Source organism: Streptomyces sp. NRRL B-1347, assembly GCF_000720325.1.
Classification (GTDB): domain Bacteria; phylum Actinomycetota; class Actinomycetes; order Streptomycetales; family Streptomycetaceae; genus Streptomyces.
In genome coordinates this window covers 1-55901 of sequence record NZ_JOJM01000045.1, presented here as the reverse complement: position 1 = coordinate 55901, position 55901 = coordinate 1, and the positions used below count along the sequence as shown (strand labels likewise).

54 protein-coding genes and 1 tRNA gene (1 of these 55 running past the window's edge) are annotated in these 55901 nt (G+C 71.6%); 33 read left to right on the top strand and 22 right to left on the bottom strand.

The window, feature by feature from the left end; all coding sequences use genetic code 11:
• The 3 genes in view from IG74_RS0130555 to IG74_RS0130545 are tightly spaced (at most 6 nt apart) and all read right to left on the bottom strand, a layout consistent with a single transcriptional unit that may run on beyond the window.
• Positions 1 to 1111: the 5' portion of an O-antigen ligase family protein gene (locus IG74_RS0130555; RefSeq protein ID WP_420709962.1), read on the bottom strand. It extends 272 nt beyond the left edge of the window; only the first 1111 of its 1383 coding nucleotides appear in the window; it begins with the start codon at positions 1109 to 1111; its stop codon lies beyond the left edge, outside the window.
• A 6-nt stretch (positions 1112 to 1117) separates the two neighbouring features.
• Complete coding sequence (locus IG74_RS0130550) at positions 1118 to 2668, bottom strand: sugar transferase (RefSeq protein WP_030683991.1); 1551 nt, start codon at positions 2666 to 2668, stop codon at positions 1118 to 1120.
• Positions 2665 to 3831: a glycosyltransferase gene (locus IG74_RS0130545; RefSeq protein WP_030683989.1), complete on the bottom strand. Its 1167-nt coding sequence runs from the start codon at positions 3829 to 3831 to the stop codon at positions 2665 to 2667. Before IG74_RS0130545 ends, IG74_RS0130550 begins: the two co-directional genes overlap by 4 nt.
• Positions 3832 to 4641: 810 nt before the next feature.
• On the opposite strand from IG74_RS0130545, the gene IG74_RS0130540 reads away from it, so the two are divergent.
• The 8 genes from IG74_RS0130540 (at position 4642) to IG74_RS0130505 (ending at position 9984) form a co-directional block, all read left to right on the top strand.
• On the top strand, positions 4642 to 4881 hold the full coding sequence (locus tag IG74_RS0130540) for a chaplin (protein WP_030683987.1): 240 nt from the start codon (positions 4642 to 4644) through the stop codon (positions 4879 to 4881).
• A 355-nt stretch (positions 4882 to 5236) separates the two neighbouring features.
• Complete coding sequence (locus tag IG74_RS0130535; protein ID WP_030683985.1) at positions 5237 to 5971, top strand: hypothetical protein; 735 nt, start codon at positions 5237 to 5239, stop codon at positions 5969 to 5971.
• Positions 5972 to 6355: 384 nt separating this feature from the next.
• Positions 6356 to 6634 carry a hypothetical protein gene (locus IG74_RS0130530; RefSeq protein WP_030683983.1) on the top strand — a complete coding sequence of 93 codons (279 nt, stop codon included), beginning with the start codon at positions 6356 to 6358 and terminating at the stop codon, positions 6632 to 6634.
• A 133-nt stretch (positions 6635 to 6767) separates the two neighbouring features.
• Entirely contained in the window at positions 6768 to 7007 is a 240-nt protein-coding gene (locus IG74_RS0130525; RefSeq protein ID WP_030683982.1) for a chaplin family protein, read from the top strand.
• 362 nt (positions 7008 to 7369) lie between these two features.
• Positions 7370 to 7873, top strand: a complete 504-nt coding sequence (locus IG74_RS0130520) for a DUF5949 family protein (RefSeq protein ID WP_030683980.1) — start codon at positions 7370 to 7372, stop codon at positions 7871 to 7873.
• A 180-nt stretch (positions 7874 to 8053) separates the two neighbouring features.
• The gene (locus IG74_RS0130515) at positions 8054 to 8557 is read left to right on the top strand and encodes a hypothetical protein (RefSeq protein WP_030683979.1); all 504 of its coding nucleotides are present in this window, start codon (positions 8054 to 8056) and stop codon (positions 8555 to 8557) included.
• A 114-nt stretch (positions 8558 to 8671) separates the two neighbouring features.
• On the top strand, positions 8672 to 9064 hold the full coding sequence (locus IG74_RS0130510; RefSeq protein WP_051855665.1) for a tyrosinase family oxidase copper chaperone: 393 nt from the start codon (positions 8672 to 8674) through the stop codon (positions 9062 to 9064).
• 50 nt (positions 9065 to 9114) lie between these two features.
• On the top strand, positions 9115 to 9984 hold the full coding sequence (locus IG74_RS0130505; protein WP_030683975.1) for a tyrosinase family protein: 870 nt from the start codon (positions 9115 to 9117) through the stop codon (positions 9982 to 9984).
• Positions 9985 to 10048: 64 nt separating this feature from the next.
• Here IG74_RS0130505 and IG74_RS0130500 read toward each other — a convergent pair whose 3' ends face one another.
• Positions 10049 to 10321 carry a chaplin gene (locus IG74_RS0130500; RefSeq protein ID WP_030683973.1) on the bottom strand — a complete coding sequence of 91 codons (273 nt, stop codon included), beginning with the start codon at positions 10319 to 10321 and terminating at the stop codon, positions 10049 to 10051.
• Positions 10322 to 10544: 223 nt separating this feature from the next.
• Between IG74_RS0130500 and IG74_RS0130495 the strand changes: the two genes are divergently transcribed.
• Complete coding sequence (locus IG74_RS0130495; RefSeq protein WP_030683966.1) at positions 10545 to 10829, top strand: hypothetical protein; 285 nt, start codon at positions 10545 to 10547, stop codon at positions 10827 to 10829.
• Between the two features lie 22 nt (positions 10830 to 10851).
• Here IG74_RS0130495 and IG74_RS0130490 read toward each other — a convergent pair whose 3' ends face one another.
• Positions 10852 to 11562: a M23 family metallopeptidase gene (locus IG74_RS0130490; RefSeq protein ID WP_234334501.1), complete on the bottom strand. Its 711-nt coding sequence runs from the start codon at positions 11560 to 11562 to the stop codon at positions 10852 to 10854.
• A 207-nt stretch (positions 11563 to 11769) separates the two neighbouring features.
• Between IG74_RS0130490 and IG74_RS0130485 the strand changes: the two genes are divergently transcribed.
• The 4 genes from IG74_RS0130485 (at position 11770) to IG74_RS0130470 (ending at position 15999) form a co-directional block, all read left to right on the top strand.
• Positions 11770 to 12381: a chemotaxis protein CheB gene (locus IG74_RS0130485; RefSeq protein WP_030683962.1), complete on the top strand. Its 612-nt coding sequence runs from the start codon at positions 11770 to 11772 to the stop codon at positions 12379 to 12381.
• Positions 12381 to 14267 carry a CheR family methyltransferase gene (locus IG74_RS0130480; protein ID WP_030683960.1) on the top strand — a complete coding sequence of 629 codons (1887 nt, stop codon included), beginning with the start codon at positions 12381 to 12383 and terminating at the stop codon, positions 14265 to 14267. Before IG74_RS0130485 ends, IG74_RS0130480 begins: the two co-directional genes overlap by 1 nt.
• Positions 14268 to 14422: 155 nt before the next feature.
• Positions 14423 to 15286: a GAF and ANTAR domain-containing protein gene (locus tag IG74_RS0130475; RefSeq protein WP_030683959.1), complete on the top strand. Its 864-nt coding sequence runs from the start codon at positions 14423 to 14425 to the stop codon at positions 15284 to 15286.
• Positions 15283 to 15999 carry a GAF and ANTAR domain-containing protein gene (locus IG74_RS0130470; RefSeq protein ID WP_030683957.1) on the top strand — a complete coding sequence of 239 codons (717 nt, stop codon included), beginning with the start codon at positions 15283 to 15285 and terminating at the stop codon, positions 15997 to 15999. Before IG74_RS0130475 ends, IG74_RS0130470 begins: the two co-directional genes overlap by 4 nt.
• A 69-nt stretch (positions 16000 to 16068) precedes the next feature.
• Here the strand turns inward: IG74_RS0130470 and IG74_RS0130465 are convergent, their stop codons facing one another.
• A complete protein-coding gene (locus IG74_RS0130465; RefSeq protein ID WP_030683956.1) occupies positions 16069 to 16782 on the bottom strand; it encodes a DUF5324 family protein in 714 nt (237 codons plus the stop codon).
• A 382-nt stretch (positions 16783 to 17164) separates the two neighbouring features.
• On the opposite strand from IG74_RS0130465, the gene IG74_RS0130460 reads away from it, so the two are divergent.
• Positions 17165 to 17698, top strand: a complete 534-nt coding sequence (locus tag IG74_RS0130460; RefSeq protein ID WP_030683953.1) for a peptidylprolyl isomerase — start codon at positions 17165 to 17167, stop codon at positions 17696 to 17698.
• A 126-nt stretch (positions 17699 to 17824) separates the two neighbouring features.
• A complete protein-coding gene (locus IG74_RS0130455) occupies positions 17825 to 18718 on the top strand; it encodes a rhomboid family intramembrane serine protease (RefSeq protein ID WP_030683950.1) in 894 nt (297 codons plus the stop codon).
• 413 nt (positions 18719 to 19131) lie between these two features.
• Here IG74_RS0130455 and crgA read toward each other — a convergent pair whose 3' ends face one another.
• Positions 19132 to 19389, bottom strand: a complete 258-nt coding sequence (gene crgA / locus IG74_RS0130450) for a cell division protein CrgA (protein ID WP_030683948.1) — start codon at positions 19387 to 19389, stop codon at positions 19132 to 19134.
• Between the two features lie 142 nt (positions 19390 to 19531).
• Here crgA and IG74_RS0130445 point away from each other — a divergent pair, with 142 nt between their 5' ends.
• The 5 genes from IG74_RS0130445 (at position 19532) to IG74_RS0130420 (ending at position 23799) form a co-directional block, all read left to right on the top strand.
• Positions 19532 to 20323, top strand: a complete 792-nt coding sequence (locus IG74_RS0130445) for a DUF881 domain-containing protein (RefSeq protein WP_030683946.1) — start codon at positions 19532 to 19534, stop codon at positions 20321 to 20323.
• A 23-nt stretch (positions 20324 to 20346) separates the two neighbouring features.
• A complete protein-coding gene (locus IG74_RS0130440; protein ID WP_030683945.1) occupies positions 20347 to 21048 on the top strand; it encodes a class E sortase in 702 nt (233 codons plus the stop codon).
• Positions 21049 to 21276: 228 nt separating this feature from the next.
• Positions 21277 to 21915: an aminodeoxychorismate/anthranilate synthase component II gene (locus IG74_RS0130430; RefSeq protein WP_030683943.1), complete on the top strand. Its 639-nt coding sequence runs from the start codon at positions 21277 to 21279 to the stop codon at positions 21913 to 21915.
• Positions 21912 to 23021 (top strand): class E sortase, encoded by a 1110-nt coding sequence (locus IG74_RS0130425; protein WP_234334500.1) that lies wholly within the window; start codon positions 21912 to 21914, stop codon positions 23019 to 23021. The genes IG74_RS0130430 and IG74_RS0130425 overlap by 4 nt, the downstream gene beginning before the upstream one ends.
• Before the next feature lie 34 nt (positions 23022 to 23055).
• Positions 23056 to 23799, top strand: coding sequence for a class E sortase (locus tag IG74_RS0130420; RefSeq protein ID WP_030683940.1), 744 nt, complete (start codon positions 23056 to 23058; stop codon positions 23797 to 23799).
• Between the two features lie 53 nt (positions 23800 to 23852).
• Here IG74_RS0130420 and IG74_RS52280 read toward each other — a convergent pair whose 3' ends face one another.
• From IG74_RS52280 to IG74_RS0130390, 7 genes are all read right to left on the bottom strand, one after another.
• Entirely contained in the window at positions 23853 to 24284 is a 432-nt protein-coding gene (locus IG74_RS52280; protein ID WP_158857832.1) for a hypothetical protein, read from the bottom strand.
• A gap of 200 nt (positions 24285 to 24484) precedes the next feature.
• Positions 24485 to 26533, bottom strand: a complete 2049-nt coding sequence (pknB, locus tag IG74_RS0130415) for a Stk1 family PASTA domain-containing Ser/Thr kinase (RefSeq protein ID WP_030683938.1) — start codon at positions 26531 to 26533, stop codon at positions 24485 to 24487.
• 170 nt (positions 26534 to 26703) lie between these two features.
• The gene (locus tag IG74_RS0130410) at positions 26704 to 28167 is read right to left on the bottom strand and encodes a peptidoglycan D,D-transpeptidase FtsI family protein (protein ID WP_030683936.1); all 1464 of its coding nucleotides are present in this window, start codon (positions 28165 to 28167) and stop codon (positions 26704 to 26706) included.
• On the bottom strand, positions 28164 to 29603 hold the full coding sequence (locus IG74_RS0130405) for an FtsW/RodA/SpoVE family cell cycle protein (protein WP_030683934.1): 1440 nt from the start codon (positions 29601 to 29603) through the stop codon (positions 28164 to 28166). Before IG74_RS0130405 ends, IG74_RS0130410 begins: the two co-directional genes overlap by 4 nt.
• Positions 29604 to 29629: 26 nt before the next feature.
• On the bottom strand, positions 29630 to 31174 hold the full coding sequence (locus tag IG74_RS0130400; protein WP_051855678.1) for a Stp1/IreP family PP2C-type Ser/Thr phosphatase: 1545 nt from the start codon (positions 31172 to 31174) through the stop codon (positions 29630 to 29632).
• Between the two features lie 120 nt (positions 31175 to 31294).
• The gene (locus tag IG74_RS0130395; RefSeq protein WP_030683932.1) at positions 31295 to 31831 is read right to left on the bottom strand and encodes an FHA domain-containing protein FhaB/FipA; all 537 of its coding nucleotides are present in this window, start codon (positions 31829 to 31831) and stop codon (positions 31295 to 31297) included.
• A 10-nt stretch (positions 31832 to 31841) separates the two neighbouring features.
• Positions 31842 to 32693 (bottom strand): FhaA domain-containing protein, encoded by an 852-nt coding sequence (locus IG74_RS0130390; RefSeq protein WP_030683931.1) that lies wholly within the window; start codon positions 32691 to 32693, stop codon positions 31842 to 31844.
• 1392 nt (positions 32694 to 34085) lie between these two features.
• Between IG74_RS0130390 and IG74_RS0130385 the strand changes: the two genes are divergently transcribed.
• The 4 genes from IG74_RS0130385 to IG74_RS0130370 all read left to right on the top strand — a co-directional run bounded on the left by IG74_RS0130385 (position 34086) and on the right by IG74_RS0130370 (position 37538).
• A tRNA-Leu gene (locus IG74_RS0130385) sits at positions 34086 to 34172 on the top strand.
• 412 nt (positions 34173 to 34584) lie between these two features.
• Entirely contained in the window at positions 34585 to 36123 is a 1539-nt protein-coding gene (locus IG74_RS0130380) for a DUF2252 domain-containing protein (RefSeq protein ID WP_199818903.1), read from the top strand.
• A 109-nt stretch (positions 36124 to 36232) separates the two neighbouring features.
• On the top strand, positions 36233 to 37075 hold the full coding sequence (locus IG74_RS0130375) for a hypothetical protein (RefSeq protein ID WP_037826295.1): 843 nt from the start codon (positions 36233 to 36235) through the stop codon (positions 37073 to 37075).
• 133 nt (positions 37076 to 37208) lie between these two features.
• Positions 37209 to 37538: a rhodanese-like domain-containing protein gene (locus IG74_RS0130370; protein WP_030683924.1), complete on the top strand. Its 330-nt coding sequence runs from the start codon at positions 37209 to 37211 to the stop codon at positions 37536 to 37538.
• A gap of 135 nt (positions 37539 to 37673) precedes the next feature.
• Here IG74_RS0130370 and IG74_RS0130365 read toward each other — a convergent pair whose 3' ends face one another.
• From IG74_RS0130365 to paaA, 6 genes are all read right to left on the bottom strand, one after another.
• Positions 37674 to 38822: an acyl-CoA dehydrogenase family protein gene (locus IG74_RS0130365; protein ID WP_030683923.1), complete on the bottom strand. Its 1149-nt coding sequence runs from the start codon at positions 38820 to 38822 to the stop codon at positions 37674 to 37676.
• A 215-nt stretch (positions 38823 to 39037) separates the two neighbouring features.
• Positions 39038 to 40105 (bottom strand): 1,2-phenylacetyl-CoA epoxidase subunit PaaE, encoded by a 1068-nt coding sequence (gene paaE, locus IG74_RS0130360; RefSeq protein ID WP_030683922.1) that lies wholly within the window; start codon positions 40103 to 40105, stop codon positions 39038 to 39040.
• On the bottom strand, positions 40105 to 40605 hold the full coding sequence (gene paaD / locus IG74_RS0130355) for a 1,2-phenylacetyl-CoA epoxidase subunit PaaD (RefSeq protein ID WP_030683921.1): 501 nt from the start codon (positions 40603 to 40605) through the stop codon (positions 40105 to 40107). The genes paaE and paaD overlap by 1 nt, the downstream gene beginning before the upstream one ends.
• Positions 40599 to 41324: a 1,2-phenylacetyl-CoA epoxidase subunit PaaC gene (gene paaC, locus IG74_RS0130350; protein WP_030683920.1), complete on the bottom strand. Its 726-nt coding sequence runs from the start codon at positions 41322 to 41324 to the stop codon at positions 40599 to 40601. Before paaC ends, paaD begins: the two co-directional genes overlap by 7 nt.
• Positions 41321 to 41611 (bottom strand): 1,2-phenylacetyl-CoA epoxidase subunit PaaB, encoded by a 291-nt coding sequence (paaB, locus tag IG74_RS0130345; RefSeq protein WP_030683918.1) that lies wholly within the window; start codon positions 41609 to 41611, stop codon positions 41321 to 41323. The genes paaC and paaB overlap by 4 nt, the downstream gene beginning before the upstream one ends.
• A complete protein-coding gene (gene paaA, locus IG74_RS0130340) occupies positions 41608 to 42675 on the bottom strand; it encodes a 1,2-phenylacetyl-CoA epoxidase subunit PaaA (RefSeq protein ID WP_107059060.1) in 1068 nt (355 codons plus the stop codon). The genes paaB and paaA overlap by 4 nt, the downstream gene beginning before the upstream one ends.
• A gap of 203 nt (positions 42676 to 42878) precedes the next feature.
• Between paaA and IG74_RS0130335 the strand changes: the two genes are divergently transcribed.
• Genes IG74_RS0130335 through IG74_RS0130325 form a run of 3 tightly spaced genes read left to right on the top strand, consistent with a single transcriptional unit; the run spans position 42879 to position 45951 of the window.
• Positions 42879 to 43811 (top strand): DUF5819 family protein, encoded by a 933-nt coding sequence (locus IG74_RS0130335; protein WP_078869138.1) that lies wholly within the window; start codon positions 42879 to 42881, stop codon positions 43809 to 43811.
• Positions 43812 to 43831: 20 nt separating this feature from the next.
• Positions 43832 to 45151 (top strand): HTTM domain-containing protein, encoded by a 1320-nt coding sequence (locus tag IG74_RS0130330; protein ID WP_030683912.1) that lies wholly within the window; start codon positions 43832 to 43834, stop codon positions 45149 to 45151.
• Entirely contained in the window at positions 45148 to 45951 is an 804-nt protein-coding gene (locus tag IG74_RS0130325; protein ID WP_037826274.1) for a TrmH family RNA methyltransferase, read from the top strand. Before IG74_RS0130330 ends, IG74_RS0130325 begins: the two co-directional genes overlap by 4 nt.
• Positions 45952 to 46038: 87 nt before the next feature.
• Here the strand turns inward: IG74_RS0130325 and paaN are convergent, their stop codons facing one another.
• Positions 46039 to 47730, bottom strand: a complete 1692-nt coding sequence (gene paaN / locus IG74_RS0130320; protein ID WP_030683908.1) for a phenylacetic acid degradation protein PaaN — start codon at positions 47728 to 47730, stop codon at positions 46039 to 46041.
• A gap of 195 nt (positions 47731 to 47925) precedes the next feature.
• Between paaN and IG74_RS0130315 the strand changes: the two genes are divergently transcribed.
• Both IG74_RS0130315 and IG74_RS0130310 read left to right on the top strand, forming a co-directional pair.
• On the top strand, positions 47926 to 49440 hold the full coding sequence (locus IG74_RS0130315; RefSeq protein WP_030683906.1) for a 3-hydroxyacyl-CoA dehydrogenase: 1515 nt from the start codon (positions 47926 to 47928) through the stop codon (positions 49438 to 49440).
• A complete protein-coding gene (locus IG74_RS0130310) occupies positions 49437 to 50030 on the top strand; it encodes a TetR/AcrR family transcriptional regulator (RefSeq protein ID WP_030683904.1) in 594 nt (197 codons plus the stop codon). Before IG74_RS0130315 ends, IG74_RS0130310 begins: the two co-directional genes overlap by 4 nt.
• Before the next feature lie 65 nt (positions 50031 to 50095).
• On the opposite strand, the gene IG74_RS0130305 is transcribed toward IG74_RS0130310, so the two are convergent.
• Positions 50096 to 50596 (bottom strand): Lrp/AsnC family transcriptional regulator, encoded by a 501-nt coding sequence (locus IG74_RS0130305; RefSeq protein WP_372503394.1) that lies wholly within the window; start codon positions 50594 to 50596, stop codon positions 50096 to 50098.
• A gap of 201 nt (positions 50597 to 50797) precedes the next feature.
• Between IG74_RS0130305 and pdhA the strand changes: the two genes are divergently transcribed.
• The 4 genes from pdhA (at position 50798) to IG74_RS0130285 (ending at position 55726) form a co-directional block, all read left to right on the top strand.
• Complete coding sequence (pdhA, locus tag IG74_RS0130300) at positions 50798 to 51940, top strand: pyruvate dehydrogenase (acetyl-transferring) E1 component subunit alpha (RefSeq protein ID WP_030683901.1); 1143 nt, start codon at positions 50798 to 50800, stop codon at positions 51938 to 51940.
• On the top strand, positions 51937 to 52941 hold the full coding sequence (locus tag IG74_RS0130295) for an alpha-ketoacid dehydrogenase subunit beta (RefSeq protein WP_030683898.1): 1005 nt from the start codon (positions 51937 to 51939) through the stop codon (positions 52939 to 52941). Before pdhA ends, IG74_RS0130295 begins: the two co-directional genes overlap by 4 nt.
• The gene (locus tag IG74_RS0130290; protein WP_030683896.1) at positions 52941 to 54416 is read left to right on the top strand and encodes a dihydrolipoamide acetyltransferase family protein; all 1476 of its coding nucleotides are present in this window, start codon (positions 52941 to 52943) and stop codon (positions 54414 to 54416) included. Before IG74_RS0130295 ends, IG74_RS0130290 begins: the two co-directional genes overlap by 1 nt.
• A gap of 242 nt (positions 54417 to 54658) precedes the next feature.
• On the top strand, positions 54659 to 55726 hold the full coding sequence (locus IG74_RS0130285; RefSeq protein WP_078869137.1) for a DUF6457 domain-containing protein: 1068 nt from the start codon (positions 54659 to 54661) through the stop codon (positions 55724 to 55726).
• Positions 55727 to 55901 lie beyond the last annotated feature (175 nt).

The window sequence follows — 55901 nt, the reverse complement described above, 5'->3', positions numbered from 1 at the left end:
GCAGCCCCTGCTCGCTGAGGATCAGCAGGTACATGTTGTGCGGGGAGAGCAGCGGCTGGCGGGCGAAGCCGTGGCCCGCGCCCGCGGTGTCGCTGCCGGAGGAGAGCGCGACCGAGGCGTGGCTGTCGCGGTACTCGGGGAAGCCCTTGAGGCCCACGCCGGTGACCGGGCGCTCGCGCCACATGGCGACGGACGCGGCCCACATCGTGTACCGGTCGGTGACCGACTGGTCGGGCGCGTCGGCGACTTCGGTGATGCTGCCCAGGCGCTGTTGCAGCATCTGCGAGCCCACTCCGAAGCCGCCGACGAGGACCACGGCCGCGGCGGTCGCGGCGAGCAGCACGCGCAGCGCCCGCCGCACCCCGGCGAGCACCAGGACCACGCCGCAGGCCGCCGCCGTGGCGATCCAGGCACCCCGGCTGAAGGACAGGGCGAGCGGCACGAGCAGCAGGGCCGCGCAGGTGACCGCGGCGGCCCGCTGCCGGGGCGCGCCGTCGCGGAAGGCGAGGGCGAGGGCGCAGACCACTCCGAAGGACACGACGGTGGCCATCCCCATGACGTCCGTCGGCCCGAAGGTCCCGACCGCGCGGATGTCCTCGCCCATGTACGAGGCGCCGGTCCCGGTGGCGTACTGGTGCACGCCGAGCCCGCCTTGCCACCCCGCGAGCCCGACGAACGACCAGGCCACCAGGCGTACGTCACGGCCGTCCCGGAGCAGCGAGAGGACGGCGAGCGGCACCAGGACGAAGACCTGGAGGTAGCGGGCGGCCCCGGCGAGCGCGGCGCCACCGGTCGGCGCGGCGCACGCGGCGACCGTCACACCGACCACGGGCAGACCGAACAGGAGCGCCGCGGTCCGTGTCAGCGGGCGCCGCGCGGAGCGCACGGCGGTCAGGACGCACAGCACCACGACGAGCCCGGAGGCCACGTCGGCGACCGTGATCTGCGGGCCGTCGCCGGAGCCCCCTGCGGGCACCGGGAGCGCGAGCAGCGCCACGACGGCGACGACGGGCAGCACGGGCGCGGCCCGCCGCACGGCGGGCGCGAGGACCGTGAGGAACGGCGGAGCGGCGGCGGGCGGCGGCGCCAGCGCGTGATCAGCGGTGGGCACCGTGCCTCAGCTCCCCGAGTGGCGTACGAGACAGCCGACGGTGCGCAGGAGGATGCACAGGTCCTGCCAGAAGGACCAGCTGTCGATGTACGTGTTGTCGAAGCGGCACCGGTCCTCGATGGAGGTGTCCCCGCGCAGGCCGTGGATCTGGGCGAGCCCGGTGATGCCGGTGGGCATGCGGTGGCGGTGCGCGTAGTCGGGGTACTTCTGGCTGAACTGGGCCACGAAGTAGGGACGTTCGGGGCGCGGTCCGACCAGGCTCATGTCGCCGCGCAGCACGTTCCACAGCTGCGGCAGCTCGTCGAGGGAGGTGCGGCGCAGGAAGCGGCAGTACGCGCTCATCCGGTGCTCGTCGGCGACGCTCCACCGGGTCGCGGCCTCCTGCGGGTCGGCGGGCCGGTGGGTGCGGAACTTCAGCAGGGTGAACGGACGGCCGCCCTTGCCGACGCGCTCCTGGCGGAACACGATCCCGGGCCCTTCCAGGGCGCGCAGGAGCGCCGCGCACACCAGCAGGACCGGCGCGGCGACGACCAGCAGCGCGGCCGACACCAGCACGTCGAGGGCGCGCTTGCGCAGGCTGGTGCGGAGCGGCCCGCCGGGCGGCAGCGGGCGGCACGGGAACCCGGCCACGTGCTGGTGGCGCGCGGGAGCGTCCACCGGGGCGAGTTCCCACAGGTCGCAGCCGAGCGCGCGCAGGGCGGGCAGCCAGTGCTCGCGGGAGTCCGTACGGCCGGTGGCGATCAGCACGGTGCGGATGTCGTTCTGGATGGCGGCGCGCTGGAGTTCGTCCACGGTGCAGAGCACCGGCAGGCCGGGCCCCGTGTCCTGGCCCTGGGCGGCGAGGTCGGCGGGGTCGCAGACGACGCCGACCGGGCGCATCCCGCACCGGGGCTGGCGCAGCAGCGCGGTGGCGACCGCGCGGGCACGCGGTCCGTGACCGAGGACGAGCACCGGCCGGGGCCCGCGCGTGAGCGCCCTGCGGAACCGCCGGTACACCAGCGCCCGGCCGAGCGCGCTCAGCGCGCAGTGCGCCGCGCACGCCGTCAGGAGCGGCACGGCCGACGGGGAGGCCAGCGGGGCGAGCGGCGGCAGGACGGGAAGGCCGGACAGCGACGCGGCGCAGGTGGCCGTCACGCACCAGGCGACCGCCACGCGCCCGCCGAGCGCGGGCAGTTCGTCGAGCACGCGCGGCATCCGCGTGGTCCGGTACAGACCGCCGTGGGCGTGGAGCGCGACGACGGCCGTGGCCAGGAGCGCCATCGCGGCGGCCCAGGAGACGAGGGTCCAGGGAGCGGTAGGCCAGAGGACGGCCGACGACCAGGCGGACCCGGACCCGGACGCGTACGCGGCGTAGGCGCACACGCCGAGTGCCGCCGCGGCCCCGTCCACAGCCAACAGCGGCCAGACCATGGCCTGTTGGCGCGCGGGCCGTCGAGAGCCGTGCCCGACGCGCCTGGCCAGCGCCTCCCGGGGCGCCACGACGACGGCCGCGGCCGGGTCCTGCTGGTGCTGTCTCAGCTCCCCTGACGAGGTGGCGACGGTTCGTTCCGCACTCACGGGTTGGTGGACTCCCTGTCCTTCGTGGCGGCCGCGTACGTGGGGGGTGCCGTGCCGAGCAGTTCGCGGTAGACCTCTTCGATCGCGCGGGCGGTGTGCCGCACGTCGTGGTGGTCGAGTACGTGGCGGCGCGCCCGGGCGCCGAACCGGTCGCGCAGCGCCCGGTCTTCGAGGAGGGCGATGAGCGCGCGGGCCAGGGCGTCGGGGTTCTCCGGGGGCACCAGGGCGTGGGGCGCGAGGTCGGGCGGCAGGCTCTCGCGCGCGCCGTTCACCTCGGTGACCACGACGGGCCTGCCGCACGCCATGGCCTCCAGCGGGGCCAGCGCCATGCCTTCCCAGCGCGACGGCAGGACGACCACGTCGGCCGCGCGGTACCACGGCGCCGCGTCCGGGACGGCTCCGGCGAAGAGCACCGAGCCGTCGGCGCGCGCCCGCAGGGCCCCGGCGTCAGGGCCGTCGCCGACGAGGGCGAGGCGGGCGGCGGGCAGCGCCGCGGTGACGGCCGGCCAGGCCCGGAGCAGCACGTCCTGCCCCTTCTGGCGGCACAGTCGCCCCACGCACACCACCAGCGGTGTCGCGGCGTCGCGCGCGGGCGGCAGCAGCGGCAGCGCGGCCCGGCTCGCTCCCCTGTCCAGGGGCGGGAAGCGGTCGACGGCGATGCCGTTGGGCACGACCCGGGCCGCGCCGCCGACGCCCGCGCGCCGCCCGGTGTGGCGTTCGGCCTCGCTGACGCACACGAGCCGGGCCGTCCAGCGGGCGCCGTGCCGTTCCCAGGCGCGGGCGAGCGCCGCCGTCACCCCGCCGACGGCCTCGAACGACCAGGCGTGCGGCTGGAAGACGGTGGGCACGCGCCCGCGCACGGCGAGCCGCACGGCGAGGCCCGCCTTGGCGCTGTGTGCGTGCACGAGGTCCGGGCGCACGAGGGACACGACGCGGGCGAGCTCGCGGACCTCGGACCACAGCGCGGGCCCGGGGGAGCGGCTCGCCGCCCAGGCGTGGCCGCGGCCGCCCGCGAGGACGCCGCCGGGGCTGGCCACATGGACGTCGAGGCCCGCGGCGCGCTGGGCCGCGACGAGGTCCAGGACCACGCGCGCCACCCCGCCGTCCACGGGCTGGCTGACGTGCAGGACACGCGGGGGAGGGAGGACCGACGGCTGCGGCATGCGCGATTCCTCTGAGTGGGTGCGAGGCAAGGTGCGTTACCGCCGCGCGACGGGGCGACGGCCGCGGGCCGCGTGGCGGCCCCGGAAGGGGCGAGGCCCACAGGCTCCGAAAGGGCGAGGCCCACAGGCTCCGAAGGGGCGAGGCCCCCGGACCAGGCCCGGAGCCGCCGTCCGGGTGACCGCCCGGCGGTAAGTGATCGCCGGGGCGGCGGCGCGTACGACCCCTCCGCGGCGCGGCGCGTGATACCTCTTTGCCGACTCACCGTGTTTCTCCCCGCCACCGGGTGGCGCGGCCGCCGCATGCCCGGGCACCAGCGGGAACGCGGCGCACGGCAGCGGGACGGCGAGGACGCGACGCGGGCCCGGGGAGTGGCACATGACGGCGTTGGCCTTCCGGAGTGGGAGGGGCGGAGAAACGCTGAGGCGCGGAGGCGTGCGAAGGGGAGTGCGGGGGGCGAAGGCGGGGCTAACCGAGTGAATATGCACATTTGTGGCATGAGCACATCTATGGCTGAAATTCCTCGAGAGGAAGCGCAACTGTAGCGGGAGCCGAGAGCCTTCTCCGTGACCCGGCCGCGTGTGTCGAAACTGTGAAGCGGGTGGTCAATTCCCTGGCCGGAGAGGGTTCCTGGGAGATCGCCGCCGGTGTGACCAGCACGGCGCGGCAACACGGCGACACGGCTGTCACCGAAATGGCTCGCCCCATCCATCACCCGTCCGGGGCACAACCGACCGTCAGGAATGGCCGTTGATCCACGCGCCGGGCATCCCGCACGGCACAAGCGTCATTTGACCAAGGAGCAACTCTCCATGTCGCGTACCACCAAGGCTCTCGCCCTCTCCGCCGTCGCGGCCGCCGCCGTGGCCGGTGGCGCCGGTGTCGCCGCCGCCGACAGCGGCGCGCAGGGTGCCGCCACCAACTCCCCCGGTGTCGTCTCCGGCAACGTCATCCAGGTGCCGGTGCACGTCCCCGTGAACGTCTGCGGCAACACGATCAACGTGATCGGCCTGCTGAACCCGGCGTTCGGCAACACCTGCGTCAACGACTGAGCTGACGCGTCGATCGGTACGGCCGCCCCGCAGCCTGCGGGGCGGCCGTTTCCATGGGGCGATGCCCTGCCCGGGTGCGGCGCCCCCACCCCGTGCGCCGTCCGGGTGACCCGAGCGGTCGGCCGCGTCGGCGTGTCGGCCGGGTGTCGTCGGCGTGTCGCGCCCCCGGACCCGTACTCGAATGGCGGGTAGTCGCAACACCCCGGGCCCGTCCCCTACTTCCGCTTCTCACCTGCGTAAACGTCCAGTTGGCCGGTGGGGCGGTGGGACGCGACGCGCCCGCTCGGTTGCGGAGGGCGACCCTCCCTTTCACGGTGATCACAAGATCCGACGGACCACCGAAAGGGAACGACCTATGCGTGCTCTACCCGCACGGCGTATCGCGACCACCACGCTCTGCGCGGCGCTTCTCCTCGGCACGGCCGGACCGGCCATAGCCATGCAGGCGGAGTCCCGGCAGGAAGTGACAGCCGCGGAGGTCCCCCTCCCCGGAGCGGACGCGCTGCTCGGCCAGGTGACGGCGCTCGGCGACCTGGGCGGCGTCCTCACGCCCGTCACCGACCTCCTCACCGCCGCGCTCAAGGCCGACAACGGCCAGCTGCCCGCTGCCGACGCCGCCAAGCTCGCCGACGCGGTCAAGGCCGCGATCGCCAAGATCACCAACGGGGTGCCCGCCGTCCCGCCCGCCGCCCTGCCCGCCGTCCCCGAGGCCCCGGCCGCGCCCGCCGTCCCGCCGGCGGCCGCCGTTCCGCCGGCTCCGGCCGTCCCGCCGCTCCCCGTCGCGCTGCCGAAGCTGCCGCTGGGCGGACCGCAGGCCGCGCAGGCCCCCCTCGACCTCAAGGACGACGCCCTGAAGGCGCTCCAGACCGCGGTGGACGCCCTGCTCAAGGCCGTCACGAGCGGTGACCCGACGCAGGTCGTCCCGGCCGTCACCGGCGTCCTCACCAGCCTGGTCGGCGTGGTCGTCGCCACGGTGCTCGGCGGCGGTCTGCCGGTGCCGAACCTGCCGGGCCTGCCCGCACTGCCGAAGCTGCCGACGGACGCGCTGCCGAAGCTGCCGCTCCCGCTTGCGCTCCCGGTGGAGGAGTAGCCCGGAAGGGCGCCGCTCCCCAGCCGTCTCCGACGAGACCCGCCACGCCGGCACGCTCCGGTGCGGCGGGTCTCGTCGTGCCCGCACCACCATCCCCCGCGCGCTCCCGCCTCCCGCGCGCTCCCGCGCGTGCCGCCGTCCGTCGCGTGCCCGCGCCGCCACATGTTCGTCAACTCTGTGTGTGCGTAGTCCAGTTGATATGAGAAAAATGCGGGTTCCCTGCCATCGAGTGGGTTCCGGGAAGTTTGAGTTTCAGGGGTTTCCGCGCTGAGTTCCGCTCGTTAGGACCGGTGAGAGAGACGACAGGCAGAAGTAATTGCCTGAAGAGTGAAGCCCATTGGTGACCCGGCCAACGGTGACAAGAGTTACCAGGAAAGGAACACGATGAAGCCCCTGAAGGCTGCCGCTGTCCTCGCTGGATCGATGGCGATCGCCGGTGCCGCCGCGCCCGCTTTCGCCAACGACCTGACGCCCACCAGCCTGAACGGCGGCCTGGACACGCTGCTCAGCCAGCCGACCCTGGACGCGGCGCCGCTGAACACGAACATGCTGGACACCGAGAACAAGAGCTCCGTCGTCAACACGGTCAAGCAGGCCACGGACACGCTGAACGCGAGCGGCGGCCCGACGCAGCTGCTCGGCGGCCTGCCGCTCGCCAACTAGTCGTCGGCATTCCCGTTTCCCTTCGGGTGGGCTGAGCCGAACGGGAAACCCCAGAATGCTTGGGCGTGTTATTCCAGGAATCCCCAGAATTGCGCCCCTAGGCTTCAGCTAAACCCTAAGGGAAGGTTTGATGATGAACACTGCCAAGAAGGCCGCTCTCGCCCTCGCCGCCGCCGGTATGGCCGCGGGTGCCGCGTCGGGGACCGCTTTCGCCGACGCCGACGCCGCCGCTGACGCCGCGCACTCCCCGGGCGTCGGCTCGGGCAACGTCGGCCAGATCCCGGTGAACGTCCCGGTCAACGTCGTGGGCAACACCGCCAACCTGGTCGGCGCCCTGAACCCGGCGTTCGGCAACAGCGGCGCGAACAACTGACCTTCGCCCGCGGAGCGTTGCGAACCACCACGCGACACCACGGACGTTACGGATGTTGCGGACGCCACGGACACCACGTGGCGCTCGCGCCCGGTGCTCCCCCCGCCTCCTCCAGGGCGAACGCGGCACTCAAAGGCCGGTCAGCGGAACCCTTTCCGCGGACCGGCCTTCCGCGTTCACCGGGCCGTCCTGCGCATTCCCCGGGCCGCCCTCCGGATTCCGCGGGCGGCCTTTCGCGCGTCCGGCCGCGGCGGCCACACGCGTTCGACCTGCTCACCCCAACGTGTGATGCGGAACGGCCGCTCGGCCACTTAGGTGACAAGCGCGAAAACCGTGCCGCGCGCGTCGCTACGGTTTCGCACATGACCACGAAACCGAGTGAGCAGCGTCCTTTCCGAGTGGCCGACATGGGCACCCTCGGCGTCATCGCCTGGAGCGGTGAACACCCCGAGGAGGAAAAGGACATGGCCTTTCTCATGGCCTATCCCCTGGGGGACGCCGAGGGCGGCCCGGACGCCTCGGCGGAGGCCGTCGGCGCGCTGCTGCACAACTCCGGTCTGCCGGTCGGCGGCCCGCTCCTCGACGGTGCGCGCAACCCCAGCCTGCCGGTGACGCTGCTCGTCGAGGCCGGGCAGGCGGTCGTCACCATGCCGCACGTCAACGCCCAGTGCGTGGTCCCGCCCGAGTGGCTCGCCGCCGTCAAGGACAGGGGGCACGCGTACTTCATCATGACCACGCGCGCGTGGCCGGAGGGTTCGCCCGGCGTACCCGTGTCGGAGGAGAACCTCAGGAACTTCGCGGGCGACGAGGAGACCCTCACCAACGCCACGCACTGCCTGCTGCCGGTGCAGCGGCTGCGCGCCTGATGACCGCCACGGCTCGGTGAATTCACCGGCTGAGCCCGTCGCGGCCGCGGGATATCAGTCGACGGGATCATCCGCTAAAGCGAGTATTCGGTTGCTCGGGCGAAGTTTGTGCTGGTGCGCGGGGCGGGCTCGTTGAACCTGTGCGAACCGAGCGGTCGCCGTAGCGAAAGGATCCGAGCCATGAAGCACACCACGAGGGGGGCCATCGCCACGGCCCTCGCCTGCACCGCGGCAGCCTGTGCGGCGTCGACCGCGGCGGCGGACCACCCCGGCGTGACCGTGCCGCTTGACGGGGTCAAGCACTCCCTGGGCCTGCAGACCCCCGAGGTCACCAGCACCCTCCCCGTGCCGCTGCCCGGCGGCGAGCTGGAAGGCCCCCGCTATGTGGAGGGCAAGCTGCTGCCCGAGCGGGCCGTCCCGCAGATCCCGGTCAGCAACGCGCTGCCCGACGTACAGGTCACGGCCCCGCTGACGGACGTCATGGGCGAGGACAGCCTGAAGAGCGTGGGCCTGTCCGCGCGCGGCTCCGACCTGTACGCCCTCACGCCGGGCGCCACGCTCGACGCGCCGCTGGGCGCGCCGGGCGCCGACGGCACCGCCCTGCCGCCGCTCAGTCTGCCCGGCGGCGGCCTGCACCAGCCCCTGCTGAGCGCGCAGCCGGCGGCCGACCTGGGACTCAACTGACGCCTGCGGGGCTCGACTCCGGTGCGGCAGGGCCCGTGACGCCCGGCCCGTAACGGACCCCGGGGGTCGGGCGGTTAGAGGTCTGGCAGCACATGGTCGCGGGAGAGGGAGCACATGACCGCAGCGCCCGGTACGCCACTGATCCACCGCCTCGGGCGGCGCCACCTGCTGGGTGCGGCGGCCGCGGCCACGCTCGCCGCGGTCGGCGTGATGCGGGCGGGTTGGGCGCGGGCCACCCCGCCCGGCGCGCCGGACGAGGGCTCCTTCGACGAGATGTACCGGGGGCGGCGCATCCAGGGCGACCCGGTCCTGGGCGAGCGCGGCGCGGGCCCCTCGGAGTGGCGCGTCACGGTCGACGGCCGGCAGCTCGGCCTCATGCGCCGGGCCGACGGCAGCTATCTGACCATGGTCGACCACTACGGGTCGTACGAGAGCCCGCTCGCGGCCGCCCGCGGGGCCGTGGACGAGCTCGGGGTGACGGCGCGGCTGAGCGGTCACACCCACTGAGGACACGGCCCTGACCGCACGGGGCGCCAGGGAACGTGAAGGGGGCGCGCGTGGCCTACACACGCAAGAACCAGAACCGGCTGACCGGGGCCGAGCGGCGCAGATTCGTGGACGCGGTGCTGAGCCTGAAGCGCCGGGGCGAGTACGACGAATTCGTCCGCACGCACATCGACTTCTACGTGGCGGACGGCGAGAACCGGCTCAGGGTCGCCCACATGACGCCCACGTTCCTGCCCTGGCACCGGCGCTTCCTGCTCGACTTCGAGCGGGCCCTCCAGCGCGTCGACGAAGCGGTCACGGTCCCGTACTGGGACTGGACGCACGACCGCACCCCGGCCGCGTCCCTGTGGGGCGAGGACTTCCTGGGCGGGAACGGGCGCGAGGGCGACCGGCAGGTGCTCACCGGCCCGTTCGCCCGCCGCAACGGCCACTGGCGGATCAAGGAGAGCGTCACCGACGGGGACTTCCTCACCCGCGCGTTCGGCAACCCCTCGAACCCGATCGACCTGCCCACGCCCGCCGACGTGGAGTGGGCGATGAAGGACTCCCGGTACGACGTCCCGCCCTGGGACTCGCGGGCGGACGGGGGCTTCCGCAACAAGCTGGAGGGCTGGACGTCCGGCGTGGGCACCGCGCGGTGGCGCAACCACAACCGCGTGCACCGCTGGGTCGGCGGCCACATGCTGGGCGGCGGCTCCGTGAACGACCCGGTGTTCTGGCTGAACCACGCCTTCGTGGACCTGCTGTGGAGCCGCTGGGAACGGGAGCACCGCAGGGGCGCGCGGTTCCTGCCGGAGCGCCCGCCCGGCCTCGGCGAGCCGGGGCACGGCCGCGTCGTCGCCCGGAACGAGCCGATGCCCCCGTGGCGGACGACACCGGGCGACCTGCTCGACCACGAGCGGATCTACCGCTACGTGTGACATGGCCCCGTGAACCGGGAAGCCCCCGGCGAACGTACTCGCCGGGGGCTTCTCCTGGGGGCGCTCAGTGGCCGTAGCCGCCTTCGCCGCCGGTGCCACCGTTGTTGACGCAGGTGTTGCCGAACGCCGGGTTCAGCACGCCGATGACGTCGATGGTGTTGCCGCAGAGGTTGACCGGGACGTGGACCGGCACCTGGATCAGGTTGCCCGAGAGGACACCGGGGGAACCCTTGGCTGCGCCGTGCGCGTCGGCGTCAGCCGAGGCGAGTCCGGCGCCGCCCAGCACGACGGCACCCGCGCCGAGCGTGAGGGCAGCTGCCTTCGCGATGCGAGACATCACGTTCTCCTTCGAATTGGAAAGCACGGCCGCGTGGGTGTGGCCGCGATTCCTCTAACGCGTTGCTCTGATGTGAAGTAACGGCGTGAAATCGTCGATGATCTTCTGGAGATCGAACACACAGGGTGAATCGAGCAGTACTTCTGTAGGCCATTAGTGCCAGCGCCGGGCGGAATGCGGCGCCCGCCCGTGTCCCGGGGGCGGCTCCGCCGTTGCTGAGGGCATGACTTCAGCACGACGAATTCTGGCCGCCGTCTCCCTCGCCGCCGGCGCGGCGGCGCTCGTGGCGCCCGCCGCCCACGCGACCACCGAGGCCAAGCAGGCCAAGGAGATCTCGCCGATGGCCACCATCGACGAACTGGGCCGCATGCCGCTGCCCGAGGCGCAGCACGACGCCGTGCCGACGGTGTCCAGCCAGCTCGGCGGCCTCCACCGGCTGAACGAGCTGCACCAGGTCACGGACCTGGTGCAGCCGGTGACCCAGCTGGTCCCCGCCGTCCAGACCTGAGCGCCGCCGGGGCCGGGCCGCGCTAGGTGAGCCGCACCCCGCGCCGGGCCAGATACCTGACCGGGTTGATGTCCGAGCCGTAGCCGCGCCGGGACCGGATCTCCAGATGGAGGTGGGGTCCCGTGGCGCGCCCCGTGCTGCCGCTGCTGCCGATGCGGGTGCCGGTGCGGATGCGCGCGCCCTGCCGCACGGAGATGCGGTTCAGATGCGCGTACAGCGCGTAGTGGCCGTCCGGCATGCGGACCGTCACCGCCTTGCCGTACGCCCCCGACCAGCGGGCGAGCACGACGACGCCCGAGCCGACGGCGTACACCGGGGTGCCTCGGGGCACGGCCAGGTCGATGCCGGTGTGGTGGCCCGCGATCCAGTTGCCGCGGATGCCGTAGCGGGCGCTCACGCGGAAGCGGCGGCGCAGCGGCCGGGCGAATCGGCGCGGCGGGCCCGTGAGCGCGCGGACCTCGGGGACCGCGGCGTCGGCCGCCGCCAGGTCGTCCTCGAAGTGCGGGTCGTAGTCGGCCACGCAGTCGTCGTGCGGGCCCTCGGTGGCGCCGGGGTCCGTGACGTCGCCCGGAACCATGAGGTCGTCGGGGTCGACGACGTCGTCGGGGTCGATGAGGTCATCCGGGACGACGAGGTCGTCGTGGTCCATGACGTCATCGACGTCGTCGCGGTCCACGACGTCGTCCGGCGGTGTTCCCGCCATGCCGAGCGCGCCTGAGGCGAGCAGGATCACGCCGATTCCCAGTGCGTCACGTCGTGTTCTGCCCGCTGGTTGCGGGCCGTCTATGTGGGAGCCCATGTCCGCTAGGACAACGGCGGCGGCCGGGCGGCGCACGCCCGGTTGCGCCACCTGGCGTAACGCGCCCGAGCGCGCGAAGGCGGTCACGAGGCCGTTCGCGCCCTCCTGTCGTCACCCCCCAGGTCCGCTAGGCTCGGCACCGTGACGGCTCATCAGCCCTTGGAGGCGGCCGCCGAGGACTCGTACGTGGTGGTGGCCGTCGCATCGTCGGCCGGAGGGATCCACGCTCTCAACGTGCTGCTCGGTGCGCTGGGCGGGGACCTGCCGGTGCCCGTCCTCGTGGTCCAGCACCTCGACCCGCGCCACCGCACGGTCATCGCCGACGTGCTCGCCCGCCGCACGGAGCTGCGCGTGAAGCTCGCGGAGGAGGGGGAGCGGACACAGCCGGGCACCGTGTACGTCGCACCGCCCGACCGGCATCTGCTGGTGGACGCCGACGGCATCCTGACCCTGTCGAACAGCGCGCTCGTCCATTTCGTACGCCCCTCCGCCGACCTGCTGTTCGAATCGGTGGCGGGCGCGTACGGGCCGCGGGCCATCGCCTGCGTGCTGACCGGGACGGGTGTCGACGGAGCGATGGGCGTGGACGCGGTGAAGACGCGCGGCGGCACGGTGATCGCGCAGGATCCGCAGTCCGCGGAATTCAACAGCATGCCTCGGGCGGCCCTGGGTACGGGAGCAGTGGACTTCGTGCTACCCCTTGAGGAGATCGCCGCGGTCATCCGCGGACTTGTCGAGACCAAGAGGCAGTGATGGGCGAAACACGCGACTCCGAAACGGACGAGGAGCTGGAGGAACTTCTCGGGTTTCTGAGGGACGCCCGCGGCTTCGACTTCACGGGGTACAAGCGCTCCTCGCTGGGCCGCCGCATCCGCAAGCGGATGCAGGACGCCGACGTCACGTCGTACGCGGACTACCGCGACCGCCTGGAGACCAGCGCGGATGAATTCGGTGCGCTCTTCAACACCATCCTGATCAACGTGACCTCGATGTTCCGGGACCCGGACGCCTGGACGTACCTCCAGCGCGAGGTCCTGCCCGACCTGCTCGCCGCGGCCGGGCCCGAGGACGAGATCAGGGTGTGGAGCGCGGGCTGCTCCAGCGGCGAGGAGGCGTACTCGCTGGCGATCATGTTCGCCGAGGCGCTGGGCCTGGAGGAGAGCCTGAACCGCGTCAAGATCTACGCCACGGACGTCGACGAGGAGGCGCTGCGCGACGCGCGCACCGCGCTGTACACCGCCAAGAGCCTGGAAGCCCTGCCGGTGGAGCTGCGGGACAAGTACTTCGATCAGAACGGCACGCAGTACAGCTTCCGGCCCGACCTGCGGCGCCGGGTGATCTTCGGGCGGCACGACGTGACCCGGGACGCCCCCATCTCCCGGCTCGACCTGCTGGTGTGCCGCAACACCCTGATGTACTTCAACGTCGAGGCGCAGACGCAGATCATCGACCGCTTCCACTACGCGCTGCGCGAGGGCGGCTACCTCTTCCTCGGCAAGGCCGAGATGCTCCTGAACGACGCCGACCGCTTCCAGGTCGTCAGCATGCGCCAGCGCCTCTTCCGGCGCCGTCCCGGTGACGCCGGGCCGCCCTACCAGCCCGCGCCCCTGAAGCTCCGGGCGGGCGTCACCTTCGAACCGCGCTCGGCGGCGCGCACCCGCCAGATGCGCGACCTCATCCTGGACGCCCTGCCGGTGCCCGCGGTCGCCGTCGATACCGAGGGCGCGGTCATCCTGGTCAACAGCCAGGCGCGGGTGCAGTTCGGCCTCACCACCAACGACTGCGGGCGGCCCTTCCAGGACCTGGAGATCTCGTACCGGCCCGTCGAGCTGCGCTCGCTGATCGAGCAGTCCACGCACGAGCGCAGGACGCTGCGCGTCAACAGCGTGGAGCGCCGCGTCGGCGACGACGTCCAGTACGTCGACATCCTGATCCAGCCGCTGACCGGGTCCAACGGGCTGCCGGCGGGCACCATCATCAGCTTCACCGACGTCACGGTTCCCACCCGCCTCAAGTCCGAGGTCAAGCGGGTCCGGGAGGAGCTGGAGACGGCGTACGAGGAGCTGCAGTCCACGAACGAGGAGCTGGAGACCACCAACGAGGAACTCCAGTCCAGCATCGAGGAGCTGGAGACGACGAACGAGGAACTCCAGTCCACGAACGAGGAGCTGGAGACCACCAACGAGGAACTCCAGTCCGGCAACGAGGAGCTGGAGACCATGAACGAGGAACTGCGGATCCGCACCGAGGAGCTGGACGAGGTACATGCCTTCCTCGAGGGCGTGATGAGCAGCATCGCGGCCGGCGTGGTGGTCCTGGACACGGACACCAAGGTCAAGAGCTGGAACCGGGGCGCGGCCGATCTGTGGGGGCTGCGCCGGGACGAGGTCATGGACGAGCTGTTCTTCGGGCTCGACTTCGGGCTGCCGACGGAGGAGCTGCGGCCCGTGGTCCAGAAGTGCCTCGACACCCGCAAGCGCACCGGGCCCGTCGTGGTGTCCGCGGTGAACCGCATCGGCCGCGGCATCATGTGCCACGTGGTCTGCTCGCCCTTCGACGGCCACCACGGCGGCGTCGTCCTGCTGATGGAGGAAGGCACGACCCCGGTGGAGGAAGGCGTCGGCGTCTCCCTGAACTGACGTGCTCCGCTTCGTACGGACGTGGTACGAGGACCTCGCGCGCCGGGCGCTCCAGCGCGCACCGTCTCGTACCGCGGTGCGAAACCCAGCCTGTCTTGTGGCGGCAAGCCCGAAACCGCCTCCTCCGCATGGAAACCCGGGCGTACGCTTCGAGCATGACCCAGGGCGAGGGCTCTGCCGACCAGGTGATGGATGCCTGGCGCCGTGCCTCGTCCGCGCGGGCGCGGGCCGCCCGCGCGGACGAGGCGGCCGCGCGGCAGGAGAAGTTGGCGGCGGCCACGGGCCGCGAGGTGCACCTGAGGATCGCTGAGGCACTGCGCAACACCGCGGGTGCCCACCGCTCGTCGGCGCAGCTGCAGGAGTCTTTCGCGCGCCGCCTGTCGGGGTGGGCGCAGGGGGGTGGACCCCGGCCGCAGTTCATGAGCGGCGTCGCCGAGGCCTGTGGCACGAAGAGCGCGGCGCTCACCCTGGTGGACGGCTGCCAGCGGCAGCTCGCCGTCGCCGCGTCGGACGAACCGGCGCGGACCGCGCAGGACCTGGAGTTCATGCTCGGCGAAGGGCCCACCAAGGACGCCACGCTCCGCCGGGACCTGGTCTTCGTTTCGCACCAGGCGATCGATACGCGCTGGCCCTGCTACGGCCCGGCCCTCACCGCGATGGGCATCCGCGAGGTCGCCGCGGTCCCGCTGGGCTCCGCCGACCGCTGCCTCGGCGCGCTCGCGGTGTTCGACCCGCGCCCGGGCCTCGTCGGCACCCGGACGTTCACGGAGATAGTGGGGGCGCTGACCCGCACGGTCCTCCTCGACCCCGACGCCGACCCCGAACTGTACGGCGGCACCGACCACCGGGACGTGGTGCAGCAGGCGGCGGGCATGCTGTCCGTGCACGTGGGATGCCGTGTCGAGGACGCCCTCGCGCTCATCAAGGCGCGGGCGTTCAGCGGCGAGGGGAGCCTGGAAGAGCTCTCGCGGAAGATCGTGTCCGGTGACTTGAAGATCACCATGGGAGACTGGCCATGACGATGTCACAGCAGCGCCTCGCCGAGGCCTTCGTGGAGCTCGCGGGTGGTGCTCACGGTGAACCGGTCGACCCGCCCGTCCTCCTCGCGGCGCTCGCCTCCCGCAGCCACGAAGTCCTCGGCGCCCGCGCCTGCGCCGTCCTCGGCATCCCGCCCGCGACCGAGGAGGCGCAGGTGTACGCGTCCGAGGCCGAGGCCCGCGAGCTCGTCCTTGCCGGGTATCAGGAGGGCGAGGGCCCGGCGGCGTACTGCCGGGAGACCGGCAACCCCGTGCCGCGCACCGATCTGGAGAGCCCCGTCGCCCGGCTGCGCTGGCCCCGCTACGTGCCGCAGGCACTGGCCCTGGGCTACACGCACGTCGCGGCCCGTCCGCTGCGGGGGCGTGAGCTGATCGTGGGCGCGCTGGTCCTCTTCGGCTCCCCCGAGGAGCCGGTCACCGATGAGGGGCTTGCCATCGGCCAGTCCCTCGCGGACATCGTGGCCACGGCGCTGCTGCGGGAGGACGAGCTGCGCCGGTCCCACACCCTGGCGGGTCAGCTCCAGCACGCCCTGAGCAGCCGCGTCGTCATCGAGCAGGCCAAGGGCATCCTCGCCGCGCGCCGGGCGCTGACCCTGGACGAGGCGTTCGGCGTGCTGCGCGGCCACGCCCGCTCGCACCAGCGGAAGCTGATGGGGGTGGCGCTGGACGTGGTGGAGGGGAGGCTGGATCCCTGACGGCTGGATTCCGGAGGCGGGGCCCGGCCCGGGAGCGAGGCCCGTGGTGCCCCGCCCCCGGACCGCGCGTCAGCCCCGCTCGTCCCTGCTCTCCGCCTCGGCCTCGGCCTGCTTCGCCTGCACCTCGGGGTCGAGGGACGCCTGGGCGCTGCCGTCCACCGAGGTCAGCGGGGCGCGGTCGGGGAGCTCCGTGGCCGCGGGGGGTTCGACCAGCCAGTCCGGGTTGGCCTGCTTGTCCCACCACTTCCACACGGCGACCGCGGCGGCGCCGAGCAGGCCGAGCACGGCGAGGCGCTTGACCGTGCGGCCGGTGCGGGCCCGGCGCTCCTGCCTGCGGGCGATCTCCTTGATCTCCTGCGGCGACACCTGGCCGCGCAGTGCGGCGAGCGCCGCCGCGCCCCGGGCCGCCGCCTCCTCGCGGACCGGGCCGGAGACGGCCACGGCGTGCTCGATGCGGGGCTTCGAGAAGTCGGCGGCCTGGCGGGCGGCCTTGCGGGTGCGGACCGCGGCCTCGTGCGCCGCGTGGTCGAGCTTCGGCGGCACGTGCCCGCGCGCCTGCACCACGCGCGGCGCGACGTGCGCCCCGTACTGGACGCGGGCCTGGTCGGCGGCGACGTGCGCCGCGTGCGACACCTTCGGGGCGAGGCGCGAGCGCGCCTCCTGTGCCAGGTGAGTGGCCCGGTCCTTGGCTTCTTCGGCGTAGGGCGCCACCGCGTCCGCGGCGTGCCGCGCGCTTTCCTTCGCCGAGTCGGCCGCGGCGCGCACGCTGTCTTTGCGGGTCACGGGATCCTCCTCCTTGGTGGCGTATAGGTATGTCACCTTTCCACCCTTTCCGGGATCATGCCTGCCGGATGGAACCGGGGCACGCGCGGACGGGCATCCGGGGCGCTCGCCGAGCGCGGGGCGCGCGTCGGTCCGCCCCGGCCGCCGGTGCGCACGGCTTCCGGCCCGGCGTCGGCCCGGCGTCGGGCACGGCCTCCGCTGCCGCTCCCGGTCCGCCCCGAGCCGCGCGATCCGTGCGGAGCGAAGCGCTCGGTCCGGTACGAGTGGGCCCGTCGACGACAATGCCACGGATCGCCTCCAGGCGCGCCTGCTCGGCGGCTACTCGTCCCAAACCGGTCCGTGCGAGGATCGGAGGGTCACAGAGGACAACGGAAGGCAGATCGTGGCCGAGCAGCTTTACGCCACTCTCAAGACCAACCAGGGCGACATCGAGATCCGGCTCCTGCCGAACCACGCGCCCAAGACGGTCAGGAACTTTGTTGAGCTCGCCCAGGGCGAGCGCGAGTGGGTGCACCCCGCGACCGGGAAGAAGTCCTCGGACAAGCTGTACGACGGCACGGTCTTCCACCGGGTGATCAGCGGCTTCATGATCCAGGGCGGCGACCCGCTGGGCAACGGCACGGGCGGCCCGGGCTACGAGTTCGAGGACGAGTTCCACCCGGACCTCGCCTTCGACAAGCCGTACCTCCTCGCCATGGCGAACGCGGGCCCGGGCACCAACGGCTCCCAGTTCTTCATCACGGTCTCCCCGACCGCGTGGCTGACCCGCAAGCACACCATCTTCGGCGAGGTCACCAACGACGCCGGCAAGAAGGTCGTGGACGCCATCGCCGGCACGCAGACCAACCCGCGCACGGACCGCCCGGTGAACGACGTCGTCATCGAGTCCGTCGTCGTCGAGACGCGCGAGGGCTGAGCGCCCCGGCGCTCGACCCCGCCCGTCAGGGAACAAAACCGCCCCGCCCATCCGTAGAGGAGGGCGGGGCGGTGCGTTGACCAGCATGCCGACGCCGCCGCGTACGGCAGACCAGAGGGGACCGCGATGGATCAGGCGCCAGGCAGCCCGCAGGGGCCGCAGGACGCGCAGAGCCTGCCGAGCTGCTACCGGCATCCCGGCCGGGAGACGGGTATCACCTGTACCCGCTGCGAGCGTCCGATCTGCCCGGAGTGCATGATCAGTGCCTCCGTCGGCTTCCAGTGCCCCGAGTGCGTCAAGGGCGGCTCCGGCACCGGGCACGCCCCGGCGGCCAGCCAGCCGCGCACGCTGGCGGGCGGCACGCTCACGCAGGACCCGCGTCTGCTCACGAAGATCATCCTGGCGATCAACGTCCTGGTGTTCATCGCGGTTCGCGCCCGTGAGGACCTCGTCGGGGACCTGTTCCTGATCGGCCGGTGGCCCCCCGAGCCGTTCCCCGCCACCGAGGGCGTGGCGGACGGCGATGCGTACCGCCTGGTCACGGCCATGTTCACGCACCAGGAGATCTGGCACATCGCGTTCAACATGCTGGGTCTGTGGTGGCTCGGCGGTCCGCTGGAGGCGGCGCTCGGCCGGGCGCGCTTCCTCGCGCTCTATCTGCTGTCGGGGCTCGGCGGCAGCGCCCTGACGTATCTGGTCTCGGACCCCAGCGACGCCTCGCTCGGCGCCTCCGGGGCGATCTTCGGCCTGCTCGGTGCGACGGCGGTCCTGATGCGCCGCCTGAACTACGACATGCGCCCGGTCATCGCGCTCCTCGCGCTGAACCTGCTGTTCACGTTCACCTGGAGCGGCATCGCCTGGCAGGCGCACGTCGGCGGTCTCGTCGCCGGTGTCGCCATCGCGTACGGCATGGTGCACGCGCCCCGCGAGCACCGGGCCCTGGTGCAGTGGGGCACCTGCGCCCTGGTGTTCCTGGCGATCGCCGCCACCGTGATCATCCGGACCGTGCAGCTCACCTGAGGCACTCGTGCGCCTTGCGGCTTCCGTGGCCCCATCCGTTGCCGGGTGGGGCCACGCTGCTGCTGTCGTCCCGTACGGGCGCGGGGCCCCGGAGTATGGGGCATCCCGGGTACGGGTCGCCCTGGGTACGGCGTTGTCCCCACCGTCCCGCCCCAGGTTGTCCACAGTCCGTGCCCGATCTTGTGCACGAAGTGGGGAACGTCTGTTCCGCGCTTCGCCGATCCGGGTTTTCCCAGGCGGGGCAAGGGGTGGACGGGCCGAACCGGAACGGCCGACCAGTCACACCGGCGTCAACGTCCGGAGAGTTATCCACAGATCTTCAGACCTTTCCCCAGGTCTGTGGATGGCAGCGCTCGCGCTGTGGATAACTCAGGCCAGGGCTTGCGTTCCGCCCCCTCCGTTACCCCGGATCGTTACTTCCACTGAGTGGAGACGCCGAAGCCCGCGGCGATGAAGCCGAAGCCGACCACGATGTTCCAGTTGCCCAGCGGGTCGATCGGGAGCTCGCCGTCCGTGACGTAGAAGACGACGATCCAGGCGAGGCCGATCAGGAACAGCGCCAGCATCACGGGAGCGACCCAGCTACGGCTGGTCAGCTTGATGTTCGTCGCCTTCTTCGACGACGGGGGCGTGTAGTCGTCTGCCTTCTTGCGGATACGTGACTTCGGCACGAGGGTCTCTCCTGTCGATGCGCTGCGTGGCCGCGCAGGTAACTGGGTCCGGCGCCGGGAGCGGACACTACGGTGCGCTAAGTCTTCCCCCGGGCGTCCGTTAGCGTAGTGCTTCCGCGGCGGTGAAGGAGATAAGGGTACGTTGAGCAATTCTGCCGACTTCCCCACGGGCACGGGTCCGCCCTCTCCGGACAAGGGCCGACGCCGCCGCTGGCGGCCGCTCCGGGTGCTCACCGCAGGCGTCTTCGCCCTCGCCGGGCTGCTCTTCATGACCAGCTTCAACACGGCCAAGGGCACCAACATCCGCACCGACGACTCCCTGTTGAAGCTCTCCGACCTCATCCAGGAACGCAGCCGCAAGAACAAGGACCTGGACCAGTCCACCGGCTCGCTGCGCGACGAGGTCGAGTCCCTCGCCCGCCGCGACAGCCCCGGCACCAAGGCCGACGAGGCCCGGCTCGGCGCCCTGGAGCGGAACGCGGGCACCAAGAAGCTCAGTGGCCAGGCCGTCTCCGTGACCCTCACCGACGCCCCGCCGCACGCCACCGCCAAGCTCCCCGGCTACCCCGAGCCCCAGCCCAACGACCTGGTCATCCACCAGCAGGACCTCCAGGCCGTGGTCAACGCCCTGTGGCAGGGCGGCGCCGAGGGCATCAAGGTCATGGACCAGCGGCTGATCTCCACCAGCGCCGTGCGCTGCGTCGGCAACACCCTGATCCTCCAGGGCCGCGTCTACTCACCGCCGTACAAGGTGACCGCGATCGGCGACCCCGACCGCCTCAAGAAGGCCCTCGCCGCCTCGCCCGAGATCCAGAACTACATGCTCTACGTCAACGCCTACGGGCTCGGCTGGAAAGTCGACGACGACGGGGCGGTGACTCTTCCCGGCTACTCGGGCACAGTGAACCTGCATTACGCGAAGCCTGTGGAGTAGCGCTCGCTCGGGAGGTCCCTGCGGTGACGGTACGCGTGATCGTCCGGACGTTCAGCGAACTGTGCATCACCGTCGGCACCCTGATCGTGCTCTTCGTGGCGTACGTGCTGTTCTGGACCGGAGTGAAGGCCGACCGGGCCATGGACGACCAGATCGACCGCCTCCACGACCGGTGGTCCCAGGGCCGGATCGCCACCGGCGCGGGCAGCGGCAGCGGGGCCCTCGACTCCTCGCCCCCGAAACCGGCCCCCTACGAAGACGGCGAACCCTTCGCCGTCATGTACGTCCCCCGCTTCGGTTTCACGTGGAACAAGCCCGTGCTCCAGGGCACCGCCACCGACACCCTCAAGAAGGGCCTCGGCCACTACGCGCGCACCGCCCAGCTCGGCCGGAAGGGCAACTTCGCCGTGGCCGGACACCGGCGCACCTACGGCGACCCGTTCAAGGACTTCCCCGAGCTGCGCCGCGGCGACGCGGTCGTCCTCACCGACGGCACGACCTGGTTCACGTACCGCATCGACAAGAAGCCGTACAAGACGCTGCCCAGCGACACCGGGGTCGTCGACCCCGTGCCGCGGGGGTCCGGCTACCGCGAGCCCGGCCGCTACCTCACCCTGACCACCTGCGAGCCCGAGTGGGGCCACAGCCACCGCCTCATCGCCTGGGCCCATCTGGACGCCACCCAGCCCGTGGAGGCCGGGAAACCTGAGGCACTGCGCCGTTAGTCTGGTGCGGTACGGCGGCGACGGCCGGTGCGATGGGGCCGGGCGGTCGTGTGGCGACGAAAGGGACGGCATGTACGGCTGGATCTGGCGACATCTGCCGGGGAACGCATGGGTGAGGGCACTGATCTCCCTGATGCTGGTCCTCGCCGTGGTCTATGTGCTGTTCCAGTACGTGTTCCCCTGGGCGGAGCCGCTCCTTCCCTTCAACGACGTGACGGTGGACAACTGATGGGCGCGCGCATCCTCGTCGTCGACAACTACGACAGCTTCGTCTTCAACCTCGTGCAGTACCTGTACCAGCTGGGCGCCGAGTGCGAGGTCCTGCGCAACGACGAGGTCGAGCTGCGGCACGCGCAGGACGGCTTCGACGGCGTGCTGCTCTCGCCGGGCCCCGGCACCCCCGAGCAGGCGGGCGTCTGCGTGGACATGGTGCGCCACTGCGCCGCCACCGGCGTGCCCGTCTTCGGCGTGTGCCTGGGCATGCAGTCGATGGCCGTGGCGTACGGCGGTGTCGTGGACCGGGCGCCGGAGCTCCTGCACGGCAAGACCTCGCCGGTCACGCACGAGGGCAAGGGCGTCTTCGCGGGCCTGCCCTCGCCCTTCACCGCGACCCGGTACCACTCGCTCGCCGCCGAGCCCGCCACCGTGCCCGCCGAGCTCGAAGTCACCGCCCGCACGGCGGACGGCATCATCATGGGCCTGCGCCACCGCGAACTGCCCGTCGAGGGCGTGCAGTTCCACCCCGAGTCCGTCCTCACCGAGCACGGGCACCTGATGCTCGCCAACTGGCTCGCCGAGTGCGGCGACGCCGGGGCCGTCGCACGATCGAGCGGGCTGGCCCCGGTGGTGGGCAGGGCCACGGCGTGACCGCGGAGGCGCACGGGGGCGCCGACGCGGCGGGGGCGGGGGACCATCCGTCACCGTGGTTCCGCAGCGGGGCACCTCCGGACGCGCCTGTGCCCGATGCTTCTGGCGCTCCTGCTCCTGCTCCTGCTCCTGAGGATCCTGCTCCTGAGGCCGTCCCCGGCGCCCCGGAGCCGTACGCGGCCGTGTACGAGCCGCCGCCGGACGACGAGACCATCGGCCTGCGGACGGCGGACACGCGCCGAATAGCCGGAGAGCAGGACCTCGCGCGGCCACCGGACGCGGTGCCGGGCGGCCGGGCCGCCCGGCGCAAGGCGGCCAGGCACAAGGGCCGTCGGAAGCCCGGCAGGGCGAAGGCGGCGGCACCCGTCGCCGAGGGCGCGCCGGACCGCCCGCTGACCCGCCTCGAAGCCCGTCGCGCCGAGCGCGCCCGCAGACCGAGCCCGGCCACCGTGGCGAGCCGCGTCATCGGCGAGCTGTTCATCACCGCCGGCGTCCTGATGCTCCTGTTCGTCACGTACCAGCTGTGGTGGACGAACATACGGGCCCACCAGCAGGCGAACGCCGCGGCCCGCGACCTTCGGGAGGACTGGGCGGAGGGCAAGGGCAAGCCGGGAGCCTTCGAGCCGGGCCAGGGCTTCGCGCTGCTGCACATCCCCAAGCTCGACGTCGTCGTGCCGGTCGCCGAGGGCATCGACAAGCACAAGGTCCTCGACCGGGGCATGGTCGGCCACTACAGCGAGGGCGGCACCAAGACCCCGATGCCGGAAGCGGACCCTGGCAACTTCGGGGTCGCAGGACACCGCAACACCCACGGCGAGCCGTTCCGGTACATCAACCGGCTCAAACCGGGCGACCCGATCGTGGTCGAGACGCAGGACACGTACTACGTCTACAAGATGGCGAGCATCCTCCCGCAGACCAGCCCCGGCAACACGGCCGTCCTCGGCCCCGTCCCGCCGGGCTCCGGCTTCACGAAACCGGGCCGCTACCTCACACTGACCACCTGTACCCCCGAGTTCACGAGTAAGTACCGAATGATCGTGTGGGGCAAGATGGTCGAAGACCGGCCACGCGCCAAGGGGAAACCGGCCGCGCTGGTCGACTAGGCGCCGGAAAGCCAAAACAGACAGGGCGGATGCAGTGGCAGCCACCACCGAAGAGGACGAGCGGACCGACGAGTCCAAGCCCGCGGACGGGCCGCCGCCGCGCGGCCGCGGCCCCATCGCGACGGCCGTCAGCGTCTTCGGCGAACTCCTCATCACCGCGGGCCTGGTCCTGGGCCTGTTCGTCGTCTACTCGCTGTGGTGGACGAACGTCATAGCGGACCGCGAGGCGAGGAAGCAGGGCGACCGCGTCCGCGACCACTGGGCGGGCGGCCCCGGCGCCCTGAACACCAAGGACGGCATCGGCTTCCTCCACGTACCGTCGATGGGCGCGGGCGAGATCCTCGTGAAGAAGGGCACCGCCACCGGGACCCTCAACAACGGTGTCGCCGGCTACTACACGGACCCGGTCAAGTCGGCCCTGCCGCAGGACGAGAAGGGCAACTTCTCGCTGGCCGCCCACCGCGACGGCCACGGCGCGAAGTTCCACAAGATCGACAAGGTCAACGAGGGCGACCCGATCGTCTTCGAGACCCGCGACAAGTGGTACGTGTACAAGGTCTACAAGACCCTGCCCGAGACCTCGAAGTTCAACGTCCGCGTCCTCGACCCGATCCCGAAGGAGTCCGGCGCGAAGAAGCCGGGCCGCTACATCACGCTCACGACCTGCACGCCGGTGTACACGTCGAAGTACCGCTACGTGGTGTGGGGCGAGCTGGAGCGGATCGAGAAGGTCGACAACAGGCGGACACCGCCACCGGAGCTAGGTATGACGCACTGACGTCTCACGGAGGTGCTTTGCCGACGAACTGGTGGGGCGCCTCAATGGGGAGATTAATAGCCCACCGCCCAGCTCTTGCAGGACTTAACCACCTTCGACCCATCCATGACTGCGGCCTGTATTCCTATAAAGCTGAGTCCAGATTTCTCAGTCGATGCAGAAGTTTTCGTCACCTTTTTCTCGTTGTGTCCCTTGTAATTGTGATGCCAAGCCCAGTAGCGGATTTTGGTGTCGTAGTCCTTCTTCGAAATGAAGCGGACGGCTACATGACGCCTGTCGTTCTTGGTGTCATACGTGATCAAGGACATCTTTGTACGATTGTGCGCCCATTCCTTGAAATAGCCGTACGCGTCAACTCCACCTATTGCGCATCGTGCCTTCCCCTTACCTCCGATGACGGCATGCGCGTTGACTGTCGATGTTGCAGTAAATACGGCAACTGCTATAACGCCTACTGTTGATATACGCTTCATGTTGCCTGTCATGTATGCACAATATCACGACCATGATCAATTGTCGTGGTGTTTTGTGCTAGGGGGGCGTGAAGCAGAGGATGTCAGTGGCGCTGCAAAGTTTGACCGGTAGGTCTGTACTCGGCAAGTGCATATGAAAAGCTCTGGCATCACCGAAGCGAGTGCCAGAGCTTCTCATAGGAATGGCGCATTTTTGCCTGTACGGGCCCTGATTAATCCCTCTCGTGACGGCCGAAGCCGGTGGCGCCCTCGATGAAGCCGCCGCCTCCGTTGTCACCGCCGCCGCCGTTGTCGCCGCCACCCGGGTTGCCGCCGCCGCTGCCGATGGTGGTCAGGTTGATGGCGGTGCCGGACTTGACCTTCGTGCCCGGGGACGGGTCGGCGAGGACCACCAGGGCGTCGTCGTCCTGCGGGCCTTGGATGTTGCCGACCGTCAGGTCCGCGTCCTCGATGGCGTCACGCGCGTCGGAGAGCTTCTGACCGGTGAGGGTGGGGACCTGGACGTCCTCTTCCTCCTCGGGCTTCTTCTTGGCGACCTGGACGGTCACCTGAGAGCCTGGTTCGGCCTGTGTGCCAGCGGCCGGCGTGGTCTGGATGACCTTGCCTTCTTCGACGCTGTCGCTCTCGACGTCCTGTCGAACAGGGGTGAAGCCGTTGTCCTGGATTTGCTTCCTGGCGGCTTCCCAGGTCTGGCCGGAGACGTCGGGTACAGCGGTCAGCTGCTTCTTCTTGGCGACCGTCAGCGTGATGGTCGTGCCTCGCTCCACCTCGGTCTCGCCGGAGGGGTCCTGGCTGATGACGACACCAGGGTTCTGGTCGGACTCCTGGGTCTCCTTGTCGACGGTGAAGCCCTTGTCCTCCAGCTTGCTCTTCGCTGTCGAATACTGAAGTCCCTCGACGTCCGGAACCGCCACCTTCGGCGCTCCCGTCGACACGACCACGTCGATCGTGTCGCCCTTCTCGACCTTGCTGCCCTCGGGCGGGGTCTGCGAGCAGATCTCGCCCTTGGGGTACTTCTCGCAGGGCTTGCGCTGGGAGACGCTGATCTTCAGGTCCACGTTCGACGCGGACCTCTGGGCCTCCTTCAGCGTCTCGCCGACGAAATTGGGGGCCTTCTTGTCGTCGCTCGCGCTGTCGCCGCTGAACGCCCACTTGCCGATCAGGATCGCGCCCACCAGGACGAGGATGCCCGCGGCCACGAGGAGGATCGTCGACGTGTTGCTCTTCTTCTGGCGGCCGCGGCGGCCGTTCTCGTCGTAGCCGTAGCCGCCGTCGTCCGGGTTGACCGGGGGCATCATCGACGTCTGGCCCTGGCCCTGGCCGCCGTTCTGCGGGCGCAGCATGGCCGTGGCCTGGTCACCGTAGTCACCGGGCTGGCCGCCGTAGCCGACGGCGCCCATCGCGGCGGTGGCGGCGACGGGCTGGCCGTCGAGGCACGCCTCGATGTCGGCGCGCATCTCGTCCGCCGACTGGTAGCGGTAGTCCGGGTCCTTGGTGAGCGCCTTGAGGACGATCGCGTCCATCTCGGGCGTGATCTCGTTGTCGAAGACGCTCGGGGCCTGCGGCTCTTCCCGCACGTGCTGGTAGGCCACCGCGACCGGGGAGTCGCCCACGAAGGGCGGGCGCACGGTCAGCAGCTCGTACAGCAGACAGCCCGTGGAGTAGAGGTCGGAGCGGGCGTCGACCTGCTCCCCCTTGGCCTGCTCCGGCGAGAGGTACTGCGCGGTGCCGATGACGGCCGCGGTCTGCGTCATCGTCATGCCGGACTCGCCCATGGCGCGGGCGATGCCGAAGTCCATGACCTTGACCTGGCCGTTGCGCGTCAGCATGACGTTCGCGGGCTTGATGTCACGGTGGACGATCTGGTTGCGGTGCGAGTACTCCAGGGCCTGGAGGATGCCGATCGTCATCTCCATGGCGCGCTCGGGCAGCAGCTTGCGCCCCGAGTGCAGCAGCTCGCGCAGCGTGGAGCCGTCGACGTACTCCATGACGATGTACGGGATGGAGACCCCGTCGACGTAGTCCTCGCCGGTGTCGTACACCGCGACGATCGCCGGATGGTTGAGGGAGGCGGCCGACTGGGCCTCACGGCGGAACCGGGCCTGGAACGACGGGTCGCGGGCGAGGTCCACCCGCAGCGTCTTCACCGCCACGGTGCGGCCGAGGCGGGTGTCGTGCGCGAGGTAGACCTCGGCCATTCCGCCGCGGCCGAGCACCTGGCCCAGCTCGTACCGGCCGCCGAGGCGACGCGGCTCTTCCATAGCTAATCCAGCCCTCTCCGTCGGTCCCGACCGCACCGAGTTGCGCGGTCCGGCGGTGTGCTGTCCGGGCATACCGTACCCGGATCGCCTAACGTGACCCGGCCGCAACCGTCACCCGATACAGGACCGGTATCGCAACGTGCACCGATGGGGAGTGGCCGTGACACGGGTCACTTCTTGCTGTCGATGACCGCCTTCATCACGTCCCTCGCGATCGGCGCCGCGAGACCGCCGCCGGAGATGTCGTCACGGGCGGCGTCGCTGTCCTCGACGACCACGGCGACCGCGACCGGCGAGCCCGAGTCGGTCTTGGCGTAGCTGATGAACCACGCGTACGGGTTCTTGCTGTTGTTCAGACCGTGCTGGGCCGTGCCGGTCTTGCCGCCGACGGTGACGCCGGGGATCTTGGCCCTGGTGCCCGTGCCCTCGTTCACGACCGTCTGCATCATGTCCTGGAGCTTCTGCGCGTTCTCCTTGGAGAGCGGGTTGCCCATCTCCTTCGGCGAGTGCTTCTCGACCACGTCGAGGTTCGGCGCCTGGAGTTCACGGACCATGTACGGCTCCATGAGCGTGCCGTCGTTGGCGATCGCGGCCGTCACCATCGCCATCTGGAGCGGCGTCGCGGCGGTCTCGAACTGGCCGATGGACGACAGCGCGGTCTGCGGCTTGTCCATCTCCTTCGGGAAGTTCGACGCGTTGGAGCGGACCGGGACGAACTGCTCCTCGTTGAAGCCGAACTCCTCCGCTGTCTCCCGCATCTTGTCCTTGCCGAGATCCGAGCCGATCTTGCCGAAGACGGTGTTGCAGGACACCCGCAGCGCCTGGCGCAGCGTGGCGTTCTTGCAGGGGATGGGGCCCTCGTTCTTCAGCTCGGTACGGGTGTCGGGCATCACCCAGGGCAGCGGCGAGCGCGTCTTGGAGTCGATGTCCGAGTACAGGCCGTGCTCCAGGGCCGCCGCGGCCGTCACCACCTTGAAGGTGGAGCCGGGCGGGTAGGTCTCGCGCAGCGCCCGGTTCAGCATGGGCTTGTCGCGGTCCTTGTCCAGCTTCGTGAAGGTCTCGGCGTCCTTGTTGGTGTTGCCCGCGAAGGTCGTCGGGTCGTACGACGGCGTGGACGCAAGGGCCAGGATCGCGCCCGTCTCCGGGTCGATCGCGGCGACGGCACCCTTGCCGCGGCCCTTCAGGCCGTTGTACGCGGCCTTCTGCGCGTCGGCGTTCAACGTCATGACGACGTTGCCGCCCTCCTTCTTCTTGCCGGTCAGCATGTCGAGCGTGCGGCGGAAGAAGAGCCGGTCGTCGTTGCCGGTGAGGACCTCGTCCTCGATCTTCTCGATCTGGTTGGCACCGATGCGCTGCGAGGCGAAACCGGTGACCGGCGACCACATGGGGCCGTTCTTCCAGGTGCGCTTGTACTTCAGGTCGGGGTCGTCGGTCTTCGTGGAGCCGGTGATCGGCTTGCCGTCGACGATGATGTCGCCGCGCGGCTGGGCGTAGCGCTCCATGGTGACGCGGTAGTTGTCGGTGTCCTTGGCCAGCGAGTCGGCCTGCACGTACTGCAGCCAGTTGTCGCGGATCAGCAGGGCCAGGACGAGCAGACCACAGAAGATCGCGACGCGGCGCACGGGCTTGTTCACGGCCGTACCACCTGAGTCATCTCGGCGTCGGGGTTCGGGGAGGGCGAGGGCGCCGGGCGGCGCGCGGTATCACTGATCCGTAGGAGCAACCCGATCAGTGCCCAGTTGGCGATCACTGATGATCCGCCGTACGCGAGGAACGGCATGGTCATACCCGTCAGCGGGATCAGACCCATGACGCCGCCCGCCACGACGAAGACCTGGATCGCGAAAGCGGCGGACAGACCGCAGGCGAGGAGCTTGCCGAACGGGTCGCGCGCGGCAAGGGCCGTGCGGATGCCGCGCTCCACGATCAGGGCGTAGATCACCAGGATCGCCATGAGCCCGGCCAGGCCGAGCTCCTCGCCGAACGTGGCGAGGACGAAGTCGGAGTTGGCGGCGAACTTGATCAGGTCGGAGTGGCCCTGACCGAGACCGGAGCCCAGGGTGCCGCCGGACCCGAAGGCCCACAGCGCCTGCATGGACTGCTCGGAGTGGCCGACCTGCCCCTCACGGCTCTTGAGGTACTCGCCCATGGGGTCGAGCCAGGCCTGGACGCGCTGCTGCACGTGCGGCTCGAACGAGGCCACACCGACGGCGCCCACGGCTGACATCAGCAGACCGAACACGATCCAGCTGGTGCGCTCCGTGGCGACGTACAGCATCACGACGAACATGCCGAAGAACAGCAGCGACGTACCGAGGTCGGTCTCGAAGACCAGGATCAGGATGGACATCGCCCAGACGACCAGGATGGGACCGAGGTCGCGGCCGCGCGGCAGGTACAGGCCCATGAAGCGGCGGCTGGCGAGCGCCAGGGCGTCCCGCTTGACCATCAGGTACCCGGCGAAGAACACGGCGATGACGATCTTGGCGAACTCACCGGGCTGGATGGAGAACGCGCCGAGGTGGATCCAGATCTTGGCACCGTTGATGTTCTGGCCGAGGCCGGGCACCAGCGGAAGGAGCAGCAGGACCAGCGCGCCCACCATGGAGATGTACGTGTAGCGCTGCAGGATGCGATGGTCCTTCAGCAGCATGAGCACGGCCAGGAACAGGGCGACGCCGATCGCCGTGTACATCATCTGCTTCGGCCCGGACGGGCTGAACGCCCCGAACGACGCCTTGGCCAGCTGCTGGAGCCTCTCCGACTGGTCAAGGCGCCAGATCACCACCAGGCCCAGGCCGTTGAGCAGCGTGCCGAGCGGCAGCAGGAGCGGGTCGGCGTACGGCGCGAACTTGCGCACCACCAGGTGCGCGACGCCCGCGAGCAGGCCCAGTCCGAGGCCGTAGCCGAGCATGCCCGGGGGGAGCTCGCCGGAGATGGCGAGGCCCACGTTCATATAGGCGAACAGCGGGATGACCACGGCGAACACCAGGAGCGCGAGCTCGGTGTTGCGCCGGCTCGGCGCGCCGATGGCGCCGATCGTCGACGTGTGTGTAGTGCTACTGCTCATGGCGTGCAAGGGCCCCCAACGGCTGCTTACTGCTTACCGCACTGCGGGACCAGCTTCTGCTCCTCCTCGGAGAGGCTGGGACCGGGTGTGGGAGTCGGTGCGGTGGTGGACTTGGACTTGTCGTCCTTGGCGTTCTTGTCGTCGTCGGAAGTGGGTGCGCCGGTCTGGCCGCTCATGCCGCCCGCCTCGCCCTCACCGGGCTTGGCGCTGGGCTTGGCCTCGCGCTCCGTACGCTCCTTGTTCTCCCGGTCGATCCTGCGCCGCTCGGCGTCCTTCTCGCATGCCGACGCCTGCAGGCCCAGCTCCTCGATCTTGCCCCGGGCGTCGTCGAGGCTGCCCTCGGCGATGGTCGCCTCGACCTGCTTGCGCTGGTACGGCGGCAGGTACTTGAGTTCGATCTCGGGGTGGTCCTTCTCGACCTTGGACAGGCTCACCCACGCCAGGTCCTGGTCGATGCCGCGGTAGAGCGCTACGTGCTCGTCCTTCGTGCCCACGTAGTACTGCGTCTGCGTCCAGCGGTAGCCCCCGTAGAGGCCGCCCGCGACGACGCCGAGCACGAGCGCGGTGTACAGCGATCTCTTCAGCCACTTGCGGCCGCCGCCGGGCTTCACGAAGTCCTCGTCGCCGTACGTGCCGAAGGCGCCGTCCTCCGGGACGTACCCCGGGGCTTCGCCGCTGCCGGGCGGGCCGAAGCCGCCCGCGGACGGCGGCGTGGGGCGGCCGAGTCCTGAGGCGCGGCCCGCCGGGGTCTGCATGGCCCCGCCGTCGTTCGTCTGGAGCTGGTTCTCGGCGACCGCGCCGACCACCACGGGGGTGTCGGACAGCTGGCCGGCGAGGGTGTCCCCGGTGTCGATGTCCAGGACGTCGGCCACGATCACCGTGATGTTGTCCGGGCCGCCGCCGCGCAGCGCGAGCTGGATCAGCTCCTGCACGGTCTCCTGGGGGCCCTGGTAGCTGGCGAGCGTGTCCTCCATCGTCTGGTGGGACACGACGCCCGACAGGCCGTCGGAGCAGATCAAGTAGCGGTCGCCCGCGCGGACTTCGCGGATCGACAGATCCGGCTCCACGTGGTCGCCGCTGCCGAGGGCGCGCATCAGCAGCGAGCGCTGCGGGTGCGTCGTCGCCTCCTCCTCGGTGATGCGGCCCTCGTCGACGAGCCGCTGCACCCAGGTGTGGTCCTGCGTGATCTGCGTGAGCACGCCGTCGCGCAGCAGATACGCGCGCGAGTCGCCGACGTGCACGAGACCGAGCCGCTGACCGGTCCACAGCAGGGCGGTGAGCGTCGTGCCCATGCCCTCCAGCTGCGGGTCCTCCTCGACCATCAGCCGCAGCTGGTCGTTGGCCCGCTGCACGGCGGTGCCGAGCGAGGTGAGGATGTCCGAACCCGGCACGTCGTCGTCGAGCGTGACGAGCGTCGAGATCACCTCGGAGCTCGCCACCTCGCCCGCGGCCTGGCCCCCCATGCCGTCGGCGATGGCGAGAAGCCGCGGACCGGCGTAACCGGAGTCCTCGTTCCCCTCCCGGATCATGCCTTTGTGCGATCCGGCGGCGAAGCGCAGTGACAGACTCATGCGCACCTCGCCCGTCGGCTCCGGGTACATCCGCACGGTGCCCACCCTCCGGTCGGGAGCGCGCTGGCGTCCTGTGTCTGGACCGCGTCGGCTCGCTCGCTCCGCTCGCTCATTGTCGTACTACTTCCGCAGCTCGATGACGGTCTTGCCGATGCGGATCGGCGCGCCCAGCGGAACGGGCGTCGGGGTGGTCAGGCGGGTCCGGTCGAGATACGTGCCGTTGGTGGACCCGAGGTCCTCGACGATCCACTGGCCGTCACGGTCCGGATAGATCCTGGCATGCCTGCTGGAGGCGTAGTCGTCGTCCAGCACGATGGTCGAGTCGTGCGCCCGGCCGAGCGAGATCGTCTGGCCCTGCAGGGCCACGGTCGTACCCGTGAGCGTCCCCTCGGAGACGACCAGCTTCGTGGGGGCGCCACGGCGCTGGCGGCCGCCCCCGCCGCCCTGCCGTCCCCGGCCGCCGCCGTCCTGCTGGCGCTGTGGCGGTGGCGCGGCGGCCTGCCGGGCCGCCTGGCGGCCGCTCTCACGGCGCGAACCGCGCTGAGTGACGCGCGTACCGAACAGGTCGCTGCGGATGACCTGGACGGCCACGATCACGAACAGCCACAGAACGGCCAGGAAACCCAGCCGCATGACCGTCAGGGTCAGCTCTGACATTGCCCCCGCTTCACCCTTCGGCTTGCCGGTAAATGATGGTGGTGCTGCCCACGACGATCCGCGAGCCGTCGCGGAGCGTAGCGCGGGTGGTGTGCTGCCCGTCTACCACGATGCCGTTGGTAGACCCGAGATCCTGGATCGTCGAGGGCGTTCCGGTCCGGATCTCACAGTGCCGGCGCGATACGCCGGGGTCGTCGATCCGCACATCGGCGTCGGTGCTGCGGCCCAGCACCAGCGTCGGGCGGGAGATCTGGTGGCGATTGCCGTTGATCTCAATCCAGCGCCGTACTTGTTGTGAGCCCGGGAGGGCGCCGGGGCCCTGCGGGCGGGCGGGCGCCTGGGCGCCGCGGCCCGCACCCGCGCCGGGAGGCGGCGCGGCGGGCATGGGAGGAGCACCCGAGGGGCCCTGAGGCTGGCCGAATCCCCCGCGGGCACCCTGGCCCGCGCTCGTCGGCCCGCCGCCGGGGGCTTCGGGGGTCTGCGAGGTGCTGGACGCGAGCGTGCGGCTGCGCACCCGGTACAGGCCGGTGTCGAGGTCCTCGGCCTTCTCCAGGTGGACCTTGATGGGGCCCATGAAGCTGTAGCGCTGCTGCTTCGCGTACTCGCGCACCATGCCGGACAGCTCGTCGCCGAGCTGCCCGGAGTAGGGGCTCAGGCGCTCGAAGTCGGGGGCGCTGAGCTCCACGATGAAGTCGTTCGGGACGACCGTCCGCTCGCGGTTCCAGATCGTCGCGTTGTTGTCGCACTCGCGCTGGAGCGCGCCCGCGATCTCGACCGGCTGGACCTCGGACTTGAACACCTTGGCGAAGGTGCCGTTGACCAGACCTTCGAGTCGCTGCTCGAACTTCTTCAGGACTCCCATGGGGCACCTCCTCCGTCGTTGTCATCCTCGTACTGCTTACTGATCGTATCCACGCGCCGGGAAATCAGCTGGTTCCCCCTGTCTGCCCAGACCACGAGTGTCGCCTCTCACAAGGCATTCCCGCACCGCTCTTCCGGGATCCTCCGGGTTCCTTCAGGGTTCCACCGGAGTGCCGCCCGTGCCTTCGGCGGGGATCCGCCGTCGATCTTCAGGGACACTTCAGGGGCTCCTTCGGGAACCGTCACGGGGCGCCTTCGTCCAGGGCGTTCCGCAGGCCCGTCGAAGTCCTCCGGACGGCCTGGCGAAGGGGCCCTCTGGGCGCTCCTCGGGGCTCCTCGGGGGCGCCGCGGAGGCCGCTGCTCGGGGGCCGTTCCGGTCGACGGTCAGGTCGCCGTTCGGGTCTCCGCGCTGGGGTCCTTCGGGTCCTTCGGGCTCTTTCAGGTCCTGGGGGTCCCTCGGGTCCTTGGGGGTCCTTCGGATCCTTCGGGTCCTTTGGATTCTTCGGTTCGGGTCCGTCTGCTCGGTCTGTGGCGCTGGTCCGTCGACTCAGGTACTGCCTGTACTGCCTGCCGCACACGCTGCTCGCTCCGTCCTCGCCTCCTGCCCTTCCTTCCTCCCTCTGTCGTCCGCGGCTCGCAGTCCGCAGCTCGCAGTCCGCAGCTCGCAGTCCGCACAAGCCCGTACCGCGGCGCGTCCGCGGTTGTTTCCTCCCGGCCAGCCTGACCGCCCGGTCCGGGATGGCCTTCGATGCCGTCGAGCGGCCCTCCGGATCCCGGCCGGAGCCCGTCGGGACCGGCCGGAGCCCGTCGGGGCTCGCCACCGGCCCGCTGGGTGCCTGTCGGGGCCCGGCGTTCCCGCCGAGTTCCCTCCCAGGTACCCGCCCATGTCCGTGCCGGACATCTGGTGCCCTTGCGGACCGGGCCGGGGTTCCTCTTTACCAGGGATCGTAGAGGGGCTCTCAAGACAGTGTCCCGTACGCGGCTGTCGACTCTGGAGGAGGACTTGACGGGCGGCTCGGTTGCGTCGGGAGACGGGCGTCTCAGGGCGATGCCGGGATGCGGGACCGGGCCGCGGGGCCGGGCTGAGGGCTGCCGTGTGGCTGTCGCGTGGTGGGGGTTCCTCGCTGCTCGGTTGTGGTGGTGGGTGCGCCCGGGGTGGTGCGGGGGTGCGGGTGACGCGGAGGCGGGAGTGGTGCGCGCTGAGGGGGCCGGTGACGCTGCCCCTCGGTGAGGTCGCAGGTCGCCGGGGTTGTCGGGCCGCGAGGCCGGTCGGAAGGTCCCCGTGCAGGTGCCCGCACATACGGATGTGAATCCACCCTCCGCACCGTGCTAATCTTCTGCATGTCGGAAGGCGCTCGCACCACACAGTGAGAGACCCAAAGACAACACCCATGCGCGGGTGGCGGAATAGGCAGACGCGCTGGATTCAGGTTCCAGTGCCCGAAAGGGCGTGGGGGTTCAACTCCCCCCTCGCGCACCAGGTAAGACCCCAGTTCATCTGGGGTCTTTCTGTTTTTCCCGGACTTGTGCCGGAGGCACACCGGGGTGCCTGGAAGTGTTCGGCGGCTGAGCCGCTGGGGCTCGGGCTGCGCCGGAGAACACTTCGGCCGGTGTTCGGTGCCTCGCTGGTCCCGGCAACCCCTCTGTGCCGGGGTCGCCCCTCCCTCCCCAGCGGTGATGTATGTCACGCGGTGACGGGAGTGAGCGTCGAGCCGAAGTTATCCACAGGCTGTGACGAGGATTCGCTCGCGGCGGTACGGTCGAGGCCAGTTGATGTTCGCGACGCCGCGCCACGGCACCGCCCCGGACAGGGGCGCACGTGCCGACGTGGCTCCGCGGACGCCGGAATTCGGGGGGCGATGGCCGTGACTGAGACAACGGACACATCCGGCATGGGCGAGCCGCTCGGCGGTGGCGTGGACGGGTCGCTAGGCGGCGCCGAGGGCGCAGCCGGCGAAGGGGCTGGCGCCGGAGCTGGGGTGCCGGGGCAGCGGGAGCCGGAGGGCGCCCGGTGGCTGCCGCACGTGGACGGGTTCGCGCGCCTTCCCGCGCATGGGGCGGGCCTGCGCCCGAGGCCCAAGCAGGAGGGCAAGGCCCTGCGCACCCGCGTCCCGCGCTCCGCACACGCGGAGTACGCCGCGGACGCCCACCGCCCCGACCCGCTCGCAGTCCTGGCCGAGACCAACAAGGGCCGGATCCCGGAGCTCACCCCCATCCGCACCGGCAGGATGGCCGCGACCCCCTTCGCCTTCCTGCGCGGCGCCGCCGGACTCATGGCGTACGACCTCGCGCGCACCCTCGTCACCGGCATCGGCGCCCAGATCTGCGGCGACGCCCACGCGGCCAACTTCGGTCTGTACGGGGACGCGCGCGGCGGCCTCATCATCGACCTGAACGACTTCGACGAGACCGTGCACGGCCCCTGGGAGTGGGACGTCAAACGGCTGGCCACCTCCCTGGTCCTCGCGGGCCGCGAGGCGGGCGCCACCGAGGACACCTGCAAGGAAGCCGCCCACGACGCCGTCGGCGCGTACCGCCGCACGATGCGGCTGCTCGCCAAACTCCCGGTCCTCGACGCGTGGAACGCGATAGCCGACGAGGAACTGGTCTCCCACACCGACGCACGCGACCTGCTCGGCACCCTCGACCGCGTCTCGCAGAAGGCCCGGCAGAACACCAGCGCCCGCTTCGCGGCCAAGTCGACCGAGCCCGTCACCACCGCCGGGGACGACCACGGCGGCGTCACGCCCCGGCGCTTCGTCGACGCGCCTCCGGTCCTGCGCCGCATACCGGACGCCGAGGCCGCGGCGGTGGCCCTGGCGCTGGGCGACTACCGCGCCACGCTGTCGGCGGACCGGCTGCCCCTGCTCGCGCGGTACTCGATCCAGGACGTGGCGTTCCGCGTCGTCGGCACGGGGAGCGTCGGGCTGCGCTCCTATGTGGTGCTGCTCCTCGACCACCGGGGCGAGCCGCTGGTGCTCCAGGTCAAGGAAGCGTGCCCCTCGGCGCTGCTGCCCCACCTGCCGACGGCCGGCTTCAAGGAGCAGGAGGCCGCCCACGAGGGCCAGCGCGTGGTGCTGGGCCAGAAGCGGATGCAGGTCGTCAGCGACTTCCTGCTCGGCTGGACCACCATCGCCGGACGCCCTTACCAGGTGCGGCAGTTCAGGAACCGCAAGGGCAGCGTCGACCCAGCCGCCCTCGCCCCCGACCAGCTGGACGACTACGGCCGGATGACCGGCGCCCTGCTGGCCCGCGCCCACGCCCACAGCGCGGACCCCCGGCTCATCGCCGGGTACTGCGGCAAGAGCGACGAACTGGACGAGGCCATAGCCGACTTCGCGACCGCCTACGCCGACCGCACGGAGGCGGACCACGCGCTGCTCGCCGCCGCCGTGCGCGAGGGGCGAGTGCCCGCCGAGGAGGGAGTCTGAGCGGACCCGAGGGGGAGCGCCGGGGTCTGCCCGGAGGGCCGGGCTCGGCAGCGGGTGAGATGTGGGTTCTGCGCGCGAGGCCGCCCGGCGCGTGGCCTACGCTGGCCTGGTGACGACCCCGGAAGCCGAGCATGCGCAGGACGAGTCGCCCGAGGGAGCGCCGCCTGCGGGTGGCGCGCGGCCTGAGGAGCGGCTCGAGAGGGCTGTGCTGGCGGCCGAGCAGGCGTTGATCGAGTACGAGATCGCGGTGGAGACGTTCCGGGTGGAGGTGGAGAACTTCTCCCGGCTGCATCACCAGAAGCTCGGCCCCGTCTACGCCCGCCTCGACGAGCTGGACGCGCAGATCGCCGAGGCGGTGGCGGAGCGGTCCGGTGATCCGGAGGACCGGCGCAAGGCCGATGAGGCGCGGGCGCGGGTGCTGCCGATGCCGGGGGTCGACGAGCTGTTCCACGGCTGGATGGACGGCGACGGGCTGCCGCCCGAGGCCGCCGCGATGCTCACCGAGCAGTCGGTGCGGCCGCCGCAGCGGGTGCGGCCGAGCGACGAGGCCCGCAAGCTCTACCGGGAGCTGGCGCGCAAGGCGCACCCCGATCTCGCGCAGGACGAGGGCGAGCGGGAGCGGCGCGACGAGTTCATCGCCCGGGTGAACGCGGCGTACGGCCGCGGCGACGAGGCGTTGCTGCGGGAGCTCCTCGAGGAGTGGGACGCGGGGCCGGTGCCGGAGGAGCGGCGGCCCAGCCCCAGCGAGGAGCTGTACGTCCGGCTCGAGTGGCTCGCGCAGCGCAAGGAGCTCCTTGCCGTGGTCGCGCGGGAGCTGGAGGAGAGCGCGATCGGCTCGATGCTGAAGCTGGCGCCGGACGACCCCGACCGGCTGCTGGAGGAGATCGCCGAGCAGCTGCTCGCGCAGGTCGCCGAGCGCGAGGCGGAGCTGGAGCGGCTCACCGCGGCGTGAGCGGCGGACGGGTGCCCCAGCGTCCCGCGTGAGCGGCGGCCGGGTGCCCCAGCGTCCCGTCGGCTTTGGGCGGTCGGGCGGAGCCGTGGCGTGGGGGTCGGGTAGCGTCGGACGCATGGAATTCGGTTCTGGTGTGCCCACGGTCACGGTCGCTGATCTCTCGGACGGCGACTTTCTGCTCGACGTCCGCGAGGACGACGAGTGGCAGGCTGGCCACGCGGCGGACGCGCTGCACATTCCGATGAGTGATTTCGTGGCCCGTTTCGGGGAGTTGACCGAGGCGGCGCCGCAGGACGGCAAGGTGCATGTGATCTGCCGGTCCGGGGGCCGATCGGCGCAGGTCACGATGTACCTCGCCCAGCAGGGCATCGACGCGGTCAACGTGGACGGTGGCATGCAGGTCTGGGAGGCCTCCGGCAAGCTCGTCGTCGATGGCAAGGGTCAGCCGGGCACGGTGATCTAGGGCGTCGCTTCTGCGACGACCGTACTGAGCACCGCGCGCCGCTCGCCGCGCACCGGCGGGCCGTGGTGTCTCGGTGGCATCCCGCGCTGCCCTGTGCGCTGGTCGGGCACCTCGGGTGTTGTCCCGCGTGCCGTCTCAGCCGAGTGCGTGCGCGGCGAGTACGTCGCCCAGTGCTTCCTCGTGGGCTGCCGCCGGGCCGAGGGAGAGCTCCAGGTGCTTGGCCCAGGCGTGGTAGCGGTGCAGGGGGTAGTCGGTGTCGGCGCCGAAGCCGCCGTGCAGGTGTTGTGCGGTCTGGACGACGCGGCGCACGCCGTCCGCGGCCCAGGTCTTGGCCACGGCTATGTCGGCGGCGACCGGCAGCAGCCCTTCGCCCGGGGCCGTGCCGTCCGGTGTGCTGAGGCGCCAGGCGGCCTGCCAGAGGGTCGCTTCCATCGCGCGCAGGTCGATGTAGCGGTCGGCGGCCTGCACGGCGACGGCCTGGAAGGTGGCGATGGGGTGGCCGAACTGCTCGCGTTTGCCGGTGTATTCGCTGGTCATGCGCAGCACCCTGGTGCCGAGGCCGAGCGCGAGCGCGCAGGTGCCGGTGGTGAGCAGGTCGCGCAGGAAGTCCCAGGCCCCGTCGGGGGTGATGAGGTCGGCGTGGGGGACGCGCACGGAGTCCAGGCGTAGTTCGCCGAGGCGTTCGCCGGTGGTGGAGGTCTGCTCGGCGAGGCCGAGGCCCTGGGCGGCGCGGGGGACGACGGCGAGGACGGTACGGCCTTCCGGGGCGGTGGCCGGTACGAGGGTGAAGTCGGCGTTGTGCGCCCAGGTCACGGCGGTCTGGGTGCCGTCGAGGAGCCAGTCGGTGCCGTCGGGCCGTGCCGTGACGGCGAGTGCGGCGCCGTCGTGACCGCTGCGGCCGTGCGCGGCGACGGTCAGGACGATCTCGCCGCGGGCGGCCCGGGTGAGGAGCCGCTGCTTCAACTCCTCGCCGCCGTGGGTCTGCACGGCGTACGCGGCCGCGCTGGACTCCAGGAGCGGGACGCGGGCGAGCACCTTCGCCGCTTCGCGCAGGACCAGGCAGAGCGCGATGGCGTCGAGGCCCGAGCCGCCGTACTCCGGAGCGAGGAGCAGGCTGAGCAGGTCCGCGTCGGCGAGCTTGGCCCACAGGGCGCGGTCGAAGTCGTCGGCGACGGCACCGGCGGTCAGGGAGGGGCTGGGCACGCCGTCCGGTGCGACGTCGGCGAAGAGCGCCTGGGCCGCTTCGAGCGCCGCCTGCTGTTCCTCGGTGAAGGTGAAGTCCACTGTTCGTCCTCCCGCGCGCTCCGGCCTGGTCGTGTCCGTTCGCCCCGTCGCCGTGTCTGACGGGTCGTCAAGATAGAACAGGTTCTAGTGGATGGGAACAGCTGCCGTCCCTGTGGTGGGCACCCAGGCGCACCGGCACGCCGGCGCGGCGGGTCCAGGTTGTCAGCGGTGACGGACGTGCGGACCGGACCGCTTCCCGCTGGTGACGCTCGCCCTCAGCGGTCGAAGTCCAGCTCCACCTTGTCCGTCGTCGGGTGGGACTGGCAGGCCAGGACGTACCCGGCCTCGGTCTCCTCGGGCTCCAGCGCGAAGTTCCGGTCCATCCGGACGTCGCCGGAGACCTTGAAGGCCCGGCAGGTGCCGCACACGCCGCCCTTGCAGGCGAACGGCGCGTCCGCGCGGTTGCGCAGCACCGTGTCGAGGAGCGTCTCCCCCGCCTGCACCGGCCAGGTGCCGGAGCGGCCGTCGAGAGTCACGGTGACCGTGCTGTGCTCGGGCACCGGGACGGTCGCGGTCGTCGTGGGGGCGTCGTCGACGTGGAATATCTCCTCGTGGATACGGCGTCGGTCCACGCCGAGGGACCGCAGGGTCCGCTCCGCGCCCTGCACCAGGCCGTAGGGGCCGCAGAGGAACCAGCCGTCGACCTCCGGCACCGTGAGCAGCGCGGGCAGCAGGGACGCGAGCCGCTCCTCGTCGAGCCGCCCGGAGGTGAGCCCGGCCTGCTGCTCCTCGCGGGAGAGCACCATCACCAGCTGGAACCGGTCCGGCCAGCGGTCCTTGAGGTCGGCGACCTCCTCCAGGAACATCGTGGACGCCGCGGTGCGGTCGCTGCGGATCAGGCAGAACGTGGCGTGCGGCTCGCGCTCCAGGAGCGTGGTGACGATGGAGAGCACCGGGGTGATGCCGCTGCCGCCGACCACTGCCGCGTACCGGCCGGGGGCGGGGTCCAGGGTGAAGCGGCCCGCCGGGGTCATCACCTCCAGCTCGTCGCCCACGGCTATTTCCTTGTGCGCGTACGTCGAGAAGGCGCCGCCGTCCACCACGCGGACGCCGACCCGCAACGTGCTCGGCTCCCCGGTGGCTCGGGGAGCGGGAGCCGCGGAGCAGATCGAGTAGGTGCGCCGGATCTCCACGCCGTCGACGACGCGGCGGAGGGCCAGGTGCTGTCCCGGGGTGTAGCGGTAGTCCTCGCGCAGGTCCGGGGGGACGGCGAAGGTCAGGGCCACGGAGTCGTCGGTGAGCTGCTCGACGGCCGCTACGCGCAGCTGGTGGAAGCGCGCCATCACAACTCCTTGAAGTGGTCGAAGGGTTCGCGGCAGCTGACGCAGCGGCGCAGGGCCTTGCAGGCCGTGGACGAGAAGCGGCTGAGCAGCTCGGTGTCGGTGGAGCCGCAGTGGGGGCAGCGGACGGCGAGGGTGAGCGGTACGGGGCCGTCGGCGGCGTGCGGGCGGGGCGGGGCGATGCCGAACTCGGCGAGCTTGCGGCGGCCTTCGGCGCTGATGTCGTCCGTGGACCAGGCCGGGGAGAGGACCGTGCGCACCTGGACCTCGGCCACGCCGTGCTCGTGGAGGATCTGTTCTATGTCGGCGGACATGGCCTCGATCGCGGGGCAGCCGGTGTACGTCGGCGTCAGCTCGACCTCGACCCGGCCGGGGCCGCTGACGTGGACGGTGCGGACCACGCCGAGCTCGGCGAGGGTCAGGACGGGCAGCTCGGGGTCGGGCACCGAGCCCGCCAGGGCGAGCAGCTGCTCCTCGAGGGCGGTGGGCGCGGTCGTCACCATGACGCCCCCGGGTGGCTGCGGTGCAGGTGCTGCATTTCGGCGAGCATCCGGCCGAACGACTCGGTGTGCAGGCCCTCGCGTCCTGCGCCCGCCGTCCAGGCCCCGCTCTGCGGGCCTTCCGGGACGGTGAGCGTGGCTTTCTCGATGACCGCGGTGACGGTGGCGGTCCACTGCTCGCGCGACGCCTGCCAGTCGATGTCCAGGCCGGGCACCGGCTGGAACAGCTCTCCTGTGTACCGCCACAGGGCGTCCAGGCCGTGCTGCATCCGCTGGTGGCTCTCCGCCGTGCCGTCGCCGAGCCGGAGCGTCCACTGCTCGGCGTGGTCCTGGTGGTAGGCGACTTCCTTGGCGGCCTTCGCGGCCAGAGGGGCCAGCTCGCTGTCCGTGGTGGCGAGTTGGGTGTACAGCAGGTTCTGGTGGACGGAGAAGTAGAGCTGGCGGGCGATGGTGTGGGCGAAGTCGCCGTTCGGCTGCTCGACCAGCTGGACGTTGCGGAAGGCGCGCTCCTCGCGGAGGAACGCCAGCTCGTCCTCGTCGCCCGCGAGGGACAGCAGGATGCGGGCCTGGCCGAGGAGGTCCAGGGCGATGTTCGCCAGGGCGACTTCTTCTTCGAGGACGGGGGCGTGGCCCGCCCACTCTCCCAGGCGGTGCGAGAGCACCAGCGCGTCGTCGCCGAGGGCGAGGGCGGCGATGTCGGCGGTGCGGGGGGTCGCGGTCACAGGTGCTTCACTCCTTCCGGGATGTCGTAGAAGGTCGGGTGGCGGTACGGCTTGTCCGCTGCCGGTTCGAAGAAGGAGTCCTTCTCGTCCGGGGACGACGCCGTGATCGCGGCGGACGGCACGACCCAGAGGGAGACGCCTTCGCTTCTGCGGGTGTACAGATCACGGGCGTTGCGCAGGGCCATCTCGGCGTCCGGGGCGTGCAGGCTGCCCGCGTGCGTGTGCGCGAGGCCGCGGCGCGAGCGCACGAACACTTCCCACAGGGGCCATTCGGTCGAGCTGCTCATGCGGTCGCCTCCGCGGGGGTGCCGGGCGCCGCGGGGCGGCGGTCCTTGTCGTGGTCGCTGTGCTTGGCGGCATAAGCTGCCGCCGCGTCGCGCACCCAGGCGCCTTCCTCGTGGGCCTGCTTGCGCTGGGTGAGGCGCTGCTCATTGCACGGGCCGTTGCCCTTGAGGACCGACCAGAACTCGGTCCAGTCGATGGGGCCGAAGTCGTGCTGTCCCCGCTCCTCGTTCCACCGGAGGTCGGGGTCGGGCAGGGTGAGGCCGAGGGACTCGGCCTGGGGGACGCAGATGTCCACGAAGCGCTGGCGCAGCTCGTCGTTCGAGTGGCGCTTGATCTTCCAGGTCATGGACTGCTCGGAGTGCGACGACTCGGCGTCCGGGGGGCCGAACATCATCAGGGAGGGCCACCACCAGCGGTCCACGGCGTCCTGGGCCATGGCGTGCTGCTCGGGGGTGCCGCGGCTCAGGGCGAGCAGCAGTTCGTACCCCTGGCGCTGGTGGAAGGACTCCTCCTTGCAGACGCGGACCATCGCGCGTGCGTACGGGCCGTACGAGCAGCGGCAGAGGGGGACTTGGTTGGTGATCGCGGCGCCGTCGACGAGCCAGCCGATGGCGCCCACGTCCGCCCACGTCAACGTCGGGTAGTTGAAGATCGATGAGTACTTCTGGCGGCCCGAGTGCAGCTTGTCGAGCAGTTCGTCGCGGCTGACGCCGAGCGTCTCCGCCGCGCTGTACAGATACAGGCCGTGGCCCGCCTCGTCCTGGACCTTGGCCATCAGGATCGCCTTGCGGCGCAGCGACGGGGCGCGCGTGATCCAGTTCGCCTCCGGCTGCATGCCGATGATCTCGGAGTGGGCGTGCTGCGCGATCTGGCGCACGAGCGTCGCTCGATAGGCGTCGGGCATCCAGTCGCGCGGCTCGATGCGCTCGTCGGCCGCCACGGCCGCGTCGAAGACAGCCTTCAGCTCGCTGATGTCCGGGACCACGGCGGTGCCCGCGGCGCCGGCCGCCGCGCCGGGCGCAGCCCTGTCCTTCGCCACGCCGGGCGCCTTGTGCGCTGTCGCCATCTCGGTCCCCCTCGACCTCGGGCAGTCTCTGCGTCTTCCGACGGTCTCCCGACCGATCGTTCGGTCCGCCGGAATTCAATGGTGCGGCGCCTCGCCATAAGGTGTCAACCCTGTGGATAACCTCCGGGGCGCTGTGCCTGGCGGGCAGGCCTGAGTACCGTTCCGGCGGCAGGGTTCGGTGCGGGAACGGGAAACGGGACGGAATGGACGCCTACGACAAGGGCCCGCGGGACGGGCCTGTCGGGCCTGACGGGTCCTCTGCGCCGGACGGGGCCGACAGCCCTTCTGTGCCGAATGAGGCCGTCGTGCCTTCAGTGTCGCGTGGGACTGAGCAGACCTCTGTGGCACAAGAGGTGCACGAGGGCCATGGGGCGTCTGAGACAGATGAGCTACCCACGAAGGGTGAGGCGCACGAGCCCGGCGGTGGCCCTCTGCCCGACCTGCCCACCGGCATCGCCGGTCTCCCCCGCGGCTACCAGCTCGCCGCCGCCCTCGCGCTCGCGTTGGTCGCCGTCACCGTCTGCGTGCACCTCGGGATGATGTTCCTGCACGTCGCCCCGGCGAACACCGTGAGCAAGGAGCACGGCAAGAAGATCTACGACTGGGTGTACCCGGAGTTCGAGCAGAACTGGAAGCTGTTCGCGCCCAATCCGCTGCAGCAGAACGTCGCGGTGCAGGCTCGCGCGCAGCTGCGCACCGCGGACGGCGGGCGTCGGGTCACCGACTGGTACGACCTGTCGGCGCAGGACGGCGCGGCCATCGACCACAACCTCCTGCCGAGCCACACCCAGCAGAACCAACTGCGCCGGGCCTGGGACTTCTTCCTCTCCACGCACGACACGCAGAATCGTCCCACCGGTCTGCGCGGTGAGATCTCCGAGCGCTACGTCCGCCGCATCGTGCTGCTGCGCATCGACCGGCACGAGTCGCTCGCGCGCGGTGAGTCGATCGACCAGGTACAGGTCCGGTCGCGGACGACGGTCGTGCGGCCGCCGAAGTGGAGTGACGAGAAGGTCAACGCCAAACCGGTGCTCCGGGTGCTGCCGTGGTGGTCGGTGACCCCGGACGACCTGCCGCTCGCCGACGACACGCGTGCGCGGCGGGACGTCGCCGCCGAGGGGAGCGGTACCCGGTGAGCAGCCCGAAGAAGCGCCCAGTGACGCGTCTCGACGCGCTCGCGCGCGGGCTCCAGCGCGTCACCGCGCAGGCCCTCGGCCCGTACCAGACCGCGGTGGTCCGCATCGGCTTCGCGGCGACATGGCTGCTGTTCCTGCTGCGCGAACTGCCGCACCGCAACGAGCTGTACGGGCCCGACAGCCCATGGGGCTGGGACATGGCGCGGCAGCTGATCTCCGAGAACGACGCGTTCACGGTGCTCATGTGGTCCGACGCGCAGCTCTGGTTCGAGTTCGTCTACAGCTTCGCCGTGCTCACGAGCGCGCTGTTCCTCGTGGGGTGGCGTACGCGGACCATGTCCGTGCTGTTCATGATCGGCGTCCTGTCGCTGCAGAACCGCAGCATCTTCATGGGAGACGGCGGCGACAACGTCATCCACCTGATGGCGATCTACCTGGTGTTCACGCGCTGCGGCCAGGTGTGGTCCCTGGACGCGCAACGGCAGACACGCGCGCGTGCGGACGACATGACGTATGCGGACGGCGTGAACCGTGCGGACGGCGTGAACCGTGCGGACGACGCGGACCGTACTGACGGTGTGCGGCGCGTGGACCGGGTGGGTCCCGTGCTGTGGGCGGTGCTCGGGATCGCGCTGGCCCTCGTGACGGGCATGGACGAGCTCGGCTGGTTCTGGCTGGTGCTCTTCTGGGGGCTGTGGGCGTCCCAGGGTCTGTGGTGGGCCGCCGGACGGCACGCCCCGGGCGGTGCGCAGCGGCTGCTGCTCGACGTCGTGGCCAACCTCGCGCACAACGCGGCCCTGCTCGTGATCATGGTCGAGGCGTGTCTGATCTACGCGACGGCGGGCTGGTACAAGATCCAGGGGAGCCGCTGGCAGGACGGGACGGCCGTCTACTACCCGCTGAACCTGGACTACTTCTCGCCCTGGCCCGCGCTGTCCGACCTGCTGTCCTCGCACGGCGTGATGATCATGATCATCACCTACGGGACGGTGCTTGTGCAGGTCGCCTTTCCGTTCACGCTGCTCAACCGGCGCGTGAAGAACGTGCTGTTGACATTGATGATCTGCGAGCACGCCGTCATCGCGGTGGTCCTCGGCCTTCCGTTCTTCTCGCTCGCGATGATCGCGGCCGACGCGGTGTTCCTGCCGACGTCGTTCCTGCGGCGGCTCGGGACGTGGACGGCACGCGCGCGTGGAGCGCTGTCCGCCCGTCTGCCGCTGTCCCGCCTGCCCTGGGGCTCCCGCCCGGCCTCGGGCCGTACGGAGCCGGAGACGGCCGCGCAGGGCGGTCAGAGCGCGCAGGAGAGCGCCGAGCACGCGCGCGTAGGCTTCGGTGCATGAGCGGTACGGATGAGGGCGGCGGACCGGGCACGGCGGACGCGGTGCGCGTGTGGCGGGGGCTCGCCGAGACGTCGGTGCTGCTGGACGGCTTCCATGCGCTGAAGCACGCGCTGCGCTTCGGCGCGGGCGTCCCGGTGGCGCTGACCAGCGACAAGGCGGCCGCGCTCGCCCTCGCGGCGGATCTCGCGCCGGATGTCGAGGACGCGCTCGACGCGCTGCTCGCCGAGACAGACGACGCGACGCTGCGCGCCTTGGTGCCCCGGCTGCACCCCACGGCCGTGGCCGCCCTGGCGGTCCGTCCGTCCCGCGCCGCCAACCTGGAGGCGCTGGCGCGCAGGCCGCGGACCGCGCCCGTGGTCGTGCTCGACGATCCGCGCAACCTCGGCAACGCCGGGGCGGTGATCCGGCTCGCGGCGGGCTTCGGCGCGACGGGTGTGGTGACGACCGGCACGCTCGACCCCTGGCACCCCACGGTGGTCCGTGGCGGTGCGGGGCTGCACTTCGCCACGGCCGTGGAACGCCTGGACGTCGCCGAGCTGCCCGTGGGCCCGGTCTTCGCGCTCGACGCCGAGGGCGAGGACATCCGGGGCCTGAAGCTCCCCGACGACGCCGTCCTCGCCTTCGGGTCGGAGCGCAGCGGTCTCTCCCCGGAGCTGCGTGCCCGGGCCGAGCACCTGGTGTCCCTGCCGATGCGACCGCAGGTGTCCAGCTACAACCTGGCGACGAGCGTCGGCATGACGCTGTTCCACTGGTCGTCGCTCCACGGGCCGGCGGCCGGGCCGCCGGGAGCGGAGGACTGAGCCTCCGCTCCCGGGACCGGGTCACGGCCCGCTGCTGGGGCCAGGGAGCGTCTGGTGCCGAGGGGGCGGCTGGTACCGCCCGCCCGCTCACGCCTCCTTGCGGATCTCCACCACCCGGAAGCGGTTGGCCACGAAGGCGCTGTCGCACAGCGCGGCGTTCGCCGCGGGGTTGCCGCCGGAGCCGTGGAAGTCCGAGAACGCCGCGGTCTGGTTCACATAGACCCCGCCGGTCAGGTTCAGCGACAGCTGGGCGCTCTCGTCCAGGCAGGCCTCCTCGATGGTCGAGGACACCTCATCGGACGTGGTGTACGCGCCGACCGTCATGGCGCCCTTGTCGCGCACCGTGCGCCGCAGCAGGTCCACCGCGTCCGCCGCGGAGTCCACGGCGACGGCGAACGACACCGGGCCAAAGCACTCGCTCAGATAAGCCGCCTCGGCGTCGGGCTTCGCGCCGTCCAGCTTCACGATCACCGGGGTGCGCACCACGGCGTCCGGGAACTCCGGGTTGGCGATCTCCCGCGAGGGCAGGGCGACCTCGCCGATGCCGGGCGCGGCTTCCAGGCGGGCCTTCACGTCCGGGTTGACCAGGGCGCCCAGGATGCCGTTCGCCCGGGCGTCGTCGCCCAGGAGGCCGCTCACCGAGGCCGCGAGGTCCGTGACCACCTCGTCGTACGACTTGGGGCCCGCGTCCGTGGAGATGCCCTCGCGCGGGATGAGGAGGTTCTGCGGGGTCGTGCACATCTGGCCGCTGTACAGCGAAAGGGAGAAGGCGAGGTTCGCCAGCATGCCCTTGTAGTTGTCGGTCGACTCGATGACGACCGTGTTCACACCGGCCTTCTCCGTGTAGACCTGCGCCTGGCGGGCGTGTGTCTCCAGCCAGTCGCCGAAGGACGTGGAGCCCGTGTAGTCAATGATCTTGATTTCGGGGCGGACGGCGAGGGTCTTGGCGATGCCCTCGTCGGGGCGCTCGGCGGCGAGCGCGACCAGGTTCGGATCGAAGCCCGCCTCGGCGAGGACCTCGCGGGCGACCCGCACGGTCAGGGCGAGCGGGAGCACCGCGCGCGGGTGGGGCTTGACCAGGACCGCGTTGCCCGTGGCGAGGGAGGCGAAGAGTCCGGGGTAGCCGTTCCACGTCGGGAAGGTGTTGCAGCCGATCAGGAGGGCGATGCCGCGGCCGACCGGGGTGAAGCGCTTGGTGAGGACCAGGGGGTCGCGCTTGCCCTGAGGCTTGTTCCACTCGGCGGTGCCGGGGGTGCGGGCCTGCTCGGCGTACGCGTACGCCACGGCCTCCAGGCCTCGGTCCTGGGCGTGCGGGCCGCCCGCCTGGAACGCCATCATGAAGGCCTGGCCGCTGGTGTGCATGACCGCGTGCGCGAACTCGTGCGTGCGGGCGCTGATGCGGGACAGGATCTCCAGACAGACCGCCGCGCGGGCCTCGGCGCCCGCGTCGCGCCAGCCGCGCAGGCCCGCGCGCATCGCGGGGAGCAGGGTGTCCACGTCCGGGTGCGGATACGTGATGCCCAACTCGGGGCCGAAGGGGGAGACTTCCGAGCCCGTCCAGTCGTCGGTGCCGGGCTGGTCGAGGTCGAAGCGGCCGTTCAGGAGGGACTCGAAGGCGGCCTTGCCTTCCGGCAGGCTCAAGCTGCCGTTCTCCCCATAGGCCTTGGGGTGCTCGGGGTGCGGCGACCAGTACGCGCGCGTGCTGATGGCCTCCAGGGCCTGGTCGAGCGTGGGCCGGTGCTTGGCGATCAGCTGGTGCGCGGTGAGTTCGGCGGCCATGACGGACCAACTCCTCGTCGAGTCAGCTCTCCTTCGAGCTGGCGAGCTGGGCAGGGGCGGTGGGCAGGAACAGCTGGACAGAGCTAGAGTAACCGAACGATCGGTCGGGACAAGAGGGTCTGCCAAAGCTGTGGAAAACCTCCCCCGCCCACCCCGAACCCCTGGCCAAGACCCTTGTGCGGGAGGATCGCGAGCATGACAGCACTCGATCTCAGCAGCCCGGTCGCCGTCGTCGGCACCGGCACCATGGGCCAGGGCATAGCCCAGGTCGCGCTGGTGGCGGGACATCCGGTGCGGCTGTACGACGCCGCGCCCGGCTTCGCGAAGAAGGCGGCCGAGGCGATCGGCGCCCGTCTGGACCGGCTCGTGGAGAAGGGACGCCTCGACGCGGACGCCCGTGCCGCCGCAGCCGGGCGCCTCCAGGCGGTCGACGGCCTGGCCGAGCTCGCCGGATGCGGGCTCGTGGTCGAGGCCGTCCTGGAACAACTGGACGTCAAACAGCAGCTGTTCCAGGACCTTGAGGACGTCGTCTCCGAGGACTGTCTGCTCGCCACGAACACCTCGTCCCTGTCCGTGACCGCCATCGCGGGCGCGCTGAACAGGCCAGGACGCTTCGTGGGCCTGCACTTCTTCAACCCGGCGCCGCTGCTGCCCCTCGTCGAGGTCGTCAGCGGCTTCGCGACCGACGAGACGGCCGCCACGCGCGCGTACGCCACGGCGAAGGCCTGGGGCAAGACCCCTGTGCGCTGCGCCGACACCCCCGGGTTCATCGTCAACCGCGTCGCGCGCCCCTACTACGCCGAGGCGCTGCGCGCGTACGAGGAGCGGGCGGCGGACCCGGCGACGATCGACGCCGTGCTGCGCGAGTGCGGCGGCTTCAAGATGGGCCCCTTCGAGCTCACCGACCTCATCGGCCAAGACGTGAACGAGGCCGTCACGCGCTCGGTGTGGGAGTCCTTCTTCCAGGACCCCAAGTTCACGCCGTCCCTCGCCCAGCGCCGGCTCGTCGAGTCGCGCCGCCTGGGACGCAAGGCGGGGCAGGGCTGGTACGCGTACGGCGACGACGTCCCGCGCGCGGAGCCGCACACCGCGGAGCCCGCCGACGCGCCGGCGTCCGTCACGCTGCACGGCGAGCTGTTCCAGGCCGCCGCGCTGGTCGGGCTCATCGAGGCCGCGGGCATCCGCGTGGACCGCGAGGAGGCCGGGGGCGCGCCGTACCCGGGATGGATCGAGCTGCCCGGTGGGGCGCGGCTCGCCCTCGTCTCCGGCACGTCCGTGCACGCCATGGCGGAGCCCACGATCGAGTTCGATCTGGCCCTCGACTACGCGAGCGCCACCAGGGTGGCCCTCGCGCGTGACGTGCGCGTGAGCGACCAGGACCTCAGTGACGCCGTGGGCCTCTTCCAGGCGCTCGGCAAGAAGGTCAGCGTCATCCGCGCCACCCCGGGCATGATCGTGGCCCGTACCGTCGCGATGCTCGTCGACTTCGCGCACGACGCCGTCGCGCGCGAGGTGGCCGGCGCGGACGACGTCGACACCGCCATGCGCCTGGGCGTCAACTACCCGCGCGGACCGCTCTCCTGGGGTGCCGCGCTCGGCCTCTACTGGGTGGCCCAGTTCCTCGACGACGTACACAGCGAGTACCCCTCGGGGCGCTACGCCCCCTCTCCGGGGCTGCGCCTCGCGGCCGCTCAGGAGGAGAACGGATGACCACGGCGAGGCGCGACACCTACACCCCGCAGACCCTGCTCGAGGTCGCCGTGCGGGTCTTCAACGAGCGCGGTTACGACGGCACGTCCATGGAGCACCTCTCCAAGGCGGCCGGCATCTCCAAGTCGTCGATCTACCACCACGTCGCGGGCAAGGAGGAGCTGCTGCGGCGCGCGGTGAACCGGGCGCTCGACGGCCTCTTCGCGGTCCTCACCGAGGAGCACGCGCGCGTGGGCAGGGCGGTGGACCGCCTGGAGTACGTCACGCGCCGCACCGTCGAGGTGCTGGTGGACGAGCTGCCCTATGTGACGCTGCTGCTGCGCGTGCGCGGCAACACCGACACCGAGCGATGGGCGATGGAGCGGCGCAGGGACTTCGACCACCAGGTCGCGGCGCTCCTCAAGGAAGCGGCGGCGGAGGGCGACCTGCGCTCGGACGTCGAGCTGCGCCTCGCCACCAGGCTGCTCTTCGGAATGATCAATTCCATCGTGGAGTGGTACCGGCCGGACAGCCGTGGTGCCGCCGACGGGGCGGAAATCGCCGACGCGGTGGTGCAGTTGGCGTTCGCTGGACTGCGTACGGATGGCTGAGAAACGGCGGTACGCCGACGGCTGAATCCGTCGGCGTACGCCCGGCGCGCACGGTCCGCGCCCCCTCAGCCCTCCGTCTCCAGGTCGTCCTCCTCGAAGACCAGCAGCGTGCGCGTGCTCAGCACTTCGGGGATGGACTGGAGGCGGGTCAGCACCAGCTCGCGCAGCGCGCGGGTGTCGGGCGTGTGCACCAGGAGCAGTACGTCGAAGTCGCCGCTGACCAGGGCGATGTGGGACGCCCCCGGCAGGGTGCGCAGTTGGTCGCGGACCGTGCGCCAGGTGTTCTGGACGATCTTCAGGGTGATGTATGCGGAAGCGCCCTGGCCTGCCCGCTCGTGGTTGATCCGGGCGCCGAAGCCGCGGATGACACCGTCCTCGATGAGCCGGTTGATGCGCGCGTAGGCGTTCGCCCGCGAGACGTGGACGCGCTCCGCCACGGAACGTATCGAGGCGCGACCGTCCGTGTGCAGGATCTGCAGGATGTCGCGGTCGATGGCGTCCAGCGGACGGGGCGGTGGTTCCGGTCGCCCCCCGTCCTGCCTGTCGGCCATTCGTTCAGCTGCCATGTCCCCCCGCCTCCTTACCATGGACGTAATGCGTCCATCCCAGGCTGTGCAGAACCGTTTGTCCACAGCCTGGAGGTGCCTGTAGCCAAAATGTGCCAACGACCGAACAATCGGTAGGTGAGGCGCATCACATCGCCGCGCCTCTTTTGCAGCTCCCACGAGGAGACCGCTTCCCTCAGCATCCCCCCAGGAGGTGCCGTCATGACGGTCATGGAGCAGCGGGGCGCCTATCGACCCGCCCCGCCCCCCGCATGGCAGCTCAGGACCGACCCTGAGCCGCTGCTGCCCGACGCGGCGCCGTACCGGGTGCTCGGCACCGAGGCCGCGGCCGAGGCCGACGCGCAGCTTCTGCTGCGCCTGCACGCCGAACTGGTGCGCGGACGCCGGTACAACACGCAGGCGACGGCCCTGACCAAGCAGGGAAGGCTCGCGGTGTACCCGTCCAGCACCGGCCAGGAGGCGTGCGAGATCGGCGCCGCGCTCGCCCTGGAGGAGCGCGACTGGCTCTTCCCCAGCTATCGGGACACTCTCGCGGCCGTCGCGCGCGGTCTCGACCCGGTGCGCGCCCTTTCGCTCCTGCGCGGCGACTGGCACACCGGGTACGACCCGCGTGAGCACCGGATAGCGCCCCTGTGCACGCCTCTCGCCACCCAGCTGCCGCACGCCGTGGGCCTCGCGCACGCCGCGCGCCTCCAGGGCGACGACGTGGTCGCGCTCGCCATGGTTGGCGACGGCGGCACCAGCGAGGGCGACTTCCACGAGGCGCTGAACTTCGCCGCCGTGTGGCGGGCGCCGGTGGTCTTCCTCGTGCAGAACAACGGCTTTGCGATCTCCGTGCCGCTCGCCAAGCAGACGGCCGCCCCCTCCCTGGCGCACAAGGCCGTCGGCTACGGCATGCCGGGCCGCCTGGTGGACGGCAACGACGCGGTCGCCGTGCACCAGGTGCTCAGCGAGGCAGTGCGGCACGCGCGCGACGGCGGCGGCCCCACCCTCGTGGAAGCGGTGACGTACCGCATGGAGGCGCACACCAACGCGGACGACGCCACGCGCTACCGCGAGGACGACGAGGTCGCGGCCTGGCGCGACCACGACCCGCTCCTGCTCGTCGAGCGGGAGCTGACCGCGCGCGGGCTGCTCGACGAGGACCGCGCCGCCGCGGTGCGCGAGAACGCCGAGGCGATGGCGGCGGACCTGAGGGAACGGATGAACCAGGACCCCGAGCTCGACCCGATGGACCTGTTCACCCACGTGTACGCCGAGCAGACCTCCCAACTGCGCGAGCAGGCAGCGCAGCTGCGGGCCGAGCTGGAGGCCGAGAACGAGTCGGACGGAGCAGCCCGATGACCACTGTCGCCGTGAAACCGGCCACCATGGGGCAGGCACTCGGCCGCGCCCTGCGCGACGCGCTGGCCGACGACCCGACCGTGCACGTCATGGGCGAGGACGTGGGCACGCTCGGCGGCGTCTTCCGCGTCACCGACGGGCTCGCCGAGGAGTTCGGCGACGACCGCTGCACGGACACGCCGCTGGCCGAGGCGGGCATCCTGGGGACAGCGGTCGGCATGGCGATGTACGGCCTGCGGCCCGTCGTGGAGATGCAGTTCGACGCGTTCGCCTACCCCGCGTTCGAGCAGCTGATCTCGCACGTGGCGCGGATGCGCAACCGCACCAAGGGCGCGATGCCGATGCCGATCACCATCCGGGTGCCGTACGGCGGCGGGATCGGCGGCGTCGAGCACCACAGCGACTCCTCCGAGGCGTACTACATGGCGACGCCGGGGCTCCACGTCGTCACGCCCGCCACGGTCGCCGACGCCTACGGCCTGCTGCGTGCCTCCATCGCATCCGACGACCCCGTGGTCTTCCTGGAGCCCAAGCGCCTGTACTGGTCGAAGGCCGAGTGGAATCCGGACACTCCGGAGACGGTGGAGCCGCTCGGCAAGGCCGTGGTGCGGCGCACCGGACGCAGCGCCTCGCTGATCACGTACGGCCCGTCCGTGCCGGTCTGTCTGGAGGCCGCGGAGGCGGCGCGCGCGGAGGGCTGGGACCTCGAAGTGGTCGACCTGCGCTCGCTGGTGCCGTTCGACGACGAGACGGTGGCCGCGTCCGTGCGGCGCACCGGGCGCGCGGTCGTGGTGCACGAGGCGACCAGCTTCGGCGGGCCCGGCGGGGAGATCGCCGCGCGGATCACCGAGCGCTGCTTCCACCACCTGGAGGCGCCGGTGCTGCGGGTCGCCGGGTTCGACATCCCCTATCCGCCGCCCATGCTGGAGCGGCACCACCTGCCGGGCGTCGACCGCATCCTGGACGCCGTGGCGCGGTTGCAGTGGGAGGCGGAGAACTGATGGCCCAGGTCCTGGAGTTCAAGCTGCCCGACCTCGGTGAGGGGCTCACGGAGGCGGAGATCACCCGCTGGCTGGTGCAGGTCGGCGACGTGGTCGAAGTGGACCAGCTGGTCGTCGAGGTCGAGACGGCCAAGGCGATGGTCGAGGTCCCGTGCCCGTACGCGGGCGTGGTCACCGCCCGCTTCGGCGAGGAAGGCACCGAACTGCCGGTGGGGGCACCCCTGCTGACGGTCGCGGTGGGCAGCCCGGCCGTCGGCGCGCCGGCGCGGGGCGGAGCCGCGGACGACGCCCTCTCCGGGGCGGCCGACGCCGCCGCGGCGGACGAGACGTCCGGGAACGTGCTCGTCGGCTACGGCACGGGAGCGGCGCCCGCCAGGAGGCGGCGGATACGCCCCGCGCGGGACGTGGCGGCGGCTTCCCCGGCAGCCCGCACGGAGGCGCCCGTGGCCCGCACGGAGGCTTCCGCCGGGCCCGGGACGGGGCGCGGCCGGAGCCTCGGCCCGGGGCAGGGCCCCGAGTACGAGGAAGGCCCCGTGCCGGTGATCTCGCCGCTCGTCCGCAGGCTGGCGCGGGAGAACGGCGTGGACCTGCGGCAGCTGGCGGGTTCGGGCCCGGACGGGCTGATCCTGCGGGCCGACGTGGAGGACGTCATGCGGGCGTCGACGGCCACGGCCGCGCCGCTCGCGGGACCCGCCCCGGCCTCTGCCGCCGCGCGCACCACGGCGACGGGCCTCGGCGCCACCTTCGGCAGCACGAGGGAGGGCGCGCCCTCCGCGGGCTCCGGCTCCGGTACGCGCGTACCGCTGCGCGGCGTGCGCGGTGCCGTGGCCGACAAGCTGTCCCGCAGCCGCCGGGAGATACCGGACGCCACCACCTGGGTCGACGCGGACGCGACGGAGCTGATGAACGCGCGCGTGGCGATGAACGCGGCGGGCGGACCGAAGGTGTCCCTGCTCGCGCTGCTCGCCCGGATCTGCACGGCGGCCCTCGCCCGGTACCCGGAGCTCAACTCCAGGGTCGACATGGAGGCGCGCGAGGTCATCCAGCTCGACGAGGTCCACCTCGGCTTCGCCGCGCAGACCGAGCGCGGGCTCGTCGTGCCCGTCGTACGGGACGCGCACGCGCGTGACACGGAGTCGCTGAGCGCCGAGTTCGCACGGCTCTCGGAGTCGGCCCGGGCCGGGACGCTCACGCCGGGGGAACTGACGGGGTCCACGTTCACGTTGAACAACTACGGCGTGTTCGGCGTCGACGGGTCCACGCCGATCATCAACCACCCCGAGGCGGCGATGCTCGGCGTCGGCCGGATCGTGCCCAAGCCCTGGGTCCACCAGGGGGAGTTGGCGGTCCGGCAGGTCGTCCAGCTGTCGCTCACCTTCGACCACCGGGTGTGCGACGGCGGCACGGCGGGCGGCTTCCTGCGGTTCGTGGCGGACTGCGTCGAACAGCCGGCGGTGCTGCTGCGCAAGGTGTGACCGGACCACCCGGCCCGGGACCACGCCCGGCCCGCCCGGCCGGGGACCGCGCCCGGCCCACCCGGCCCGGGACCACGCCCGGTCCGCCCGGCCGGAGACCGTGTTCGCGCCGCCCGGCCGAGGGCGAAGGCCCCGGCCGGGCGGCACCTCACGCACCAGGCCCTCGCACCTGTGAGGAACACGAGACCTGAGGGGCACCCGTAAGGGGTGGCGTTGACATCTCGTGCGCCCATACTCGGAAGATGACCTCGAACACGGGCCCCGGCGCGGCGGCGTTCGACGCCGTCGTGCTCGCCGGAGGCCGCGCCGCGCGACTCGGCGGCGCGGACAAGCCCGGCGTACGCGTGGGCGGCAGAGCGCTGCTCGACCGCGTCCTGGCCGCCTGCTCCGGCGCGACGACGACCGTCGTCGTCGCGGCGCCCCGGCCCACCGCGCGGCCCGTGGTGTGGGCCCGCGAGGAGCCCGCGGGCGGCGGACCCCTGGCCGCGCTCGACGCGGGTCTGCGCCGCACCGCCGCGGACCTGGTCGTGGTGCTCTCCGCCGACCTGCCGTTCCTGCGCGGGCAGACGGTACGCGGCCTCGTCGCCGCGGTGGGCTCGGGGGACGGCGCCCTTCTCACCGACCCCGAAGGCCGTGATCAGCCGCTCGTCGCCGTCTACCGCGGCGCATCGCTGCGGCGGGAACTCGCGCGGCTCGCGGCCGGAGACCGGGCCCGCGCGGGCTCCGGGCTCGCCGGGCTGCCGCTGCGACTGCTCACCGAGCGCCTCGACCTGGCCCGGATCGCCGAGCCGCTGGCCGTGTTCGACTGCGACACCTGGGACGACATCGCCGCCGCTCGCGCGCGGATCAGGGAGCATGGGCACGTGGTTTTGGATGAATGGATTTCCGCAGTCAAGGACGAACTGGGCATCGACCTCGACGTCGACACCGGCGCCCTCCTCGACCTCGCCCGCGACGCCGCGCACGGAGTGGCCCGGCCCGCCGCGCCGCTGACCACCTTCCTGGTCGGGTACGCGGCGGGGCTCGCCGGGGCGAGCGGCGGGCCGCAGGCCGTCGCGGAGGCCGCGCGCAAGGCGGCCGCGCTCGCCGCCCGCTGGGCGGAAGAAGCGGAGGGAGCAGGGGGAGCCAGGGAGGCCGAGCAAGGGGCCGCGGGCGCCCCGCCCGCGCCGGGCACCCCGCCGTCCGGGCCCGGCACCCCCGCCGACGCGGCGCCGGACGCAGCTTCCAGCAGCCCGCAGGCCGACCCAGCCGCCCCGACCACCCCAGCTGCCCCAGCAACCCCGGCCGACGAGAATCCGGGCGCCCGATGAGCGGGGGCCGTTCCACCGACGCCGAGTTGGACGAAGCACTGGCCCTGGCGAACGAGGACCGCGCGGCCTCCGCGCACGCGACACCGTCCGCGACACCGTCCGCAACGCCGTCCGCGACGTCATCCGCTGACGCGGGCCCCAAGCCCCACGACGACGGGCCCGCCGCCCCCCGCCC

What these genes read in the sequence shown, in the direction of transcription:
- IG74_RS0130545 (WP_030683989.1), bottom strand. Translation starts at nt 3,831, where the DNA reads ATGCCGCAGCCGTCGGTCCTCCCTCCCCCGCGTGTCCTGCACGTCAGC.
- IG74_RS0130540 (WP_030683987.1), top strand. Translation starts at nt 4,642, where the DNA reads ATGTCGCGTACCACCAAGGCTCTCGCCCTCTCCGCCGTCGCGGCCGCC.
- IG74_RS0130535 (WP_030683985.1), top strand. Translation starts at nt 5,237, where the DNA reads ATGCGTGCTCTACCCGCACGGCGTATCGCGACCACCACGCTCTGCGCG.
- IG74_RS0130530 (WP_030683983.1), top strand. Translation starts at nt 6,356, where the DNA reads ATGAAGCCCCTGAAGGCTGCCGCTGTCCTCGCTGGATCGATGGCGATC.
- IG74_RS0130525 (WP_030683982.1), top strand. Translation starts at nt 6,768, where the DNA reads ATGAACACTGCCAAGAAGGCCGCTCTCGCCCTCGCCGCCGCCGGTATG.
- IG74_RS0130520 (WP_030683980.1), top strand. Translation starts at nt 7,370, where the DNA reads ATGACCACGAAACCGAGTGAGCAGCGTCCTTTCCGAGTGGCCGACATG.
- IG74_RS0130515 (WP_030683979.1), top strand. Translation starts at nt 8,054, where the DNA reads ATGAAGCACACCACGAGGGGGGCCATCGCCACGGCCCTCGCCTGCACC.
- IG74_RS0130510 (WP_051855665.1), top strand. Translation starts at nt 8,672, where the DNA reads ATGACCGCAGCGCCCGGTACGCCACTGATCCACCGCCTCGGGCGGCGC.
- IG74_RS0130500 (WP_030683973.1), bottom strand. Translation starts at nt 10,321, where the DNA reads ATGTCTCGCATCGCGAAGGCAGCTGCCCTCACGCTCGGCGCGGGTGCC.
- IG74_RS0130495 (WP_030683966.1), top strand. Translation starts at nt 10,545, where the DNA reads ATGACTTCAGCACGACGAATTCTGGCCGCCGTCTCCCTCGCCGCCGGC.
- IG74_RS0130480 (WP_030683960.1), top strand. Translation starts at nt 12,381, where the DNA reads ATGGGCGAAACACGCGACTCCGAAACGGACGAGGAGCTGGAGGAACTT.
- IG74_RS0130475 (WP_030683959.1), top strand. Translation starts at nt 14,423, where the DNA reads ATGACCCAGGGCGAGGGCTCTGCCGACCAGGTGATGGATGCCTGGCGC.
- IG74_RS0130470 (WP_030683957.1), top strand. Translation starts at nt 15,283, where the DNA reads ATGACGATGTCACAGCAGCGCCTCGCCGAGGCCTTCGTGGAGCTCGCG.
- IG74_RS0130455 (WP_030683950.1), top strand. Translation starts at nt 17,825, where the DNA reads ATGGATCAGGCGCCAGGCAGCCCGCAGGGGCCGCAGGACGCGCAGAGC.
- IG74_RS0130430 (WP_030683943.1), top strand. Translation starts at nt 21,277, where the DNA reads ATGGGCGCGCGCATCCTCGTCGTCGACAACTACGACAGCTTCGTCTTC.
- IG74_RS52280 (WP_158857832.1), bottom strand. Translation starts at nt 24,284, where the DNA reads ATGACAGGCAACATGAAGCGTATATCAACAGTAGGCGTTATAGCAGTT.
- pknB (WP_030683938.1), bottom strand. Translation starts at nt 26,533, where the DNA reads ATGGAAGAGCCGCGTCGCCTCGGCGGCCGGTACGAGCTGGGCCAGGTG.
- IG74_RS0130405 (WP_030683934.1), bottom strand. Translation starts at nt 29,603, where the DNA reads ATGAGCAGTAGCACTACACACACGTCGACGATCGGCGCCATCGGCGCG.
- IG74_RS0130400 (WP_051855678.1), bottom strand. Translation starts at nt 31,174, where the DNA reads ATGAGTCTGTCACTGCGCTTCGCCGCCGGATCGCACAAAGGCATGATC.
- IG74_RS0130395 (WP_030683932.1), bottom strand. Translation starts at nt 31,831, where the DNA reads ATGTCAGAGCTGACCCTGACGGTCATGCGGCTGGGTTTCCTGGCCGTT.
- IG74_RS0130390 (WP_030683931.1), bottom strand. Translation starts at nt 32,693, where the DNA reads ATGGGAGTCCTGAAGAAGTTCGAGCAGCGACTCGAAGGTCTGGTCAAC.
- IG74_RS0130380 (WP_199818903.1), top strand. Translation starts at nt 34,585, where the DNA reads ATGGGCGAGCCGCTCGGCGGTGGCGTGGACGGGTCGCTAGGCGGCGCC.
- paaE (WP_030683922.1), bottom strand. Translation starts at nt 40,105, where the DNA reads ATGGCGCGCTTCCACCAGCTGCGCGTAGCGGCCGTCGAGCAGCTCACC.
- paaD (WP_030683921.1), bottom strand. Translation starts at nt 40,605, where the DNA reads ATGGTGACGACCGCGCCCACCGCCCTCGAGGAGCAGCTGCTCGCCCTG.
- paaB (WP_030683918.1), bottom strand. Translation starts at nt 41,611, where the DNA reads ATGAGCAGCTCGACCGAATGGCCCCTGTGGGAAGTGTTCGTGCGCTCG.
- paaA (WP_107059060.1), bottom strand. Translation starts at nt 42,675, where the DNA reads ATGGCGACAGCGCACAAGGCGCCCGGCGTGGCGAAGGACAGGGCTGCG.
- IG74_RS0130335 (WP_078869138.1), top strand. Translation starts at nt 42,879, where the DNA reads ATGGACGCCTACGACAAGGGCCCGCGGGACGGGCCTGTCGGGCCTGAC.
- IG74_RS0130325 (WP_037826274.1), top strand. Translation starts at nt 45,148, where the DNA reads ATGAGCGGTACGGATGAGGGCGGCGGACCGGGCACGGCGGACGCGGTG.
- paaN (WP_030683908.1), bottom strand. Translation starts at nt 47,730, where the DNA reads ATGGCCGCCGAACTCACCGCGCACCAGCTGATCGCCAAGCACCGGCCC.
- IG74_RS0130315 (WP_030683906.1), top strand. Translation starts at nt 47,926, where the DNA reads ATGACAGCACTCGATCTCAGCAGCCCGGTCGCCGTCGTCGGCACCGGC.
- IG74_RS0130310 (WP_030683904.1), top strand. Translation starts at nt 49,437, where the DNA reads ATGACCACGGCGAGGCGCGACACCTACACCCCGCAGACCCTGCTCGAG.
- IG74_RS0130305 (WP_372503394.1), bottom strand. Translation starts at nt 50,596, where the DNA reads ATGGCAGCTGAACGAATGGCCGACAGGCAGGACGGGGGGCGACCGGAA.
- pdhA (WP_030683901.1), top strand. Translation starts at nt 50,798, where the DNA reads ATGACGGTCATGGAGCAGCGGGGCGCCTATCGACCCGCCCCGCCCCCC.
- IG74_RS0130295 (WP_030683898.1), top strand. Translation starts at nt 51,937, where the DNA reads ATGACCACTGTCGCCGTGAAACCGGCCACCATGGGGCAGGCACTCGGC.
- IG74_RS0130290 (WP_030683896.1), top strand. Translation starts at nt 52,941, where the DNA reads ATGGCCCAGGTCCTGGAGTTCAAGCTGCCCGACCTCGGTGAGGGGCTC.
- IG74_RS0130285 (WP_078869137.1), top strand. Translation starts at nt 54,659, where the DNA reads ATGACCTCGAACACGGGCCCCGGCGCGGCGGCGTTCGACGCCGTCGTG.